Here is a 57,671-nt window from a genome sequence, read left to right on the forward strand (position 1 = left end):
AACAGCTTTCTTAGTCTCCACGGGTAGCGCATATCACTTTCAAACCCAGAATAGTGTTCAGTGACAACGGTCGGTACTCCTATTTTCTTCCCTAACTTACCTGCACCAAATCCAGCTGGCAGCGAAACGTGCGCATGAATAACATCAGGTCGGCCCCACTCAGTCTCCACTAGTTGATACATTTGATAAAGCCTATCTAAATACTTTCTCATAAGTGAGGGATATAAAAATACATTTCTATATCTTTTGTGAGAGGCAACTGTTATTTCAGAGAAGAGGTGCTTTTTTTCGAGCTTTTCTATTTCATTTCCTAAATTACCTTCTTCGTTGATGTTAATCTGTAGTATATATACATCGTGCCCTGCATTTCTAATCGCTTCTATATGCGGAAGTATCCATGTGCACCATAGAGGTTTTGAGGGCAAAGGATGCCAAGAGGGGATAACTAGTACTTTCATAGAGTCACTCTTCTAAATTATCTTATCTGTTACGCTTAATCTGTTGTAAAACAGTTTTGATATCATCTCTAATCGGCTTGAATATTATTAAACTAGTTCCATACAGAGAAGAACCAATGATAATAGTCCACAATATTGATGTAAATACTCCCTCATACATACAAATTGACTTTGCGACATAAAATGAAATACCTACTAATATCGCATTTGCTACAGGCAGTGCTATGCTCTTGCCTAACATTTTTAATGTCAATGCCGTACCATGAAAGGCGTACAGGAAAATAGGTATTATAAGTACCCACATACTTACAGAGTAATAATATGCAACTCCTTCAGCACCACCTTCTAATCCTAAGTACATAAAAGTTGCCATTACGCCAGTACCTATAAATCCCCATTTCATCATCCGCTTGACTTTACCTAAGGACACATATATCCAGCCAACAGTGCTCGCAATAGGTTGCCAAAATGCAGCAAACGATAACAACTGGAAAATGCGTGCTGCTTCTTCCCATTCTTCTCCAAGTAGGAATATTACTATTTCATAAGATAAAATGCTCATTACTATAATGAGCGGCATAGATAAGTAAGCTATAACTCTTACCATTTTAAGATAAAAATTATTAAACTCTTTTGGAGATTCTTGTAGTCGGCTTAATGCAGGTACAGCAATACTAGAAAAAGGGGCTGTTAACTGACCTATTGGCAATAGCAGTAACGAATATGCCCGCGAATACAATCCAACAGGCACCGCTCCCCATTTCCATCCGATGAGTATAGTATCGAGATTACGTGCAAAGTAATTAACAAAACTATACATCGACATATAACCACCAAATGCCAACATTGAGTTTATATTTTTCAGCTTTTCCGGTTTACCCGGTAACCACCTCGAAAAGTACCAAACTCCAATCATTAGCACTAGCGCTTGAGTTAGTTGAAGTAATACAAGAGCCCAATAACCAAATCCTAACAAAGCCGTAATTATAGCTACTGTGATACCTGAAACCATTGAGAGTATATCAATGATGGCTATCTCTTTGTACATCATTTTGCGTCTCATGATCGCTTGATGCTGTACCGTTAACCCACCAACGAATATTCCTATTGCCAATAGAATGGTAATATTTCTGAGTTCAGGCTGTTGGTAGAAACTGGCGACAAATGGAGAGATAATTATCGTCAATACCATAAAAGCCAATCCAAATACTACATTAACCCAAAATAAGGTACTGACTTGAGCATGAGTTATACTTTTTGATTGGATTGTCGCCTGGGATAACCCAAGATCTTTAAACATGATGATAAAAGTAGCAACAACCGAAACCATTGCAACTAGCCCAAAATCTTCAGGTGTTAATAATCGTGCCAAAATTATATTTGATGATATTTGAAGTGTTAACTTCAGCGCCTGACTAATAGAAGTTATTATACCGCCAGATACAGTTTTACTTTTCAAAGTATCCGTTGAAATATCATCATCAAAACTTTTGCTTCCCATTTGCTATTTATTTTCCATAAATTTAATATACCAAGGCATTGCCAGAGATATTCCTAATGAAATGTTATGCTCCGGAGAATAACTCAGTTTATTTTCCGCTTTTCCTATATTAGCTTGAGAATGTCTTACATCACCAGAACGGAAGTCTCGATATATCAAATCGCCTTCAAGTATTATCCCATTTTCAGATAACGCATTTTTAATAGATGCGTAAAGATCATTTAGCGTAGTTCTATCACCTAGAGCAACATTATACACTTCATCTTTAGCACACTCCCCTGAAGTTGCAGCCAATATGTTCATTTGTACAACGTTATCTATATAACAAAAATCTCTACTAGTTTCCCCATCTCCATTAATATAAATATCCTCTCCTTTTATCATTGCTGCCGTCCATTTTGGAATTACTGCCGCATATGCACCGTTTGGATCTTGTCTACGACCAAATACGTTGAAGTATCGCAGGCCAATTGTTTTGAACCCATATGTGCGAGCGTATACGCTGGCATAAAGCTCATTTACGTACTTGGTTACTGCGTAAGGCGATAGTGGGCTACCAATGTTTTCTTCAACCTTAGGTAGCGCTGGGTGGTCGCCATAAGTCGAGCTGCTCGCTGCATAGGTGAAGCTTACTACTTGCTCTTCTTTGGCAGCAGTGAGAATATTAAGAAAACCTGTGATATTCGCTGCATTAGTGGTAATAGGGTCAGCAATAGAACGGGGCACGCTGCCCAACGCAGCTTGGTGCAATACATAATCAACCCCTTTTACAGCATCCTTACAGGCTTCATAATTGCGAATATCACCTTCTATGAAGGTAAAGTTACCCCACTGGTTCACATCAACTAAACCTTTTACTTCATCTAGGTTACGCTGATGGCCGGTTGCAAAGTTATCTAAGCCAACCACTTTTTGGTTTAGTTTTAATAACGTCTCTAAAAGGTTGGAGCCAATAAAGCCGGCAACACCGGTTACTAACCAGGTTTTGGGAGCGGCAACAAGTTCGCTTTTGATTTGTTCGAATTTAGTCATGATGTCTCTTTACTAATGATTAAGTGCTTAAGGAAATAAGGAGGGATAATCATTCTGCTAAGAAACAAACATCTACCCTCACGTAAACCAACCTATAAACGCATATCTACGTCTGATTTATCCAGTACGTATTTCAAGTCGTAGAGTACGTGAGACTCTTTACCTAATGCGCGAATTTCTGATGCCCCCATTTCCTTAAACTCATTGTGGCCTACCGCCATGATTATGGCATCGTAATGGTTAAGTTTTGGCTGACTCAACGATAAGCCGTACTCATGTTGTGCTTCTTCATTTGAACACCAAGGATCAACAACATCGACATTGATATTGTATTCTTTTAGTTCAGCGACAATATCAACCACTTTCGTATTACGTAGATCTGGGCAATTTTCTTTAAAAGTAAGTCCCATCACTAATACGTTTGCTCCTTCAACATGGATACGTTGTTTGAGCATCTTCTTTACTAGCTCAGAAACAACATACTTACCCATGCCATCATTCAGACGACGACCTGCTAGGATCATTTCAGGGTGATAACCAACAGTCTGTGCTTTATGTGTTAGGTAATATGGATCAACACCGATACAGTGGCCACCGACTAAACCCGGGCGGAACGGTAAGAAGTTCCATTTTGTCCCAGCAGCTTCTAATACTTCTAAGGTGTCGATATTTAGCTTATTGAAGATAATTGAAAGTTCGTTAATCAATGCAATGTTTACATCGCGTTGAGTATTCTCTATTACTTTTGCAGCTTCTGCTACTTTGATGCTTGACGCTTTATGAGTGCCTGCTGTAATAATGGTTTTGTAAAGTTGGTCAACAAATTCGGCAATCTCATCATTCGAGCCACTTGTGACTTTTAAGATGTTCGTGACTCGGTGTTCTTTATCACCCGGGTTAATACGTTCTGGCGAGTAACCTGCAAAGAAATCTTTATTAAACGTTAGCCCTGATACAGACTCCACCACTGGAATGCAGGTTTCTTCTGTTGCACCTGGGTATACAGTAGACTCATAAATGAGTACATCGCCTTTATTTACAATCGAGCCCAAAGCTTCTGATGCTTTGATCAATGGGGTTAAATCAGGCTGTTTATGTTCGTCAATTGGCGTCGGTACCGTAACAATGTAGACATTAGCTTCTTTGAGATCGTTAAGATTTGCCGTGTATGTAAGAAACTCCGATTCTTTAAGCTCCTCTTCTGAACATTCAAGCGTAGAATCAGAACCGCTTTGTAATTCATCTACACGAGATTGGTTGATATCGAAACCTATAGTTGGCATTTTTTTACCAAACTCTACAGCTAAAGGTAAGCCAACATAGCCCAAACCAATAATAGCGACTGTTATATTGCCTTGTCTTAACATCACGTCCAAATCCCTTTTGAGTCTATAACAAAAGAATCAGTTAATTTAATCTTCTTGAACTGTTTATGGTCAACTAACATCACATGGATATCAGTCTTTGTTAGAGATTCGTCAATTGTCACCAATTTAAAATTTTCATGCTTAATTTCTTCAATATTAGGTTCAATTGCTAACACCTGACCGGTGTGAAAATCCGCAATTGCCTTTGTAATATCCAGAGCCGGACTTTCGCGCAAGTCATCAATATCTGGTTTAAACGCTAGACCATAACAAGCAATAGTAACATTTTTTGCGGTTTTTGTTGGATTAGCTTGTAAGAAGTCAGCTAATGCAATTTTGACTTTATCAATTACCCATTCTGGCTTTTTGTCATTAACATCACGCGCTGTTTTAATTAGCCTTGCTAAATCTGGTGTTTTTGAAACAATAAACCAAGGGTCAACTGCGATGCAATGCCCACCAACTCCAGGCCCTGGTTGTAAAATATTAATACGAGGGTGGCGATTTGCTAAAGCAATCAACTCCCAAACATCAATGTCGAGCTCATCACAAATCATCGATAGCTCGTTCGCAAAAGCAATTTGCACATCACGACAACTGTTTTCGGTTAGCTTTGCCATTTCGGCTGTGCGTGCATTAGTAACAACACATTCTCCCATAACAAACGTTTTGTAAAGCTCAACAGCTCGTTCAGAACAGCGTTTACTCATACCACCGATTACCCTATCGTTTTGTACAAGTTCAGTTACCACATGACCAGGTAGTACGCGCTCTGGGCAGTGAGCAATATTAACGTCCGCATTTTCCAGATGCGTTTTCGGAAACGTTAAGTCGGGTCTTAACTCTGCTAACCAAGCAGACATTTGCTCCGTTGCACCTACCGGTGAGGTTGACTCTAAGATCACTAAGTCACCTTTTTTGAGGACGGGAGCAACTGCTTCCGAAGCAGCTTTAATGTAAGTTAGGTCCGGTTCAGGAATATCTCCTTCTTTGCATGGTTTGAAAGGAGTAGGTACAGCAATTAGAAAAGCATCAGCAGGCTCTGGCTTGGTTACAGCTTTCAGGTAACCTTGTTGAACAGCCGCACTGACAAGCATATCCAAGTCCGGCTCTACAATATGGATTTCACCACGATTAATTGTGTCAACCGCGCGTTGATTAATATCTACACCTATTACTTGCTTTTTTCGCGAAGCAAACATCGCGGCAGTAGGAAGGCCGATGTAACCTAGACCGATTACTGAGATTGTTTCAAAAGACATAATTTTCCCAATTATTTTGCTAATTCTTCTAGTATTCTTTGACAAGCTAATCCATCACCATAAGGGTTATGTGCAAAGCTCATTTGGTCGTATGCATCACTCTCTGTAAGTAATTTGCTCAACTCAGTTGTGATAATATCTACATCTGTTCCAACCAGCTTTACTGTACCCGCTTCAACTGCTTCAGGTCTTTCCGTCGTGTCTCTCATCACAAGAACTGGTTTCCCTAACGAGGGAGCTTCTTCTTGGATACCACCTGAGTCAGTTAAAATGATGTTTGCTCTTGTCATTAAATAAACAAATGGAAGGTACTGTTGAGGCTCGATCAGTAGAATGTTTTCTATATCGCCAAGGATACGATTCACCGGCTCTCTAACATTTGGGTTTAAATGCATTGGATAAAGAATTTGAACGTTCTTATGTTCTTTGGCCACTCTTGCCAAAGCTTCACAGATTCTTTCAAAGCCTCCACCAAAACTCTCCCTTCTGTGTCCTGTAACAAGTATCAGTTTTTTAGATGGGTCCAAAAACTTGAATTCTTCAGATAACGTAGCATTTAAGTCTAAGTTGTTTTCGATTTTCTCTTGAATCAATAGCAACGCATCTATAACGGTATTCCCTGTCACTTGAATAGACGACGGCTCAAAATTTTCTCGAAGCAGATTATGTTTGGACGTTTCTGTCGGCGCAAAGTGGTAACGAGTGAGAACACCAGTTAAACGTCTATTAGCTTCTTCCGGCCATGGGGAGTAAATATTGCCCGTACGAAGGCCCGCTTCCACGTGGCCGACGGCGATTTGCTCGTAGTATGCCGCTAAACTCGCAGCAAACGTTGTTGCCGTATCACCGTGCACTAAAACCACATCAGGTTTGAATTCTTCTAGTACGGGTTTAAGCTCTAACAAAATACGCGCCGTCACTTCATTGAGTGTTTGACCTGCTTTCATTAAATTCAAATCGTAGTCAGGAGTGATTTCAAATAACTCTAATACTTGGTCTAGCATTTCACGATGCTGAGCAGTCACGCAGCACTTGGCTTCAAAGCGATCATCGGCCGCTAGAGCATGAACAAGAGGTGCCATTTTGATGGCTTCTGGGCGCGTGCCAAAAACCGTAAGGATTTTTTTCTTAGTCATTTTATGAAATTCTCAACCGACAGGTGAAATTAAAGAAGTGATTTTTTTGTGAGTTTTTACCTCAGTAATAAAAACATACTGAGACACTTTTTATTCATTTTGAGACACCCTGTTGCTGGCTATCCCTTATAAAACCTAGATTATACTTACTTTCTTAAAACCGCCCCAATAGGCTTTTTAACTTCTACTTAGACGTAAACTGCAGTCCTAAAGTATGAAATAGCTTATTGAACCAAGAAGAAATGCGCCAAATATGGCTAATTACCGAAAAATAGCACGTAAACAAAATCAAGAAAGCAATAAACATTATTGATTCACTAATGCCAACAAAATCAGCCCACAAACCGATAGCGGCACAAGTTGATGCCAACGAACAGATGAAAATTAACGTAGCACCTGGAGAAAGCCCGATACGCTGACAAATATGATGTAGGTGCTCTCTGTCTGGTTGGAATGGTGACTGACCTTTACGAATACGACGGATCATAATGGTTGCCATGTCCATCAACGGTAAAGCTATCAACCATAGTGCTGTGACTGGCTTGAAGGCTACAGCTCCTGGTTCTTGCGTGCCGCGAATCAGCATCCAGACCACGGTAAAGCCGATAAACATACTGCCTGCATCACCCATGAAGATCTTAAAGCGGCGACCAAGTGGGAAACCTAAGTTCAGGAAGATATAAGGGAGCATCGCAGTCACGATCAATAAACAGATCGTGGCTAAGTATTCGTTTCCGTTGTAGACAAATACAACACCTAATGCTGTAAAGGTGACAGAGGCTAACCCGCCCAGCAAGCCGTCTATACCATCAACCATATTAAATGCGTTAATGGCGCCTATTACCGCAATCACGGTGATCACCGCGCCAGTAACTTCATTCAGGGCAATGGTTTCGCTTCCCATTAAGTAGCCTAAATCGTGTAAGCTGTGGCCTCCGATGTAAATCATCGCAAGGGATATTCCTGCTTGGATAATAAGGCGAATTTTGAAACTTACATCATAATAGTCATCTAATGCGCCGAGCACGATGAGTACAGCCGAACAAGATAAGTAGAGTGATAGGTTGTCATTCATTGGTAAGAACAGAAGGAACCCCACCAATATAGTAGAGAAAATGGAGATCCCTCCTACAAGTGGCACCACACCTTGGTGAAGCTTTCTTGCATTGGGTTTATCTACTAGACCTACGTGCTTAGCGACCTTGCGCATAACAAAAAGTAGAACGAACGACAAAATAAATACAAATAAATATGCATTATTCATGATAGCCAACTGTGTTATTAAATAAGTTTGAAGTAAATCTATAACGCATCCGACTGATTCCCTTTACGGATTCCATTGCATCACAGGTCCGATACTGCTGATTCTTTTTCGCTCATATCCGAATAAGCCGAACCCAAGAACAAGCAGGTGATTTTTTGGCGTGACAAAACCACATTAGCACGGAAATCGCATGAACATCCTCGTTATTCAAGGGCTCTGAGAACCTTGCTTAAGTAGTTTACATCCATCGCACACTTCATTCGTTTACGTTGAATGCCTCCCTTAAAGCTCGTTTCTTGCTTTAAAAGGTTCAAACACGCCTGTCTGATCCTTGAAAAAGCCTCTGCGCGATCATCGACTCGAATGCGACATGCATCTTCTCTGAAACTAACATCCAACTGCCAGTGCATCGACTCGATTCCCCAGTGAGAACGCGTTGCATCATGCAGTTCTTTCGCACTAAGTTTCTTTGAACTGATGTAAAAGCGAACCGACATATCTTCCTCTGTCGCGGACCCTTCTGTTTTACGCATATTAACCATGATACCCACGCTTTTTAGCGCCGGCCATTCATGCTCTAAATCACCTAAAAATGACAGCTCATTCGTCACTAATGCACAGCGTGTTTCCTCACGCCCATGCCCTTTTTCCTGGCTCGCATAGCTGTCTCCCTCTGCAAATCCCTGCAGCATTGAGGGGCGATAAAACTCACCTATCGCTTTCTCCAGTGAACCTTGATTTCCTTTCACTGCAAGTAAGTAATCAGCATTTTTATCGACTATCTTTTGGGCGATTTTTCTCTGACAACCCATTGCATCAATCGTCACTAAGCAACCAGATATATTTAGCAATTCCAACAACTTGGGGATCTCTGTAATTTCATTGGTTTTGCAATCAACTTTAGATTGCCCAAGACAAAGACCTTGCGCCGTGGCAAAGGCGTTCACCATATGAATTGCTGAGCGCTCTTCAGATTTATTGTAAGAACCGCGAACGGTTTTTCCATCGATTGCTACCACTTCGCCATCTGTGATTTGATGACAATCTTTCATCCAACTGATGAATGCCTTTTGCATCGCTGACGGGCTCACCATGCCCATGACGCGAGCGATGGTATCTGACGACGGAATGCCATTGTCAAAATCACCCAATGACTTAAGAAAATCGGTTCGGCTTTCACCAAAATCACAGATACCTTCCCAGGTATCAAAACCGGATAGCACACCACAGATCGTCAATAAAATAATGTCTGACAATTTGTGTTCTACCTTAGCGGCTTGACGGTAATCTTTTATCACTTCGAAATGCATAAATGGGTTCGTTATTGTCGTCATAATCTGGCTCCGTTTAAGTTACAGAACCATTCAAAATCACTCAAAATGATCTACAAATTGATCCTTAATGAGTTTCCAATGTTGTGATGAATGTAGAAGAAACGCCTTGTAAATTAGAAGATACTAATTTGACGAGAGCCCTTTAAAAATGGGAACTTTCATGCGATTGCCCTGACCACATTAGACAACATGGGTTGTAACGCACAGCAAACGCTAATTTTTAATATTGATATGTAAGTAACTGAATCACTCCGATACTCGCTCATGACGGTCACGGGTTCATAGCTTTTTATAGGCAGGCCAAATACAAAGCTTGTATATGCTAACTAACGGTTTGGGCCGACAGTTAACTACTTCTACACGCTTAGTGCTTGGTTTTGATAGGTATGAGAAATGGAGATTTAAATTGTAACCTATGCCTAACCAACATTTGCTCGCCACTTTGTTAGCTTTGAGCGTCCCTCTGACAAAAGGGAATTACATAAATTTGTAATAGTTCTCGTTTTTTATAAATCAATCTTGCCAGAAATGCACTTAGGTGCTTATTATTATTGAACATTCTTTAGTTTGACCTCTTTCTTTTATTAGGAAGGAGGCTTCACCGATGATTTGGGCACGCTACCGCCCCTAGGTCTGGCTCCTAGAAGCAAGTTTTTGCACGTAATGTGAACGGTTGCATTTCCAAACAGGAGACGAATTGTATAGTAAACACGTTGCAACTAAAAGTAGAACGTGTAAAAAGCTTACAAAAAAATGTCTTTTTTCTGACACTTATTCCGTCATAAATGTGGCGTGTTTTATAAGATTATAATTATCAGACACTCATTTACGCAGCGAGCACTAAACAGCCAGTGACGCTGATTCCAAAAGCTTAAATGAAAATAGTTGCAATAATATGAATTGCATCACAAGCGGTTGCAATGAAACGTAGTCAAATTTATGACGAATATCTAAGTCTCTCTAAACTTTCGGTTTTGCTGTTTTCTAACTCTCATTATCCTTGCCTACAATACGCTCACTTATTCATCACTTTCTGCTTACCTTGTTCATTGCGCGATTGACTGAGCCGTCTTTACGTCGCGAGGTGTCGCTATATAAAAGCAAATACTCGTAAGCGTGGGTTAACAAAGGAAAGGCGTCGTTTCGTTATGAAAGTACTGCACCACGGTGGGAAAAATACGGTTACTGGCTCTTGTCACGAGCTCGTATTACAAAATGGAAGTGTGCTGATCGACTATGGTTTGCTACAAGGTCAAGATAATGCTCAGCAGGAGAGTTTGAATATCGACTTTTCTATCTCTGATCTCAAAGCGGTTGTTCTAACCCATTCTCATATCGATCATGTTGGTCGGCTACCTTGGCTATTGGCTGCAGGTTATAAGGGGCCTATCTACTGTACGGAAGCCACCGCTGAGCTCGTACCGCTTATGTTAGAAGATGGATTAAAGCTCCAGTTAGGCATGAGGCGCCATCAAAGGGACAGCTTGCTCGATTTTATTCGAACGCTTATTCGCCCTTGCTCTTACTCCCAATGGATAGAGATAGAAGAACATACCTATCTTCGCTTTCAACCAGCAGGACACATTTTAGGGTCTGCATATGTTGAGTTTCATTTATCAAACAATGAAGTTGTTGTGTTCTCAGGGGATTTGGGACCTCGTAACACGCCTCTCCTACCTGACCCGGTATCGCCTGAAAAAGCAGACTATTTGTTTATCGAGTCAACATACGGCAATAAAGTTCACGAAGATGTTGAGTCTCGTAGTAGGCGATTGCTTTCTATTGTTGAGCATGCACTTCAGGATGGTGGCGTAATTGTTATACCTGCTTTTAGCGTCGGGAGAACTCAAGAGTTACTGTTTGATATAGAACAGCTTATTCATGAGCACGCCTTGCAAGATTCTCTGCCTATTATTCTCGATTCTCCTTTGGCTAAAAAGGTAACTACTACCTATAGGCAATTTAAAAAGCTTTGGGGAGCTGAAGCGAAAGAGCGGCTCGAGCATCACCGACACCCTCTTGCGTTTGATCAATGTATTACCATCGAAAGCCACACTGACCATTTAAAGCTCGTCAATCGACTCGCGAGCACGGCAGAAGCTGCTATCGTGGTTGCGGCCTCTGGTATGTGTGAAGGTGGACGTGTCGTCAATTATTTAGAAGCATTGCTGCCAGATAAAAGAAATGATGTTTTATTTGCAGGCTATCAAGCAGAAGGGACGTTAGGTCGGCGAATTCAGGATGGAGAAGAGAACATACTGATTGAAGGAAGGCGCGTTAGAGTGGAGGCTCAAGTACATACCATGTCAGGTTACTCTGCACATGCGGATAGGGACGATTTAATACAGTTTGTTTCTGGTATTCCTACTCCTCCGAAAGAAGTTCACCTTATTCATGGTGAACAAGAGTCGAAAAGATCGCTTTATCAACAACTGATAACCCTCGGATATAACTGCGTTATATAGTGAAATGAACAATCATTTAATTTCGAGGCAATATAATATATCGCAAACATAGTTTGTCGAATTCATTGATATAGTTACGTCAAGATTCAAAAACAAGTCATGAACAAGGACTCAGGTTCAAGAAAATTAACAAAGTTATGAGCATGTTCTGGATTCAGGGATATAATTTCTATACGAAATAAATTATAATCGCCGACTTGTAAGCAATTGGCTAGTCGATAACAACTTATTCCATTCCTATGACAGACAGTATGAGCGACACGCTTCAAGAACGAGAAGCTTCTGAATTAACTAAGCATAATTCTATCAGCATAACATCAGCATTGGACGAGTTATCCGCAAGTGAATCAAATGCTTGCCTTTATATCTACTGTCCAAAAGAAGACGAAGCAAAAATTGCTCAAGTACTTAAGAGGCATCCTGAGATTAATGCTCAGGTTAATAACTATTCTCTTAGAGACTTCAAGAGCAAAACGCTTTGCCACTTCAAAAGCTCGCATCTAGATCCTGAACAGCAAGCGTTTCTTGTCGCGGCGACAGAGCTAGGTGCTTGGGTTGAGCCATTAGTGAGCTATTTTGACCGTTCACTCGGATATACTGAAACGGAGCTTTTGCACAGCGGCTACTTCTTACACCAAAAAGCTTTTTCTATCCTTTCTAATCGCAAGAACAGCTGGCAAAAACGCTTCATCGATCTGTTGTTTGTTTTCATGCTGTCATGGGTTGCTATTCCAGTAGGGCTTATTACGGCACTACTCATTAAGCTTGAATCGCCAGGTCCGGTATTCTTTAAACAGCGTCGTACCGGCCAGTATAATGAAGAGTTTGAAGTGATTAAGTTTCGCTCGATGCGGAACGATGCAGAAAAGAACGGAGCCCAATGGGCAACAAAAAATGACGCGCGCGTAACGAAAGTCGGCTGTTTTATTCGTAAAACTCGCATTGATGAGCTCCCTCAGTTAATCAACGTACTAAAGGGAGAGATGTCGATGGTTGGCCCTCGCCCAGAACGTGAAGTGTTCATCTCTGAGTTGGAAAAAGCCATTCCTTACTATCGCTTTCGTCACGCCGTTAAACCTGGGGTCACTGGCCTAGCTCAAGTAAAATATCCTTACGGCGCATCGGTAGAAGACGCTATTTGGAAGCATAAATACGATGTCTACTATATCAAACACCAAAACTGGATGATGGAAGTGAAGATTCTTTTCCTTACAGTCAAAACGGTGTTATTTGGGATGGGTAGGTAAAAGCCGTCAACGGGTTTATAAAGAGGGTATTTTGTATTTCATGACAGTGCTTCTTTAATAAGGTAAACCCAGTATGTCTTAGCTCAGATCGGAGCTGCCCTTTCAGTTTGAAAAAAAGAGAGTTATCCACTTTGATTAAAGATGCTTAATCTGAAACCAAAGGCAATAAGATTAAAGGTAGCTCTCATACTTCTTACTAACAATACAATATTCGAACACGAAACTGGCCTTCCCCATCTTGAAGAAGACCTCCGCAACGTATCAAAAACCTTAAAGTAATGGGTGTGTCCAGATACACTTTCTACGGTTAGTAAGAGCTCGTCGCAACCGGTGGTATCGATGTTCTAATTCACCAAAGCCAAAGGACACCAAACCTGAAGGATAGTGTCATAAGTGAAGCTAAACAGCCCGTTCTTAAGTACGTCATTGACTTTCCAGTTCACCAGCAAGTTCAAACGAGCGCGAGCTATGCAAATTCGATATATTCATCTCGTAAACGTCCCATAAAACATGGGCGATAATGCTAGTGGAGTTCCGAGCTCGGAGTGTATAGATAACAGTCTCGGATTTAGTCACCCTAATACAACAGAGCATCTAGTAATATAGGACCAGACCGTTTACTTTCGCAGTATCTATGATACTGTAAAGCATCGCGGTCGCTTTACGGCGTTCTAAAACAGCCGTTTTTTTTGCCAATGACCAGCGGTTTAATTGCACGTTCATAGCGATTGTTGTCGATAGAATAGATAAGTGAACATCATCAATGTAGCAAATGCACTTCGGCTATTCCTCTCGCGTTTACCTTATCTTATTACTTAATGGATTAGATCTTACAACTTGTCGGAACCTCATCCAGTATCGGCTTAATATTATGTTGACGTTCTTCTTTCGTTTTTCGGAAGATGCATCTTTGGAGAGTCACTTTACCCTACGGAGCTTCTGGGTTGTAGACTGAGCTTTATCCGCATTCCCTTTCCCTTGAAGCTTCTTAGCCTCGATGAGCTTACATCGTGCATCTGCCAAGCAACCGACATTTCTGATAAAGCATGCTCTTTGCATGTTTCAATGAGCGAATGGCTCCTACTAAGAAATTTATCACCTGCTGCGGCAATCTCTCCAAAGCTGATTTTCCTTTAAGTCACAAAGTCTCTCAAATTTCTCTCAGCTTCATTATTGGTTAAGGGGTTTGACGTTTCCTTTGGGAAACCCCATAATCTCTCTATGTTTGAGCAGCAGTTTGAATCTTCCCGGCATCATTTGACCATCACACATACTTCTTTTACATAACCAGTGGTCGAACAATTTTGTTGCTTGTGCACCCGGCTCATATATGGGCAGTATGACAACAATACCTGTATAGCTTTCATCTACCATCTCTTTCGCTGTTGAGGTCGAGAACGAATAAAGAATTAGTTCAAAGAAAAAATTATCACTGACCACTGACCACTGACCACTGACCACTGACCACTGACCAACACTAACTAAGGCTTTCCTTATCACCTAGGTGATGAGAGATTTTATCAGCATGAATCAAAAGCGCTCGCTTTATTACTTGATGCCATAGCGTCTGCATTGAAGCGACTTTTGTTTGTGCTTCACCAATCGCGCTAACAGAAAGCGTTGTGTCGAGCTGTTCTTTGAACGGTGATTGGATTTTCGCAGGCTAACGTAATATTGTCCCTTAAGAGCGCCAATGTAGTCCAATAAATTGGGACCGACAACACTTTAAAATACTTAATATCAAAGACTTATTCTAAGCAACAAGGGATACCATGAACATCGATGTCAGACTGAGTGCGATTAAAAACGAGTATCAGGGAAGCAATCGATAATGATGTCCATGCCTATTGATGGGGAGAGTTTTTGTGGATACCCTGTGTGGTCTCAAATTTCAACCACGCGAAAGCTAAAGCGATATCGTCGTAGATAAATGCTATCTGCACGCTTCTACAAGACCATATCCAATGAGTTCTACCAAGTGACACTCAGAAATAAACTGTATTGTTCAATGGAAGAATTACAAAAAGATTTAGATGAATGGATGGAGCAATACAAGAGTAATCGTAAAAAAGGTACTGCCGTAGAACACCTGTAGAAGCATTAGAGATTGGGTAATCAGTCTGGACTAAACAAGATCTAGCCCAGATGTAATCTGACAAGCACCGAGCCAACAAGTGGGCAGTCTCAGTTAAGGTCTGAAGTAGTAAACCTATGACGAATAAAGTTTTAACCAATTTTGAGTTACATTATCAATAGAAAATGTGTTAACAATATGTTGTTTTGCTGCAAGCAACTTCTTGCTTCGTACATCTGAAGGCAAACGAGCTAACTCGTTCATCGATTTAGCTAACATTTCTGAATCTTTAGGTTGAACTAACACCCCATGCCCAGCTACTACCTCCTTTACTCCTCCACAATCTGTTGCTACAACTAGTTTTTCGTTCACCATAGCTTCCGCTACAACTAATCCAAAACCTTCCCACTCAGAAGACAAAACGAAAATATCAGCAGATGATAACAACGCAGGAACGTCATTTCTCATCCCTAAAAAGAGCACTCGGCTGGATAATCCAAGCTCGCTGGTTAAGTCACGTAGCTTCTTCTCTAACTCCCCACTACCAACAACAATAAGAGCAGAGTTTTTGTCAGAAACTAGATTGAAAGCCTGAAGTAAATTGACCTGATCCTTCGCCTCTGTTAGCCGAGCGACATTTATATACACGGTCTGATTTGCAGAAAGCCCTAACTCTTTACGAGTTTCCTCCCTATCTGAGTCACTAGATTCAAATCGATTAATATCAATCCCATTATATACTAGTTGAGCTCTTTCTTTACTTATCATTTTCTTAGATATGTAAAGCTCTAAAGCTTCCTGACTCACATTTGTGGTGATATCTGAAAGACGATCTGTGAGACGATACAAGAACTCCGTCAACTTTCCTCCTTCATAAGTATTGTGAGCTGTACAAACGAGTTTTTTAATAGGAGAAATAATGCGAACTAGGCGAGTTAAGATATTAGCATGATACATATGAGCATGAACAATATCTGGAGAAATTTCGCCAATCAACTTTCTTAGTTTTAGAGAAGAAGTTAAAACAGAAAATATATTTTTTTTCATCCCTAAAGAAATAACTCGAACTTTAGTGTCAGGTAAAACCTTAGCCTCATCAATTAAAGTTATTATTGTTACCTTATGACCAAGTTTACTTAAAGAGTTTGCCAAGTTACATACCTGAACCTCGGCTCCTCCCATCCCCAAACCGGTGAGAACAAAAACTATTTTCATTTTAAAGAACTCTTTAATTTATGATTATTTAAACAATATAAAATACAAACAAAACAAGGAAAGAAGATTGATGTTAAGGAAGAAACTTTGAGTAGTGTTAAAGCGATAAGCACCTTACTTCTCAAATTAAATTGAAGCTTAACAAACAATACAAAAGTAACAGAAAGTGCGATAAGCCCAATTGGCATACCAAATAGTACAATAAGATTAATTGGTAATGTCATATCATAAAGGGCTTCATAATAAAGTGGAGCGTCACCCGTTTTGCCAACAAAACCAAAACCAATCAAACTAATAACATTGCTGTAGATTATATCCTTTAGAATTGTAACTTTGACGTTATTACTACCATCACCTCCGCTTAAAAATAAATCTAGTCGACTTTGCAATATATCAAAAACAAAGTAAAAAGACGTTATTAGCAAGAGCAATCCAATTATAATCGACACATATGACCTAAAGTTGAAACATGTAACAACGATGAAAATCAAAGCAGCAATGATGCCAAAAACTGACATACTCAGAAACAAGCTAGATAAGCCCAACATGGCAACCGAATCCACCTTGTTCCTACAAATGTAGTACAGAGTCAACATACCAAGCATAAATCCTGAATGGATAGCAGGCTCAGTTGTTAAACCTACAGGTCTATATATATGCCCACTACCCGATCTGGCAGGTACCCCCCCTAAAAGAGTGCTCAAATCAAAGTTAAAGTGGAAAACATAAAAGGAAACAAATTGGGTGTATACAAAAAATACTGATATTAAAATAATAATCTTTAACGAACGTTCTAAAGAATCTTTAGGTTGATGTTTTATATAAGCATATAGGTTAAATGCTATAAAAACCCAAAAAGAACTTCGCATAGCATTCAACCACAATATTCCTGTATATTCACCATAAATAGAATTTAGTTTTGTCGTAAAGAGTATCACCAAAAATATACCGACAAACAAAAAATTCAATCTAATATTAATTCTCATTCTCAATAAAATAGAGAGAAGAAATATTGATAAAAAGCCGATTATTTGGGTGCCATAAACCGTCACTGGGGAATTTAAAGCTGTTACAGAAAAAAGGATATAAAAAAATACAATAATCATAAGATAGAAAGCCAGCTTTCTCGAATTTTATCTATATAAAAATCACGACTTTTTTCTTGAGCATTTTTAGAGAAATAATCATATTCATCATTTGACATGTTTAAAAACGTGGTCAGAACAGAAGCCAAATCTTCAATGGACTCACAAGGAACTAACTTTCCGTTTCTATCTTCGATAATCATGTCCGAAGGACCGGCATCGCAATCAAAGCTCGCCACAGGCAGCCCATGGCTAAGCGCTTCAAGAATAACCATCCCAAACCCTTCAAATCGAGAAGATAAGCAAAAAAATGAAGCAGAACGATACTCGACATCAATATTTTTAGTTGCCGGCAAAAAGTGTACCGATGAGTTAAGGTTTAACTCATCAGACAACTTAACTAAGCTTGCGCGGTCTTCTCCATCTCCAACGATTTTTAAAGACCAATCTTGTTTATCAACCAAGCCCCATGCCTTGAGAAGTAAATCGAAGCCTTTTTGGTAAGTTAATCGACCAACGGCCAATATTGTCTTATGCTCTAGAGAGGGGGTTTTATTATAAGTGTCACCTAGAGGAATTTGTTGCAATGGATTAGGAATTGTACAAATTTTTGCCTTCCCAAAAGTATTTTTCTTCCAATAGCCTTCGTCTTTTTTTGTAAGCGTTACAATATGATCGCAGAACAACGCAGCGATATAACGAGAGATTCGCCTTGTAAAAAGGTTAAAGTTGACATAAAAATTAAAATGCTCCCAAGATATATGTTTAACATTCAATCCAACTAAAGAAGGAACGCTGTAAAACGATAACATCGTATCAACATCGATAAAAACATCAAACCCTTCAGATTTAACGATTCTCCGTACAGACTGAATAATAGAAAAATGTCTATTAATACCTTTATCTATCGCTAACGGAAGTATAGGCGCATTTAAAGAAAAATATGGTTCATTAGTTCCATCTAGGCTTATAACCTTTACATCTAGGCCAATATCTATCAAAGAATTAGCAATTAAAGATGCAACTCTCTCAGTACCTCCAGCAGCACTAACTCCGCCTACAAAAAAACAAATCTTTTTTTTCATTCTAATTTACCTAATATAAATTCAGCTATCGAATTTGAATTTTCTCCATGTTTATCTACAATAGAAACATGAGAGGTAAGTTTAGTATTTTCATGCTTCCCTATATTAGTAATAAATTTCTCTAACTCCTCAACATTTGTCACTGTGTAATAATTAGATATAACATCATCGAATTTAAAATATAGTTCTCTACTATACGTATCGCATGAAAACTTATCGATACAAATAGGTCTATTTAACAAAGCATAATCGAAAACTATCGAAGAGTAGTCACTAATTAGAGCAGAAGATGAGCTTAAAAACTTATACAATTTGTCACCAGATATTCGAACATCTGTTGACTTTAAAACCTCAATATTAGAAAGAACTGGAAAATCAGCTAAATTAAGCGTATCGAAAGGGTGAAGCTTAATATATAGTTTTATATCAAATCTGCTAAGTTCCCTATTTAACCTATCAGCTTTCTTGAAATCAAGAAAGGAAACCTTATTTAACTCATTAATACCATCATTAACTCTGTTGTCGTACATGCTTTTCTTAAAAGTAGGCATCCACACTACATAACGTTCCGTTTTATTTTCAACGTTATAAAAAAGCCAATCATTTCTCGGCTGACCTAAACGAACGATGTTATCTCTTTCAACGTTCATTGAACTCGAAAAGAACCTGTCAAAATATTCACTAGAGATCATAAAATAATCATCTTTATATATTTTCTGTTCCGAGCTAACATCAAGCCCAATTTTTTTTATTGGTAGTCCATGCCAAAGGTTGACACTAATTGGGAGCTTCTTAGGATAAAGTTTTCTTGATGCCCAACCATGTGAGTGAATAACTGCCTTACATATAACATTATAATATTCTAACTTTAATTTGCTTGAAATTATCTTACATCTTTTTTCATTTTTAATATCTAATGGTATCTTGCTTTTTTCAGCCCCTTTTTCTACATACCAGACAAATACATAATTGCTATATCTTACATCAGATAATATATATTGATAAAGGGCGTAAGGGTTATCAGATGGAAGTTTCCCGCTGTTAAATAATATTATATTTCTCTTGGGTGCAAGATGTGAAATCATAGATAAAAGTATATGAAAAAAATTCTTCAACTTATCTTTCCCTTAATTTGTAAAATGAGAAAATACGAATTAACATGACAATAAATTCCACAGAAAGTACAGAGCAAACTACGTTTAAAGCATTAAGGTTACCGGTTAAGAACAAGTATATTAACACTACAACATGGATTCCCCCTCCAACCATTACAGATTTATTTGCAACATCTAATCTATCAATTAATGAAAAAGCAGGGTAACCCCAAAATGAACCAACAAAATTAACCATTCCTGCAATTATGAAGATTCTTAATATTGAGTTGGCAGCTAAAAACTCGTGCCCAAATAAAAATAAAATTATGTAGTTAGAATAATAAAGAGCTAATAAACCAACAAAAATAACTAATGAAAGTACTGAAAAAAACATTTTTAAGAATAGTTTTCTGTCTTTCGTTTTAGATAAATGTGGGAATATCGCTTGAGTGATCGGCATCGAACAACTCTGCCCAGCCTGATATATTTTTTCAGAAGATGAGTAATATCCAGCCTGTAGATATCCCGCCTGACTACCAATAATAAATGTGTTGAAGCTAGTGTATAGAGCAACAAATGCTCTAGAAATAAAAAATTCAGAAGCTTCTTTTAATACATTCTCTTTCCAGCCTTTAATATGAAAATGATAACCATTTTTAAAATACCAAAACCATAAGACTGTAGAACTTACACCAAAGCTAATAGAATATAAAAACACAACTAAGCTTTTACTACTATCATCAACAAGCAACATCACAGAAATTAAATAAAAAACCTTGCCAAAAACTGTAGCTAAAGTTAGTATTTTTAACTTCTCAATTCCCTGATAGAACCAATTTAATTGAATTGATTGAAAAAAAACGCCCAGAAGTACATATAAGTATACATCTAGATCGACTTCAATAACATTAGTAAATAAACATAGAACTGCTAAAGCAAACCCACATAGTAAGTATATAAAAAGCTTTGCCAAAATAACATTTGACACGTACATGGATATATAATTTTTATCTGACTGTCGCTTCGCAATTTTATAAGGGGATACAATATTAAAACCATAATCAGTAAAGATTAGAAATATTGCCATTATCGAAAAGATTAAAGCTAACTCGCCAAAACCTTCAGGCCCAAATGTCCTTGTAAGAAAAGGAAGAACTAACAAAGGCGATAAATAGTTTGCCAACTGAACGAATACTAACGCAATCGTATTTGAATAGACCCTAGACTTCATTTAGCAAAAACTCGTTGTATTTTTCTCTACTGGACTCAATTTGATAAAACCCACTTAACTTTTTTGCACTTTCACTGTATTCCCTTAAATTATCAATAAACAATGCTAAGTTTTTAGAGCCATCAGTTATATTATTTTCAGTTAATATACCATTAGATGTTATTAGCTCTGGACATCCACCAACATTGCTAAGAAGCAGTGGAATACCTGCAGCTCCAGCCTCTAAGACGCTCATAGGCAAACCTTCACTATCAGATAATAGTATTAGACCATCAAAAAGTTCAAAATCAGAAAAACCACTAATTGCCCCATGAAAGATAATGTTCTTACAAGCGCATTTTTTCAGGGAGTCATACTGCGGACCATCACCAACAATGTGATACATGACATTGTCTACATTATTTTTCTTAATACAATCAATAAGTAGATCCACTCTTTTAGGATAAGCTAGCCTTGCTAAGAAAAGAAGGTTGACTTTATTTTTGTCAATACCATATTTATTGATAGTATTCTTAACTATTGGTTTTGGTACTTTATTAGGAATACAAACCATAGTATTACTACTTATTCCAATTTTATTCAAAGCAAGCTGATAGTCATTATTTGAAACACAAATGATATTTCCGGTCAATTTTGACATTAGCCTTTCTATCAATGTGAATAATACTTTAAATGCACCTCCATTGTATAAACACGACCATCCATGAGATATATAGACAACCTTTTTCCTTGATAAATAAGCAGCTAAGCGCCCATAAAGACCAGCATTTGCAGAACTAGTAATAATAATATCTGGGGATGTTTCTCTTATAACCTTTCTTATTTTCAATATTGAGGAAATCATACTGTATGAATTGATTTCTTTTATTAAAAATCGGTCATCAAAGCAGCTTTGTTCACACAACCAACCATTTTCAGACGTCAACAAAAGGTGAGAATGCTCCGGGTAAAGCTCCGCTAAGTTCTTTACCCAAGTTTGAGCCCCCCCGACTTCAGACTTTGTAATGATATGTAGAAACTTCATAATTCATCAATCAACGCAAATTAGCTTCTCAAATTAATCAATGTATTATTTATTAAAGTGCTAGATGTTCCCTTGGTGTAAGGAAAATAAATTACTTTACATCCTACTCTATCTAACTCTTCTTCATGTTCTTTCCATTTTTCTGTTTCATACCAATCATCACCAACAAATAGGTAACTAGCATGATTTTTTTTCGCAGCCGCAGCCTTATCCATATTATTCTGCGGAATTGCCACATCAACATACTTACACGCTCGAACAACTTCGATTCGTTCATGAAATGGAATTACAGGCTGCTTACCTTTATACGCAACCAATTCATCGACTGTTACACCAACAATTAACTTGTCACACATTGATTTCGCATTTCTCAAAATATTAACATGACCCACATGAAATAAGTCATATACACCACTCGTATAGCCAATAATCATTTACTGCAGTACCTTTAAATTTTCTTTAAACCAAAGTTCATAAGAACTTAAATTGTTTTCATTTTCAAATATCTTTGTTAAATCAACTGGAAAACCTACTTTCTTTTCGTAAGCAAACTCTCTTCCCATGTAAGAACTTAAAACTTCCCTGAGTGGTACTTTACCTAACTCATTCCCCATAAGATTTTCAGGAGAAATTTTTACAGCTTTTACAAACGTATGCATATTGGCAATCGGCTCTCTTCCTTCAACCCCGGCAGCCATTAGAGAAAAGTCTAATCTTCTAAAAAGAACTGGCATGTGGTAACGGATAAAGAACCAGCGAACCATTTCAAAAACACTATTCAGCTCAAGTTCTTCAAATAAAGCCTCAAACTTGTTGTATAGTTTGCTATTTTTTTGTGGAGGGATATAACAATATTTATTTAAAAACTCATCTAAATCAAACTTCTCTTGATTTTGCGCCCATTTAAATATGCGGTCATAACCTGCAAAAAACTCGTCGGCACCCTCTCCCGATAGTAGAACCTTAATTCCATCATTCGCAGCTTTCTTTGATATAAGGTATAACAATACCTCATTGGGAACCGACATTGGTTCACCTCTCAATTCAATGAGGTAATCAAAAGCCGCCTTGTATTCATCTGGTGTGCAAGTTATAGTTTTAATTTTTTTTGTTTTTTCTTTTTTAATATATTCTATATCTTCATCACCCTCAAAACCAATACTATAAAAGTTTTGAAATTTTGTTTCTCCTAATTTTCTAAGTATGTTGCTATCGACACCTCTGCTTAAAAGAAGCGCAACGGGAACATCAGAAATTAATCTAGTTTCTAGTCCCTTTAGTAAAGAAGATTTAATTTCTTCAATAGAAATATGCTCGTATTCTTTTTCAATATAATCTAGACAATCAAAATACTTTCCATTTATATAGCAACTACCAGGTTCAACCGAATAAATGTCATTAAAATAAGACCCTGAAAATATTGGTGCTCTCGTAGCATAGTACTCTTCAATAGAGTCCTCATTGACATCGGAGCCAAATAAATCTTTCAGCAAAGCGGGCTCAGAACAAAACGAAATGCTATCATTATCACGATAGAAAAATAAAGGCTTTACTCCAAATGGGTCTCTTACTGCATGTTTGAGTTCACCAAATTTATCTATATATACAAAGGCAAAAAAACCGTCAAGTTCATTAAGTTCAAGCTTATTACTTACAATCAACTCTCTTAATAACTTGGTATCACTAGTGAATTTCTTTTTGAAGTGTTTAATTCCAAGCTCTTTAAAATTAAGAATTTCTCCATTAAAGACTAGCATACCACCTAACCGATCATACATAGGCTGGTTAGTGCCTGTTTCAGGGTCAATTATAGACAAACGAGCGTGGTATGCTTTCCACCCGCCGTGTTCTAGTAATCCAGAAGAACAGTCAGGACCTCTAAACCTTAATTTATTTTCAATATGACTTTCGTCAGCTTTCCCAACAGAAATATTGTTAGTAATAAAAAAACCACACATAAAATTAAACTCAACACTTATAAATATATTGATAAAGTTGAAACAAACACTTCAACACTAAATATCGCTTTTATTCTTTCCCTTTATAGACAAGAAAGAGAACAGGACAAACAATACTCCCAGTAAAAGTCCAACAAAGCTGAATACAATACAAATTAGTGCTCGTTTGGGACTATCCTTTACCTCTGGCACCACTGCAGGGTCAACAACCTTAAAAACAAACTCGTCTTGTACCTCAGCTAACATTAAACTTTTGGTCTGCTCTTCTATTAATTTGTAGAACGTACTTTGCATGTCAGCTACAGCTGTTTTTTGTAGCTGATTGTTTAAGTAAGTTAGGTTTTGAGAAGTTTCAGCAATCGTACGCTCACGCATTACCTTATTTATATCTTTAACCAGCCAATTGACCCATTGCTGTGCAACATAAGGCGAATAATGTTTTACTGATATTGTATATAAGCCGCTGTCCTTATCTTGGTTAACATTTAGAATTTCTTTTCTAAATACCTCAAATGCCTCTTGTGAAGTTGGTTTTGCGCCCCTTAACCCATCAGGCTTTCGTAACCACTTACCAGTACTTGAGTCATAAAGGTCATCATCAAGAATGAGTTTATTGTTCACCAAATCCCAATCTTTTGCTGCCATCACAGGGATGAGCAAATCGTGCTTACTGATAAATGTTTCAATAAACTGACGAGATTTCATTACTTGCACTGCTAAATCAGTTTGAGAAGTATCACTTCCACCAAGGTTTACCCCCGCTAATGCAGCCAAACCACCAAGTTGGCCAGCCATCTTTGACAAACCACCACCATTCGAGCTTTCAGCTGGTGCTAATAGTGCATCTGCTTTATAGATATTTGGAAGATTCAATGCGTAAAGAACCGAACCAACAGCAAATAAAAATGTTGTTACGATTATGATCCACTTGCCTTTCCATAAGGCTTTTAAAAATTCGCGTAGGTCGATTTCGTCACCTATTAGTTGCTGGGGATGTGGTGGGTAAGGTAAGTAATGTTGTGGATGTTCTTTGTGTGGTTCCATTGTTCTTTGATCCTAAGCCCTGGAGTTCGATTTATTGAATCCAGAGATTGGTGAAATTTGATAGAGCGATTTTTCTTTTCAAAATTAAGTCCCGTGGTGACTAGATTCTCAATCTTGCTTTGATTCACTACGACTAGTTACATCAATGTAAAACCAAAAGATTGCACCAAATAGTCTTTACCGTGGGAGATTGTGAGCGTTCATATAGCAGAGCTTGAGTGAACTCAACTGTCACATAAGCTCTGCTATTATTGAATTTACAATTCTCGTCAAGCTATCTCTATTAACTTGTCGTGTTATTTCAACGCATTAATCGCAACACCAGTTTGATACAAGATTTGCGTTGCTGCAGTCCATGTGCTTAATGCATCACGATAATCGGTATCAATTGGCACAACGATAGTATCGCCAGCTTTTAATCCCTCTTGATTATTCCCAAACCAATAACCAGAAGAAGGCTTGTAAACAGACCCGTCTGCACGCACAACAAAAATACGATCTTCGTCTGCTTGCTTTTTAGCACCACCCGCTTTGTTTAGGTAATCGTCCACATCGAGTTTGTTGTCTAACAAGTAAGTAATTGGAACCTGAACTTCGCCCATGATTGATACCGTATTTCGGAAGGTAGGAACAAAGAGGAAGTCTCCATCCTCGAGCATAAAGTCTGCTGAACGTTCGCCATCAAGAATACGGTTGAGCTGTACGACCATACGACCCAGAGCCTTACTTTTGCTTGCTTCTTCAACAAAAGTTAGGGTTTTCTGAGGGTCGGTAATTACTGAGCCAATATTGCTGTCAGCCCTGAATGTTTTCTTCGCAGTTTCTGCACGCATATCTGCCGCATATTGGTTCAGTAGCTTTTGCTCTTGTAGACGTAAAGCTTCACGAGTAAATATTGCACCTTGAGGGTGTGCAAATTCGGTCAATCCTCCTGCACGCTCCAAAAGCTCACTCAATGTCTCCCCCTGACGGGTCGTGTAAGTTCCTGGGAAGCGAACTTCACCTTGTAAAGTGACTGTGCTTTGTAGCTTCACATTTGGCTTTTCGAGGATGTTCAAACGATCTCGACCTACGATAATTGCATCGTCTGAAGCATTGCCTTGGATTGCTTTACGCAAATCAATACGTTCAACATCAATGTATGCACGTTCATCTGCACTGTTAATCGCGGTTCGTGCTAGTTCTGCATTGATTGTGAATGCGTTGTAAGTCAAACCACCAGCAGCTTCAATCAGCGTTGATACCGTCATTCTTGGTGTAATTGGGTACCGACCTGGGTGCTTCACTTCACCAAATACTTCAGCAATTTGAGGGGCTAAACCTAAACGAGACTGTTGTTGGAGCTGCAGCAATACGGGTGCAAGTAAAGTGCGACGAGTATTCTGCTTCAGCTTTTCAAAGTCTTCCTCTGTAATCTCTTTACCGCGGAAAATGATTTTTCTTTCTTCTTTTTCTTGCTGGTTCCAGCCAACATGATTCTGTTGGTTATTAAAATTAGTTTGTTGCTGATTATTGCTAGTCATCGCATTGTTGCCTGCGATTACCGAACCTGCTGGGTTATTAACCATTGCAACCGACGAGCTCATCTGTTGCTGTTCTTTCTGTTGCTCCATCTCCGCTTGTTTTTGGGCTTGCTCGAGTGTTTTCGCTTTTGTAATTTCTTCATCGTTAGCGAGTGTATCTAAATCTTCGTTATTGAAACGGTTGAAGACTAGAACTCGGTCACGAGAACGCAGAGACATATTGTCTTTGCTGTTAGGAGATAAAATCGCATTCGCGAGATTGATCTGAAATACTTCGATATCACGTTGAGTATTTACTTCTCGAACAACAACGGCGTAGTTAACATCAGCAGTCGCATTGAATGCGGAGTCAACAGATTTAAACAAATCAGCGATACGTAGATTTTGATGCCACTCTACATACCCAGGGTGTCTGACATCCCCTTCAATTTGAACATATCGAGTAAGCTCTTCGCTTTTTTTCAAGACTTTAATAGCATCGCCATTTTTTACTTTGCTTTGCTTATCTTGACTCTTACTAAAATCGAGAGTGACCGCTTCACGAGTCCCATGCGTTGCATAACGTTTGATTTCTAACTGTTCTTTATACGCATTGGCAGTAAAACCACCTGCTATTTGAATAAGTTGTTGGTAAGTTTCACCCGGCTTAACCTCGTAGATTGCAGGACGGTTAATCTCGCCTTCTATAGACACAGTCTCTTTAACAGAGCCGATTAAAACAACATCATCTGGAAGTAAGCGCACATCATCACTCGCATCACCTTTTAGTAACAGATCATACATGTCCAACTTACGAATAATTTCTCCGTCACGCTTAAGTTGAATATCTCGTAGTGCCCCACTTTCACCAAAGCCACCGCTATAGTAGATAGCCTGTGATATTGTTGTTAATGCGCTAACCGTGTACGCTCCTGGCTTATATGCGTCACCCATGACAAATACTTGCATAGTACGTAGTTCACCTAATGAGATATCACTACGAACACCTATCATTTGCTCTTTTACACGTTGCGTTAGAGAGTCTCTAACATCGGAAAAGTGCATACCTGCAACATTTATCGGACCAAGAGAAGGAAAGTTGATTGTTCCTGCGCGATTTACACGTAAGCGATGTGTTTCGTTCTCCTTACCAAACAACTGCACAATGATTTCATCACCAGCACCCACAGTGTAATTCGCTGGAACTGGAACATCACTGATCGGAGCAAAGGTACTTGGAGATCCGGCAAAGAGTTCAAGGCCAAAGCGTCGTAATTCATCATCCTCTTTCTTGGCATCCCATATTTTTTCTAGTTCAGTAGAACTAGCCCCACTTAGTTGAAGCCGAGGTTGTATGACTTGCGGATTTGAGTATGACGTAGACTGAGAGGATGAACCTGAAGGAATACTAAAGCCATACTTACTCGCCAGTGCTTGCTGCTGGTCTGCCGGTAAGTTCTGAAACATCTTTATTTGTTCTGGAGTAGGTGTTTGCGCAGTCGAATAAGACGCAAACATGCTTGCCAAGACACAAACGGCAATGGAGAGATATCCTTTAAACATGATATGCCACTATAATAATTGAATAAAAGGCCCTAGCGCTCAAATTTGAGTTCTAGGTATTTAAATTAGAATCTATGTTGGAAACCCAGTGTAATCGAGTTAAGGCGAACTTGGTCTTCTGAAACGTTATCAACGAACTCAAACACAACTGCGCTTTGCTTGTTCAAAGCGTAATGCATACCTAACCCAAAACTGAATCCTTGTTCTTTGTAAGAGCCTACATTTTTCAGGTCAAGTTGAACGCTCGAGTACCCTGCTAAACCGTAAAGTGCAACTCGCTCTGAAACAGGCATGTTTAGCTTCAAGAAACCACTCATCGCACTATCAACGGCAAGTCCACTATCACGTTGAACTGATGTTCCATAGCGTCCTTCTAAACCAATATAATCGTTAAAGAAGTACCCCGCTTGTGCACTTAGAAGAAAAGGGCTTCCCTCTTTCACGGACTCAGAAAGTGAGCTTTTCAATTCGGCATTTGAGTAACTTACTAAAGCACCTGCGTAAAAATCTGCAGATGCTGAAAAAGAACTCAGGCTTAAGCCCAGTACACTAAGTATTCCTAAACAATGCTGTTTTCTTATCACGTAAAAGTTCCTAGTACTGGTAATAATGAGTGCTACGGACTTCAACATACACCTCGAAGACTCATTAATTATTGATTTTTTGGCACGCTACCGCCCGGCGGCGTTGAGCGTTAGCCACTGTATCGCTTTCTCTACATTAAAACGCCCAGCTCCCTCCAAACACTTTAGTTATACTGAGATAAGCAGGCCGCCAAATTATGCACGCTTGATGTTTTATCAGCAAGTAAGGGAATAAGATAACCGCGCTATGTCACGTTGGTGTTAGAAATGAGATCGAAAGCCATAGCAAAATAAGAAACTATTTACATGCTAAGGTTTTTTTATCTAAAATGTACTTTGGAGCATTTTTTATGCTACCAAACATCGATGTTTTTATACCGGATATACAAGGATTAATAATGAAGAATACAGCTCTAGCTATTCTTATGGCTCTAAGCGCGTCAACTGCATTTGCAGCAGAAGAAGCAGGTTCAGCAGGAGCAGCTTCTGCATCTGCAACAGGCACAACAGCTGTAGCAGTAGGTGCAGCAGCAGCAGTAACTGTAGTAGCAGTTGCAGCGTCAGATAGCGATTCAACATCTACTTCTACTTCTACTTCTACTTCTACTTCGACTAACTAATTTCGTTTTGTAGATAGAAGATAATCGCCCTGAATGATTCAGGGCGATTTTATTTTCAAGAGGGATCAATGAACATCTTCAGAACGTCCAAATGGACACAACCACTCCTCACTCTTCCGCTACTAGGTTTACTCTTTGGCTGCACACAGAAATTCAATGATGTTTCAGCAACCGTCCAAGAAGCCTACGGTAACTACATTGATATCGAGATGACACCAGAAGAAATCAATGCTATTCCATATGCCAGTGCCTATTTGAAACTTGGAAATCAAAAACAGGTGTTTGTTGTTTTAGCTTTTGCGGAACAAAACCAACTCAGCGGCAAAAAACAACTGAAATGGGTAAGCGCCGATAAAGCGATGATCGTTACAGAGAATGGGCACATCGTCAAAACGATTGGTCTACAGAGTGGGGACTTAGCAGGTGTTTACGGTGACGTTCCAGATTTTTCTTTAGACTCAACCTCTGTCAACTACACACTTTCATACGATTGGGCAACACAATACCGTTATGGCTTTCCTGCAAATATAACGCGTTCTTACTCAGGCCAAGAAACGTTAACAACACCTATTTCTAGCACTATGACCAACGTATATAAAGAAGTTGTTGAGTTTAGCAGCCTTTCTCAATCGGTCGAAAACTACTATTGGGTCAATGAACAGGGTCAGGTCGTTAAAACCTTACAACACCTAGGGCCAAATATGATTCCGGTTGAGTTAACCATTTTGAAGGGATATAGCAAATCATGAGCAAGCAACTACTCACATTATTCGTTTTGGTCATGCCGCTTTTGAGCATGCCTAGCTTCGCTCAAACAGAAACCTCTGCTATGCAACCATTAAATGTTGAATTGCTAGAAGCAGGCAAACGGCTACAATTTCAAGGGCCGGCTCGTTTAGAAAATGTGTTAGCACTTGCTAGGGAGCAAAGCGTCTCTCTGCAATATTCTCTTGGTACCACTTTGTTTGATAAATCGGAACACGCCGAGAAAACCTCTACCGCTTTAAAGAGCTCGGTGCTCAATCAAATGATTCAACACAATTTGGTCGCACATCCATTCTACAAGTTCATTCAGAAGCAAAGCTTTGCACCACGCTTACTGTCTGCGATCGATGTTGATAAAATTCGACTAAATAAATTCGACAATCCGCTTTTGCGCGGCAATTACCTGCTCGCAAGCCCTCTACGCGAAGAAAAAGTGTATTACCTGGGAAACCTAAATAGCGTGTATTCCATTAAGGAGCAAGCAGGCATCCCTTTGCAGAGACAGTTAGAGAATTTGAAAAGTAACATTGGTACGTTATCAACACCGCCAGTGTTGATCTACCCAGATGGTCACGTAGTTAAGCCGCATCACGGAGCTTGGTTAACAACACAATATTACTTACCACCTCTGACATTGGTATATATTCCGTTTGGTGGACTTGAATACTCCGAAATGGACCAAGACATTGTCCGCCTACTCACTCAACTGATACCAAATTCCACAAAGAGACCGCAATGATGCCAATTAGAAAAAGCTTAACCCTTTCTTTAATGGGTCCAGCATTGGTTTGGGCTCAAGAAATACCCTTTGAGGCTCCCACTTTACAGCCTTCTCAGTCTGACTTTGGTGGTGTTGGCTTAATGCAGATGCCAACCGGACGTATGGCCCCTGAAGGGGAATTCAACTTTTCTGTCACTGGAAGTGATGAATACCTTTTTTATAATGCAACATTACAAGTTATGCCTTGGTTGGAGACGACTATTCGTTATACGAGAGTAGCCTCAATACCCTACGACCCAACTTTTCCTAATGTTGATAATGAGTACACCGATAAAGGTATAGACTTCAAAGTTCGATTGCTAAAAGAGTCTCAGTATATTCCTGAGCTCTCTCTCGGTGTCCGAGACTTTGCTGGTACTGGTCTTTTTGATGCTGAGTTTCTGGCGGCGACAAAACGATATTCTAATTCGAAATTAGGTACTTTTGATTTTACTTTAGGTATGGGCTGGGGCTACCTAGGCACTAGAGATACGGTCACAAACCCTTTTTGTAAAGCATCAGACAAATTCTGCGATAGACCTTCAGAATTTCTATCTACAGGCGGAACAACTAACTTCGATAGAGCCTTTAAAGGCCCTGCTGCCCTTTTTGGTGGTATTGAATATCAAACTCTTCATAAACCTCTTCGCTTCAAGCTTGAATACGACGGTAACGATTACAGCACAGACTACCCTGTAATTCAGGCTGGTGTAGATATGTCTCCCCACACGCCATGGAACTTTGGTGTGCTTTACCGTTTAGGAATGGCCGATTTTCGTTTAAGTTATGAACGCGGCGACACGTTGGTCGCGGGCTTAACGCTAAACACTAATTTCAATGACATGCCATCATTCTGGCGAGACACGCCAACACCAGAAATCGAAGATAACCAACCTGAAGAATTGTCTGATATTGATTGGAAACGTGTAACAGAAGATTTAGATAAAATTGCTGGTTACCAAAACACGCGTATTTATGTTGATGATAAAACAGTAACTGTCGTTGGTGAGCAGAAGAAATATCGTGATCGTAACGAGGCACACGAAAAAGCGGCGGCTGTACTTCATAATGAAATGCCTGACGATATTGATACCTATGCGATCAATGAACGTAGCCGAGGCTTAGTCGGCGAACAAACGATTATTTCCAAAGAGAAATATCGCGACTTTGCCCAAGTTAATTACATCAATCCGAAAATAGAAGATGCAACCTCAAGGGCTACTACTAAGCCAATGGGAGAATCTGTCTACGATGGTTTTGAACGTTTTGATTGGGGCTTTGCACCTAAACTAGTTCAAACTCTCGGAAACGCTGAAGATTTCTATCTCTTTAGTGTAGGGCTAAGCGGTAATGCCTCATATTGGCTGACGGACAACCTTGAAATTGGCGGTTCGTTATACTGGGATTGGTATAACAACTACGATAAGTTTATTTATGTCACTCCACCTGATGGCACTACTGTTCCTCGTGTTCGCACCATGTTCCGCGCTTACCAAAATGAACATGCTGTAACCATGTCAAACTTACAATTGACTTGGTTCCAAGAGTATTCCGATACGATGGATCAGCAATTCTACGCGGGCTATCTGGAGAGTATGTTTGCTGGAGTCGGTACCGAGTTTCTTTACCGTCCACAAGGAGCTAACTGGGCGATTGGCGCTGACGTCAACGTAATTTCTCAACGTGATCCACAAAGTTACTTCGGTGTTTACGATGAGAAATGGCAAAACGTGCCAGAATATGGACGTCCGTTCCAAGTTATTGATAAAGGCTTCACTGGTTTTGTATCTGGTTACTACTACCCTCAATGGGAATTCCTACAAGATTTGATGATCCAAGTCGATGTTGGTCAGTTCCTAGCTGGTGATGTTGGTACACAAATCAATGTTTCTAAGCAGTTCAAGAGTGGCGTAATTGCTGGTGCCTTTGCGTCATTTACAGACTTGTCTGCGGATGAATTTGGTGAAGGTAGCTTTACCAAAGGTTTCTACTTGTCGATCCCATTTGACATCATGACCGTTAAGCCAAGCAACAATCGTGCGAACTTTAGTTGGCAGCCTCTTACTCGTGACGGAGGACAGAAACTCGGACGTAAATACAGCTTGATTGAGTTGACCGACGAGCGAAATCCTTGGTATCAAAGGCCTAACCGTTCGGATGTGGAATAATAAAGTAATCAAGGGAGCTGCGGCTCCCTTTTTCATATCTAGATACTGAGTCATAGAAGACTAAAACCTATCTTCCTGCTTCCAATAGCGCTACTTTTCGTTTCTTGCTAGAATTCCAGAGAAAATTTTAATCTATGGTGGAAGTTCTATGATCATCGTAACTGGTGGCGCTGGCATGATCGGCAGCAACATTGTTAAAGCACTAAACGAAGCTGGTATTAACGATATCCTGGTTGTCGACAACCTAAAAAATGGAAAAAAATTTAAGAACTTAGTTGATCTGGACATCACAGATTACATGGATCGTGACGACTTTCTGACCCAAATTATGGCGGGCGATGATTTTGGTCCGATTGAGGCAATTTTCCACGAAGGTGCTTGCTCTGCAACGACTGAGTGGGATGGTAAGTACATGATGCTAAACAACTACGAGTACTCTAAAGAGCTGCTTCATTACTGTTTAGATCGCGAGATTCCATTCCTATACGCTTCTTCAGCAGCCACTTACGGCGATACAGATACTTTCGTTGAAGAACGCGAATACGAAGGCGCACTGAATGTATACGGTTACTCGAAACAGCAGTTTGATAACTACGTTCGTCGCCTATGGCAAGACGCTGAAGAACATGGTGATACCCTTTCTCAAATCACCGGCTTCCGCTACTTCAACGTATATGGCCCACGTGAAGACCACAAAGGTAGCATGGCATCAGTTGCGTTCCACCTAAACAACCAACTTAACGCAGGTGAAAATCCTAAATTGTTCGCGGGCAGCGAATCATTCAAACGCGACTTTGTTTACGTTGGTGATGTCTGTAAAGTAAACCTGTGGTTCTTAGAAAACGGCGTATCAGGCATTTTTAACTGTGGTACTGGCCGTGCTGAATCTTTTGAAGAGGTAGCAAAAGCAGTTATCAAGCATCATGGCAAAGGCCAAATTGAAACCATCCCATTCCCTGAGCACCTAAAAGGCGCTTACCAAGAATTCACACAAGCGGATCTGACCAAACTGCGCACCGCAGGCTGTGATGTTGAATTCAAGACAGTTGCAGAAGGCGTTGCCGAATACTTGACTATCCAAAACAGTTAAGCACCACAAGGTGGTAGAACCATAACCTGCCACCTTTACTCAAATGCAATAGCCTGTATCATTCCTAACTATCTTTTTTCTCATTTAAACCACTTCGCCCGTACACGAATAGGTAACTAGACACGCCATGACCATAAAACGTGATGACTTCGACCCTAAAGCATATAACCCTGAGTTTAAGCGCCACTTTCTGTCGCCTAAGTACTGGGGCACGTGGTTAGGTGTTATCTTATTTTTACCTTTATCATTAATGCCACTGGGTTTACAAAAGTGGTTGGCGAAAACCATAGCCAAAAAACTGTCGAAATCCCACAAGGGGCCAGCTCACCGAGCGAGGGTTAACTTTGAGCTGTGTTTTCCGGAAAAGTCGTTCCAAGAACGTGAAGCTTTGATAGAAAAAACACTCTACACAGCAGCCATGTTCTTTTTTCGCTTCGGGTTACTAAGTTTACGCTCACCAAAATGGCTTCAGAACCGTTGCCAAATTCGCGGCCTAGACATTTTACGACAGCACATTGATAACAACGAAAATGTGATTTTAATGGTTCCCCACTCTTGGGCAATTGATGTGCCTGCTATCTTGCTCGCGTCAATGGGAATGCCAGTTTCTGCAATGGCGAAGAAACAAAAGAATGATGTTGCTGACTGGCTAATGCACAAGCAAAGAGTCCAATACGGTGGCCGTGTTTATGAACGCTCAGGTGGCATTAAGCCTTTCCTGAAATCCATTCGAGATGGCTATGTAGGGTATTACCTACCCGATCAAGATCACGGCCCAGAGCATAGTGTGTTTGTGGATTTTTTTGCAACACGTAAAGCAACGCTACCTGGTTTAGGCAAAATTGCGAAACTATCACGCTCAAAAGTACTGCCTCTATTTGCGTCGATGAACACTGAAGATGGTACGTTTGATATTGAGATTTTACCAGCGTTTGAGCTGGATAAAGGCGAAGAGCAAGACGCTCGTACCTGTAATGAAGCCATTGAATATTTTGTCGGTGATAAACCCGAACAATATATGTGGGTACTACAGTTGCTGCACTCTCAAGAAGACGGCAATAACTATTACAATTTGTTTAAACCAAGATATCACAGCGACTGGAAAGTGCAGTGAAAGTATTTGTCGTAAGCTTGGCTCGATCGCTAGATCGCCGAGAACGTATTGAAGAAAAGTTAAAACAACAAGGCATTACGTTTGAATTTTTTGATGCAATAGATGGCTCTGTTGACCGTTTTCTTCATTCAGAAAAAAGTCGTCCTACCATTACTCTACGCCGCAAAGGGTATCAATTAAAAACCAGTGAAGTCGCCTGTTTTGCAAGCCATTACGAGTTGTGGGTTCGCTGTGTTGAGCTTGATGAACCGATCGTCATCTTAGAAGACAACGTCGACCCCGTCGAAGGGCTGAAGCAAGTACTCGAACATACCCTTCCATTGACTTCTAATTATGACTACATCAAGTTGTCTGCCACTCAGAAGCGTGTATTCACCCCAATCGTACCTATTGATGATAATCATATGCTAGGGGGATACTCAGCAGGCACTTGTGGTACCACCGCTTATATCGTCACACCTAAAGCAGCCTCAAAGTTTGTTATGCATGCTCAAGAGTTTATTGAACCAGTCGATGACTACATGGAAAAACCATGGAGACATGGTGTTCAAGTTTACAGCGTGTCTCCAGATCTCTTTACTAGAGCAGAGATTGCTTCGACGATTGGTGGTAAAAGAAAAGATAAATCCAAAATGACTCTTGCGAATAAAATATACGCTGAACTTTTTAGAACTTATGAGTCAATTTTGAAATTCCTATACTGGAAAAACAAAGCATGAAGATTTTAGTCATTGGCCCTGCATGGGTCGGCGATATGGTAATGTCGCAATCGTTATATATCGTATTAAAGCAACGCCATCCAGATAGCCAAATTGACGTTATCGCTCCAGGATGGTGTAAACCGATTCTTGAGCGTATGCCAGAAATCCATCAAGCGATTGAAATGCCTATCGGTCATGGTGAGTTTAACTTATTAGGCCGCAGGGAAATTGGCAAATCATTACGTGAAAAGCAATATGACCACGCCTATATCTTGCCTAAATCAGCGAAATCAGCACTGATCCCATGGTTTGCCAACATTCCTCTTCGTACTGGCTGGAAGGGAGAAATGCGCTATGGTTTATTGAATGACTTACGCCCTAACATGAAGTCTTTTCAGTATATGGTAGAGCGTTATGTAGCGTTAGCTTATCCAAAAGCAGAAATGGTGGATTCTAACTCTCTTGGCGGGCTTGAAACCTTACCTCGCCCTCGCCTTGCAATCAACGCGGCAGAGCAACAAGCCACGATCAAAAAGTTCAACTTAGCCCAAGACCAACCAATTATCGGACTGTGCCCAGGAGCAGAGTTTGGTCCCGCAAAAAAATGGCCCGAAACACACTACGCTGAAGTTGCGACACAAATGGCTCGATCTGGGCATCAAATCTGGTTGTTTGGTTCTCAAAAAGACTTAGAGACTTGTAACAATATTCGCGCACTTGTTCCGACGCAATTCCATGAGCACATTCATGTTCTGGCAGGCCAAACCAGCTTAATTGAAGCAGTCGACTTACTTGCTGCATGTAAGACTGTTGTCGCGAATGACTCAGGCTTAATGCATGTGGCAGCTGCGGTTGGTTGTAATGTTGTTGCCGTGTATGGCTCAACTTCACCGAAGTACACCCCCCCACTCGCAGAAAAAGTGGAGATTGTTCATACCGATATTGATTGTCGCCCTTGTTTCCAGCGTGAATGTCAATACAAACACCTTAAGTGTTTGACAGAACTTTCGCCTAAGCAAGTGCTAGATAGTATCCAAAAACTTGACGCCATTACGATAAGCTCATGTTAGTTCGTATTGTTTATACCTTACTACTCGCCCTAGCGTCACCGCTGCTTTTATTTGGTTTGTACAAGAGCAAACCAAATAAGCCTAAGTTCGGCTCTCGTTGGAAAGAGCACTTTGGCATAACCCCCAAGCTAAAAAGCAACGACAAACCTATTTGGATACATGCCGTATCTGTTGGTGAAAGTATAGCAGCAACACCTTTAATCAAAGCCCTTAAGGAACAAAACCCCGAACAATCTATTCTAGTTACAACAACAACAAGTACCGGAGCTGAACAGATTGCTAAGTTGGGTGATTTAATTGAACACCGCTATATGCCAATTGACTTTGGGTTCGCTATCAAAGGTTTTCTTAAAGCAGTGCAACCAAAACAGATGTTGATCATTGAGACTGAGTTGTGGCCAAACACGCTTCACAATGTTCACAAAGCGGGTATCCCTATAACTGTCGTGAATGCGCGCCTATCTGAAAAATCGTGTCAGAACTACGCCAAAATACAGCGGCTTTTTAACCAGCTTCATCCATGCCTAACTCAAGTACTCTGCCAAACGGATTCAGATGCAGAGCGCTTCGAACGCTTAGGCGTTGAGAAAAAGAAACTATCCGTTACTGGCTCGATTAAGTTCGATATTCAAATATCAGAGCAAGTGAAACAGCAAGGACAGCAGCTTCGAGCCCAACTTGGAAACGATCGTCCGATTTGGATTGCAGCTAGCACCCACAAAGGCGAGGACGAACAGGTATTAGATGCACATAGACAAGTTTTAAAATCTCATCCAAATGCTTTACTCGTTTTGGTTCCTCGCCATCCAGAACGATTTGATGATGTATTCACGCTTTGCCAACAGCAAGGCTTTAACACTGTGCGTCGCACTTCAACGCATGCAGTAGAGACGAATACTCAAGTATATCTCGGCGATACTATGGGTGAGATGCTAACGTTGATGGGCGCAGCGGACATCTGCTTTATGGGTGGAAGCCTAATTGGAGATAAGGTTGGTGGGCACAATGTGCTAGAGCCTGCCATGTTAGAAAAAGTCATAATCACTGGCCCTAGCTATTTCAACTTTAAGGAGATTGTATCTGACTTATTGGATATAGATGGGATATTACTAGCCAGTGATACAACCGACTTGGCTAAGCATCTAACATCCCTTCTTTCACAACCATCCTTAAGTGAACTCTATGAGATAAAGGCCTGTCACTATGCAAAAAGAAACCAAGGTGCTTTAAAAAGAACTACCGATAAACTATGAATCCGAACTTTAAAAGCCAAAATTGAATTTTTGGCTTTTAAAAATTAGAAATAACTACTACTTTCGTTCACTACGAAGCGAAGTTAGGGTCTCATTGATTAGGGTGCTAGAGGTTCCTTCAGTGTAAGGGAAATAAATAACCTTACAACCTACAGCAGCTAAATCTTTCTCGTGTTCCTGCCATTTAGAAGTTTCATACCAATCATCTCCTACGAATAGATAACTCGCATGATTCTTTCTCGCTGCAGAGGCTTTATCCATATCTTTTTGAGGTATAGCTACATCAACATACTTGCAAGAACGTACAACCTCTATCCGATCATGGTATGGTATTACTGGTTGCTTACCTTTATATGCGACCAACTCATCAATCGTAACTCCTACCACTAACTTGTCGCACATGGCTTTTGCGTTACGTAATAAATTCACGTGGCCAACATGAAATAGATCATATACGCCACTTGTATAACCGATAATCATTTCATCAATACCTTTAAATTTTCTTCAAACCACAATTCATAAGAAGATAATAAGTTCGGGTTGTCAAAAACCTTTGTAAGATCAACAGGAAAGCCAACTTTTCTCTCATACGCAAAGCTTTTTCCTTTAAGTGGAGCAATTAACTCACGTAGAGGTAGCTTCCCCAGTGAACCATTCATTAGTCTACCAGCACTGAATTTGATTGCGGCTTCGAATACATGATAATTGGCAATAGGATCTCGCCCTTCAATTCCAGCAGCCATTAAAGCAAAATCTAACCGCCTAAACAAAACTGGCATATGATACTTAATAAAAAAGTATCGTACTTTTTCAAAAGGAGTTAAATGCTCCAATCTGGCAAATAATTCAGAGAACTCTCGATAAGTCGTAGTGTCTTGTCTTGGGACCTTATAGCAGTAAAACTCTAAAAATGTATCGAGTGAAAAACTCTCACATTCCGCAGCCCAATTAAATATACGGTCATACCCACCAAAGAATTCATCCGCACCTTCGCCCGAAAGAAGCACCTTAACTCCATCCTGAGCAGCAATTTGGGAGATACGATACAGAAGAACCTCATTAGGCACAGACATTGGTTCACCTCTTAGAGCAATTAACTCGTCAAAACAGCGTTTGTACTCATTTGCTCCACATTCATGAACGGTTAGGTTAGGAATATTTTGCTCTTGAAGAAAAGTGATATCATCATCACCTTTAAAACCAATAGTGTATAGTTTCTCAATATCAGTTAGTTGATGAATCAAATTACTGTCAATGCCTCTACTCATTAGAAGGCCAACCTTAGCATCTGAAACTAATCGACTATTGATGCCATCTCTAACTGCTTTTTCTAATTGCTCTTGCGATACATCTTCATATTGTTGAAAGAAGTTTAAGCTTTCAAAATAGCACCCATTGACAAAGCATGAACCAGGCTCAACAGTTGATACTTCTTTGAAATATGAGCCACTAAAAATGGGCGCACGAGCTGCATGATACTCTTCAATAGCTAGAGGGTTCACAGGTAAGTCAAAAAGCGCCTTCAATACATTAGGCTCAGAAGAAAATGAAATACCGTGTGGAGATTGATGATAAAATAGAGGCTTAACACCAAACTTATCCCGACACGCATGCTGCAGCTTTCCGTCTGCACTTACGTAAACGAATGCGAAAAATCCGTCCAACTCGTTCTCAATAAGATGCCCAGAGATAATAAGGTCGCTTAAGAGTGTAGTATCGCTCGTGTACTCTTTTTCAAAGTACTTTTGACCGAGCTCCTTGTAGTTAAGGATCTCACCATTAAATACTAGTATACCTCCTCGAGCATCAATAACAGGTTGATTACTACCCGAGCCTAGTTCGATAATAGAAAGCCGAGAGTGATAGGCTTTCCACCCTCCATACTCGACTAACCCAGAAGAACAATCTGGCCCTCTAAATCGCAAGCATTCTTCAATGATTTTGCTGTGCTCTTGGATCACTCGTGGATCATTAGAAATAAAAATACCGCACATACTCTGCCTTACTTCAAATTGAGGTAGCTTTGACTGTACCAAGATGTCATCATATCGCCTAAGAGCTGTCATCTTAGTTTAAGCCCAATAATCAACCTAGCAGTTTACACTAGAACAATGTTTGGTTATAGGGGAGTCAAAACTGAAGTCGTATGTAAAAGGTTTATGGCCATGCCATTAAAGAAGTCGATCAAGACATTGAGACAAACTGTAAAGTATCAACTAAACATACTCGCCGATGAGCGACGTTTAAAAAAACTAAAAAAGAAAAATAAAATAAGAGTAGCCTTCTTTGTTCTTCATCATAGTGTATGGAAATGTGACGCAGTCTTCAGAGCAATGATGGAAGATGACTTTTTCGAACCCTTTATTTTTGTCTGTCCTTACACAGGAAAGGATGATGTATCTTGTATACAAGATGTACAAAAAAATGTTAATTTCTTCCAAAATAAAGGCTACCCAACTGTCAGCTCTTATAATAAAAATAAATCTACGTGGATTGACATTGACACTCTTGATATTGATATCATTTTTTTCACAAACCCACATAAAATAACAAAGAAAGATTATTACTCTAAAGCTTATAGTAAGTATTTATCTATTTATATCCCATATTCTCATCAAATATCAAAATACAACAATTATAAAGAACAATATAACCAACAATTTCATAATATGATGTGGAAAATATTCGCCCCACATTTTGATGAGGTGGATATTTTTAAAAAAATTCCGACTTAAAAGGTAGAAACATCTTAGTGACCGGCTATCCTGCAACAGAGCCACTAATCAATAATGAGCTTGTTGCGAATTCACCATGGAAGAAACAGGACTCTAATAAGCTACGAGTTATTTTTGCTCCTCATCATACAATAGATACACCAGAGCTTCCTTACAGCACCTTCTTAAGCTTTTCTCAACAAATACAATCACTTTCAGAAAAGTACAAAAAAAACATTCAGTGGGCGTTTAAACCTCATCCGATGCTAAAAGAAAAGCTATACAAACACAAAGATTGGGGAAAAGAAAAAACGGACACATATTATAGGTTTTGGGAGCAATCTAGCTTTAGTCAACTAGAAGAAGAAGATTACTATGATCTATTTAAAACTTCAGATGCTATGATTCATGATAGTGGCTCCTTTCTTGCGGAATATTTGTATTTAAACAAACCTGTAATGTATCTAGCATTAAGTGATGATGTACGAAATTACCAAAATCCATTTGGTAATAAAGCATACGATAGTTGCACTAAAGGAAAATCGTATTCGGACATTGAGAACTTTCTTATAGATTTAATCCATCACAAAGCACCAGTAGATCGAACATTCTTTGATAATGAATTAGCAATACACTTTAGAGAATTAACGCCAACAATGCGTATAATGAATCACTTAAAAGAAGAGTTAAAAAATAGCTAACCAATATAGGGCTACCATGTTAGCCCTATATTTTATAAAGATTCTCTAGCTATCTAAATCATTTCAGCCTTCTTATTACTTTTAAGGCATTTTCAAAATCACCACTATTAAAAAAATAACGTAATACATAACTATAAAATGCTAACTTACTTGAGGGGATAGATGCCATAAACTCAGCGGTACACATACGCTTTTTAATCGCACTCGCAACTTTAGTGGCGTTTTTACTCTCTGCATCTCGCAAGTTCATTTTAAGATCTTGCAGTTCACGCTGAGCATTAATTACTGTGTTGTTATACCTTTCTTCACGTGTTTCTTTTGCGAACGTTGATATGCCACCTAATCGATATTGGATCCATTTTTTGTTTTCATGATGAATACCATTTAACAAAAAGGCTCGAAGGACATTGATGCGATCTTCATTGATGATATCTTTGTTGTAAGGAGCAAACTCGTTCAGTACATCAGACGTAAAAGCGGCGCAGCAGCCATCTACTGCACATTTTCTATTAATAATATTTTCGAGTGTATAAGGCTTTTTATTCTGCTTGATCGATTCAAATGGCTCAATGATATCGCCTTGCTCGGAAATTTTGTCGTAACTACCAATAATTAAGCTTGGTTTACCATTTTTCAACCAGGCTTCATAAGTTTCCTCAACTCGGTTCGGCATCGCTATATCATCGCCAGCTTGTACAATAATAAGCTTATTTTGGTATTGCCCCCGCAAGGAGTTGATTTGGCTAACTAAACCAACATTTTGCGTATTGTGGCGATATTCAATATTTAATCCTTTAGGCGCAAACTCTAAAAGCGATAGAATCTTTTCATGGCTATCATCTGGAGAGCAATCGTCCAATACTAACAACTGGCTCGGCCATGCTGTTTGATGTAATGCCGCCGGAAGCGTTTTATCGAGATAACTTGATTGTTTGTAGCAAAAGAAGACATAAACCACATCTTCTAATACTTGCACATGCTCTTGTGTCATTGCTCAACCTTAAAAGAGTTGATTGCATCGACTACTTTTTGACTCTCGTCTTCACTCAAGTAGGGCGACATCGGCAATGACAGCACTTCATTTTGCAACTGCTCCGTCAGCGGCAATGACAGATGACTGAACTCTTCATAAGCCTGCTGTTTATGCGGCGCTATCGGGTAATGTACTTGTGTCTGAATACCATGCTCTGATAAATGCTTAACCAATGCATCTCGGTGTGAAGTTCGCACCACAAACAAATGCCATACATGTGCCTCAGGCTCAGCTACTTCCGGTAAGATAATATTCGGGTTGCTGATTTCACGTAAGTAAAATTCCGCCAACTCCTGACGCGCTTTCGTCTGCGCTGGAAGGTAGTTCAGTTTCACTGACAACATCGCCGACTGAATTTCATCCAAACGACTGTTCAATCCTTGATAAAGATTCTGGTATTTAACATGAGAGCCGTAGTTACGAAGGGCACGCAAAGTTTCTGCCAGCTCATCATCGCTAGTCGTAATAGCACCACCATCACCTAACGCACCTAGGTTTTTACCCGGATAGAAGCTAAAACCTGAGGCATCCCCCCATGCTCCAGAGTTCTTACCAGCAAGTGTCGCACCATGAGACTGAGCGCTGTCTTCCAGCACGAGAAGATTGTGTTTTGTCGCCAACGCCATAATCGCTGGCATATCGGCTAACTGACCATACAAATGCACCGGCAAAATCACTTTAGTCTTTTCTGTAATCGCCGCTTCAATCGCTTCAGGACTGATATTGTGAGTCTGTTCATCTGGCTCCACAAACACCGGTACCAAGTCCGCTTCGGTGACCGCCAATACCGATGCGATATAGGTATTACCCGGCACGATAACTTCATCACCTTTGTTGATTTTGCCTAGCTCTCGCCAAGCCTTAAACGTCAGTGTTAAAGCATCTAGACCGTTCGCAACACCTATACAGTGTTTAACACCACAGTAGTCAGCAAATGCTTGTTCAAACTTTTCAGTTTCCTTGCCAAGAATATACCAGCCAGATTCAATCACGCGTGCACAGGCTTGTTTCAATTCGTATTCGTACTCGGAATTTAAGCGCTTTAGCTCTAAAAAATTAACCATTATTTTTCTCTACATAACGTACTATCTTGGCTGGGCTTCCAACCACAACCGCATAGTCTGGCACTGAACGGGTGACCACACTGCCTGCACCAACCATCGCATTTTTTCCGATGGTTATGCCAGGCAAAATCGTGGCATTGGCGCCGATGGAGGCGCCTGACAGGATTTTTGTTTTCGGGAAAGCTTCTGGCCACATTTTTGAACGCGGGAACTTGTCGTTCGTAAAAGCAGCTGCCGGGCCAATGAACACATCATCTTCAATTTCAATGCCATCCCAGAGGTAAACGCCGCACTTTACGGTGACTCTATCTCCTAGGACCACATCATTCTCGATGAAGGTATGCGCACAGATATTACAGTCACGACCGATTTTAGCCCCAGCAAGGACCACGGCAAATTGCCAAATAGATGTCCCCTCGCCAATCGTCGATGAAGCAACATCACTGAGTGCATGAATTCGCATGGGCTACCTCTTTAAGAAATGTGTCATAGTCACGGATATAATCGGCTTCATCATACAATTCACTAGCGACAACCATCAGTACACAATCTTCAGAAAAGTCGTGCATTTCACGCCATTTTAGCCCTTTGATATGCAGTCCTACATCGGGAGATGAAAGCGTCACTTTCTCTTTCGTGGTGCCATCATCAATGACGAAAGTCACGCTACCTTTCAGACAAATAGCGACTTGCTCTAAGTCGTAATGTGCATGAAAGCCCCTCGCTAAACCGCTTTGTGTATCAAAGATGTAGTAAATACGTTTGATATCAAACGGAATGTTTTTATGTTGCTCTAACGAGATTAATGAGCCTCGCTCATCACCCATTTTCTGAAAAGATATTAGCGGTATATTCGACATTTATTCTTCCAATAACTCTAGAAGATAGCGGCCATAATCGTTTTTAGATAAGGCTTTTCCTGCAGCTTGAATGTGCTCTCGCGTTAACCACCCTCGACGATACGCAATCTCTTCTAAGCAAGCCACTTTGTAACCTTGTCGTTTCTCGATCGTTTCAACAAAATGCGCAGCTTCAAGCAAGCTGCCGTGTGTTCCCGTGTCTAACCACGCAAAGCCGCGCCCTAGTACGTCAACCGTCAACCTCCCTTGCTCTAAGTAAGCTTGGTTAATACTTGTAATTTCTAACTCGCCACGATGAGACGGTTGAATAGTTTTGGCAATGTCCACGACGCGGTTATCGTAGAAATACAGTCCGGTCACGGCGTAATTGGATTTTGGCTTGAATGGCTTCTCTTCAATCGATAGCGCTCGCATCTCTTCATCAAATTCCACCACACCAAAGCGCTCAGGATCTTTCACTTTATAACCAAAGACCGTCGCACCTTCCGTTAAAGCAGCGGCTTGCTGCAACTTCGGAGTAAACCCTTGCCCATAAAAGATGTTGTCACCCAGCACCAAACATACTGAGTCATCGCCAATGAATTCTTCACCAATGATGAAGGCTTGAGCTAAGCCATCTGGGCTTGGTTGAATCGCGTATTGCAACTCAATGCCAAACTCTGAGCCATCACCCAATAGGCGCTGAAATCCTTCCTGGTCTTCTGGCGTGGTGATGATCAAGATTTCACGAATGCCAGCAAGCATGAGTACCGACAACGGGTAGTAAATCATTGGTTTGTCATAAACCGGCAGTAACTGCTTAGAGACACCGCGTGTAATAGGGTAAAGGCGAGTGCCCGAGCCACCTGCTAAAATAATGCCTTTCATTATTCGCCCGCTCCTAATCGCTCTAAACTGTATGAACCATCAAGCACGCGTTGCCACCATTGCTGGTTGTTTAGGTACCATTCCACAGTTTTACGAATACCGCTTTCAAAGGTTTCTTCTGGCGTCCAGTTAAGCTCTTGAGCAATCTTGGTCGCATCAATTGCGTAACGCACATCATGACCGGGGCGATCTTTGACATAAGTGATCAAAGATTCATAAGACTCAACACCTGCCGGCTTGTCTGGTCGCAGCTCTTCAAGCAAAGCACAAATGGTTTTCACTACTTCGATGTTTGCTTTTTCGTTATGGCCACCAATGTTGTAGGTTTCACCGACTTCACCTTCGTTGACTACTTTGTAAAGCGCGCGAGCATGGTCTTCCACAAACAGCCAATCTCGGATCTGCATACCATCACCATACACAGGCAACGGCTTGCCATCGAGGGCATTTAAAATCATCAGAGGGATCAACTTCTCTGGGAAGTGGTACGGGCCATAGTTGTTGGAGCAATTAGTGATAAGTGTTGGTAAGCCATAAGTACGTTGCCAAGCGCGAACCAGGTGATCGCTCGAAGCTTTAGATGCAGAATATGGGCTGCTCGGCGCGTATGAGGTGGTTTCGGTGAACAAATCATCCGTTCCCTCTAGATCGCCATACACTTCATCCGTAGAAATATGATGAAAACGGAATGCCGATTGGCGCGCTTCATCTAAGCCCGACCAATATTGACGGGCCGCTTCGAGCAGATGGTAAGTGCCCATCACGTTGGTCTCAATAAAAGCAGCAGGACCATCAATAGAGCGATCGACATGAGACTCGGCGGCCAAATGCATCACCCTATCGGGTTGATGCTCTGAAAACACGCGATCTAGTTCAGCTCGGTCACAGATATCTACTTGCTCAAAATAGTAACGTTCACTCTCTGAGACATCAACCAGTGATTCTAGATTCCCTGCGTAGGTCAGTTTATCTAAATTGATAACGGTATCTTGGGTGTCACGAATGATATGTCGGACAACAGCTGACCCAATGAAGCCTGCTCCACCGGTTACTAATATTTTCATTACAAATGTTACCTACGTTAATTTTTGTGCCATCAGATACACATGAATACTTTATGATTATTGTAGTTTATAGACTCACTCGAGCATCGTTAGACTCAAGAAGGCTTACTTAGAGCAATCAATATAAAATGATAAAAAACTCAATTAAGATTGAGAAGCATAACCGTCCTGAAAATGTTCAAAATCGGATTCTTGCCAAATAATCTGTCGCTTTAAACGCTCTTTATTAAATGAACGCAGAAGTCTATTTAGATTTTGATGCTTCCAGTCACCAGAAGTTTCAAAACGACACTTATCAAAATCGATAATCCATACCTTATCTTTGTCGTCGATCAAGATATTGTGGATATTCAAATCGGTATGGTTAACGCCAACCTGATGCATCTTGGCAATTTCTTGCCCTATTTTCTGATACATTTCTACCGATAAAGACTGTTCTTGCAAGATACTAACCAGATCTCTGGCGTTTGGGATTCGCTCACTTAATAAATCAGCTTGATAGAAGAGTCCTGACTTTACGGCTCTTGCTGCAATAGGACGAGGAACGTGCACCCCAGCCTCAATTAGCGCCAACAAAAGCTGAAACTCTTGCGCACAACGGGTGTTATCCCAGCCAGAGAACCAATAATGATCGTTAACTAACTTCCCAAACAAACCGCCACGACGGTAATGACGTAGTGCCGCTTGCATGCTCTCTAGTTGGATAAACCATGTCGTGCCTCGCCCCGTCGCACTGCCAACCACCTTGTCGGAGGACTGCCAGTATTCCGCATCAAATATCGGTTGGCTAGGGTCTGTAATGATCTCGTCATCAAACCAGATCACTTGGTTGTTGTTTTTATACTGTTGAGTCATACGCTCACCCTCTAGCCTAAATACCGGCTGGCTAATATATACAACCAAGTAAATGCAGCAAACGCCAAAGCAACCATAACGGCAGCAGAGCCTATATCTTTAGCTCGACCACTGAGTTCATGCCGTTCAATACCGATACGATCCACTACCGCCTCAATCGCTGAGTTTACAAGCTCTACAATCAAGACTAATACCACGACCCCGATCATTAAGATACGCTCAACCATGCCGACATCCACTAGCCAAGCCAAAATCACGGCGATACTCAACAGAGCCAACTCTTGTCGAATGGCAGCTTCATGCTTAAAAGCCGCTTTTAATCCTTGGATCGAATAACCCGTCGCTTTAACGATGCGCTTTAGTCCGGTATTACCCGGCTTGCCAGATTCTTGCGATTGATGTGGTGTTGTCTTTGACATTGCAGAACACTTATCAGTACTTAGCTATATTCGAGCCGTGTATTTTACATTTATTGGGGATGTCTGCATAATTTACCTGCCTCTATTCATCGAATCAGACAATAATTATGTTCACTTCTGCCCCATCGTCACTATGCGTCTTGCGTTTGTCCGCTATCGGAGACGTTTGCAATACTATCGCCAGCATTCAAGCTATTCAGAAACACTGGCCTTCGACCCAGATTACTTGGATAACGGGTAAACTTGAAGCCCAGTTATTAGCCGCCATCGATGGTGTAGAAGTGATTGTTTTTGATAAAAAAGCGGGACTTGATGGCTACAAATCACTTTGGCGACAGCTGAAAGGCAGAGAGTTTGATGCGCTATTGCATATGCAGTACGCGATTCGAGCGAGTGTCGCAACGTTGGGCATTAAAGCAAAATACAAACTTGGTTTCTCTTCTGATAGAAGCCAGGACTTTCAAACACTATTTACCAATGTCAAAGTGCCTTCCCCGCAATCTCTGCATGTCGCAGATGGCTTAATGGCCTTTGCCCATCAAATTGGGGTACCAAAGGCAGGACTAGACTGGGTACTTTCTTATTCAGACCACGACCAAGCTTGGGCAGAGTCTCATATTTCTCGTAGTAAACCTAACCTGCTGATTGTGCCTGGTGCGAGCAAAGCTTATAAAAACTGGAACGCGGAAGGTTATGTGGATGTGATTCATCACGCCAGAGCAAAAGGCTGGAACGTGATTCTGGCAGGCAGCTCTGCTCAGGTAGAATTGGATCTGGCAGAAGCCATTCAATCTCGCTTGGAAGAACCGTGTCTAAATTTAGTTGGACAAAGTTCAATTCTGCAAATGCTTGCGTTAATAGATAAGGTTGAAATGGTCATCGCCCCCGATACCGGACCAGCACACATGGCGAATGCCATGAAAACGCCAATCATCGGGCTCTATGCACACCATAATCCGCTGCGAGTGGGACCTTACCGTTATCTAAAATACGTTGTCTCAGTGTATGAAGAAACGATCTTTGCGGAAACAGGTAAAAACAGTCACGAGTTAAGCTGGCGAACTCGCGCTAAAGATGAAACGGCAATGAGCCGCATTACCAGCACTCAAGTAATGAGCATGTTCGATCAAGTCTTAGAAGATTTGTATCCTCAATACCAGTAAACTTACTGTCTTGATTTGTTAAGAAGGAAATGACCTTGTCCAAACCAACCTTAGCCGTTGCCTTAATTGTAAAAAATGAAGAGAAGCACTTACAAGCTTGTCTAAACACAGTAAAAGATTGGGTCGATGAGATTGTCCTTCTAGACTCGGGCAGCACTGATCGCACTGAAGAAATCGCCCGACAATACACAGATAAGTTTTACACCAACCTAGATTGGCCAGGATTCGGTAAACAGCGCCAACTGGCGCAGCAATACGTTACGGCAGACTACGTTTTGTGGCTTGATGCGGACGAACAAGTCACTCCAGAGCTAAAAGAAAGTATCTTACACGCGGTATCAGCCAATAAGCCGAACGTTTTATACAAACTTAATCGACTAAGCTCAGCGTTTGGTAAGTTCATCTACCATTCTGGTTGGTCTCCAGACTGGATTGTGCGCTTATATCGCACCGAATATACACAATATAATGATTCGCTCGTTCATGAAAAAGTTGATGAGAAAAACTATCAAACTGAAAAACTGGATGGTCGACTGCATCACTACACTTACGAGCACCTTCATCATTACATCAATAAAACCACTGGCTACCTCAAGGCCTGGACGGATGAACGTGAAGGTAAAAAGAAAGCGGGTTTAACGACCGCTATCGTTCACGCTCTTGCTAGCTTTTTGAAGATGTATGTTCTCAAACGAGGCTTCCTTGATGGCAAGCATGGCTTCATTCTAGCTTGGCTAAGCATGCACTCTACTTTTGTAAAATATATCGATCTCTACTTACGTGAACAGGCAAAAAAATCATGAAAACGACTTTAATTATCACCACTTACAACTGGAAAGAAGCATTAAAAGCGGTGTTAGAAAGCGTGAAACGTCAAACCGTTTTGCCTGACGAAGTAATTGTTGCAGATGATGGCTCTCGAGACGATACCAAAGCAATGGTTGACCAAATGCGTGAAGGTTTTCCGGTTCCACTGATTCATAGTTGGCACGAGGATAATGGCTTTCAGCTTTCAATGAGCCGCAACCGTGCGATCGCCAAAGCATCAGGTGACTACCTCATCATGATTGATGGCGACATGGTGCTGTCCCAAACGTTTATTGAATCACATAAGCAAGTCGCAAAACCAAATTGGTTTGTGCAGGGTGGACGTGTGTTAACGGATGAAAGCTGCAGCAAGGCCATCATGGAAAACGGCTTAGTGCCTTCCATTTTCAGCAAAGGCATTCGCAATCGTAAAAACTGCATCACCAACGCCTTGCTATCGAAATGGTTCTCTTACGAGCGGAATAACGATAAAGCCACTCGCGGTTGCAACATGGCATTTTGGCGACAAGATGTCATCGAGGTGAATGGCTTCAACCAAGATTTTGTTGGATGGGGACGCGAAGACAGCGAGTTTGTTCATCGCATGTTGAATGCGGGTAAGTCACGTCTTTACCTAAAATTCGCAGGTGTAGGCTACCACTTGTACCACGTAGAAAACTCTCGTGCGTCACTCGGACAAAATGATGAGATTTTAGAGAACACCATTAAAAACAAGCTTAAACGCTGTGAGAATGGTGTTGATCAATTTCTAGAAGCTTAAGATTATAAAAAAGGGGCGTTTCGCCCCTTTTTTATTGTTGCTGAGATAAAGCGAAGTACTTATCGGCAACCATCAATGAGATCAAACGCTCTTTACGTTTATCTTTGAACTGCTCAACCCACTGGTGCGCATTTTCAATGATCGCTAATGCTTCTTGCTCATTCGCTAGGTAATAATCCATCTTTTCGGGTAAATCCGAATAGTCATCCTTCACTTCAACATAGTGGACGCCTGCCTCTAACTTACCTTCCATAAACCAAGTCTCATATTTTGGCTTTGACATAATAACCAAGGAGTTAGACGACATAGCCCACTTAAGGTTGGTGGCCACATCATTGCCTTCTATACAGAGCAAAAACTTATACTGCAGTTGCTCTTCAATACTCATAAAGCCCTTTTCCCATGGTTTCCCTTCTACCGGGCGGGTCTGGCCAATATTGCATTGCGGATGGTTGTAAAACGCATGAATCACCTTTTTACGATGCGGCTGAAAACCCACGCCGCGCCACGCTACCATGTCCTTTTTATCTTGATAGCGAACAGGATCATCAATAAATTTAAAATGACGAACTTGATTAAGTTTCAACACCACTGAATTTTGGTTGTTACCAAAAATAGGGCGGCTTTTTATAAAGCTCGGTACATTGGGGATGTGTGTAACATCGCCGTTGATGTAGTTAAACGCAAAACTGGAAGGGAAATAGCGTACAACTTGGCGAAGATCGAAAAAATACGTCCAGCCTTTCGTTTTTTTGAATGTATCGATGGTCGAGTAACTTTGTTCTCGGCTATCAACTGAAAACGGCGTTTCACACTTATTGTAATAGTTCACCCGCTCAATACAGCGTTGCTGCTCTGCTTCGGTCAGATTCGAAAGTAAACGCTTGGCTTGTGCTCGATATACAAAGCGAGGGATAAGTATCGAGAGAGCGTTTGAGAAATAATAAGGGAACTTACTGTCTTTCATTGAGTTTTTCCCCAATCGCGATGGCTACTGGCTTGGGAACGAATTGTTCGATACTTCCGCCATGAATCGCTACTTCTCTCACGATAGTCGACGATAAAAACGCAAACTCTTCTTCAGGAGTTAAAAATACGCTCTCGATTCCTGGTAATAGCTTTCGGTACATGTTGGTCAGTCCAAACTCGTATTCAAAGTCTACCGTTGTTCGTAAACCACGAATAAGAACCTTAGCTTTCTCATTTCTCGCGAAATCCACTAATAACCCGGAGAACCCCTTTACCGTCACACCAGGTAAATGCGCTACAACGTCCTGCATCAGTGCAACGCGCTCTTCCAATGAAAACATAGTGTTCTTCGATGGGCTTGCGGCTACGCCAATCACAACCTCATCAAACATTTCGTGAGTACGTTCTATTAGATTGAGGTGACCATTAGTCACTGGATCAAAAGTGCCCGGATAAATGACTTTCATATAATTTACTAAGTTATTCGAAACTGATTGAATTATTGAGGCTCGAGCGCAAGATTACAACAACTTAAGCTCGATAATAGCTCGACTTACTTCTGACACTCACTACAAAAGAAGGTATTACGCTGGCCAATCTTTAGCTCTTGAAGTCGTTCGCCGCACTCTGGGCATGGCTCTCCGGCTTTTCCGTAAACTAGTAACTCTTGTGCAAAGTAACCCGGCTTTCCATCGGCTTGCGCAAAGTCTTTCAGCGTAGTCCCACCTTGCGTAATGGCAATCTCAAGTGTCATTTTGATATTTTCAACAAGTAACCCCCACTCTTGAGAAGTCAACTTACCTGCGGGCCTTGAAGGGTGAATTCGAGACTTAAACAACGACTCATTCGCGTAGATGTTCCCAACACCAACCACGACTTTGTTGTCCATGATGAACTGCTTGACGGCGACACGCTTATTTTTAGCTTTCTCCGCTACATATTCCGCATTGAACTCTTCAGTTAAAGGCTCAGGCCCCATGTTTGCTAGCACAGCATGTGACTCGCCAGGAGCACACCACAGCCATGCCCCAAAACGACGCGGATCGTTATAACGCAGTATTTTTCCACTGCTTAGTTTGAGATCCACATGATCGTGCTTTGCTGGCGGAAAGTCAGCATCTAGGACACGTAAAGACCCAGACATGCCCAAGTGAACAATGGCTGTACCTGTGTTTGTCTCGATCAGTAAGTATTTCGCACGACGGCTAATCGCACGGATCACCTGCCCTTCCAATTTTTTAAGCTCTGTAGGAATATCCCAGCGCAATTTAGGCGTTCGAAAAGTAAACGACTGGATCGTTTGTCCAACCATGTGGGGGCTAATCCCCATACGGCTGACTTCAACTTCTGGCAACTCAGGCATTAGATTCTCCAATTCACCGGCTAATAGTTCTCGCTGCTAGCATAATCGAAAAGAAAAACGATAAATAGGGAAGCTTATTAGGGGTATAGGCGAAAAAAGGCTCTACTCTGGCATAAGGTAGTTTTCATCGACGGAGATAGCGACCCATTTGTCTTGCCAGGTTTTAAATAGCCAAAAATCAGGTAAACGAAAGAAAGTCACCCGCTGCGGCTCTTCGAGATCCTGATACCAAACTTCTACCGTTTCAGGTACCGCCAGGTTAGGTTCTAAATGATCGTACTGTTCTGAGGTGAGCTCGGTCCCTTCCAATGATTGCCAGCGTGATACAAGTTCACTGATCGGTGCATCAACTTTGATGTTGGATTGCCACCGTCCATCATGCAGCTCGAACTCCCAGCCACTATAGTACAAAGACTCCACCGTATAGTCGGAGCGAAGTACATTTGGGTAAGGGTCTGCTTGATCTGTTAATAGGTAAGTTTTGATCCACATCGGCGCATTTAAGATCACTATAAATGCGATAATGCCCAGAATAAGAATATTGTTCCATCGGCGGCGACGAGCCGGACTCACACGCATAACCATCTCTACTCTCTTATCGTTATGAGTAAATTACCAAAGAGTATTGAGCTTGACTAGAACAACGGTGTGCAAGTGTGTAGGGAAGTTGTAACTAAGCGGCAGAGAGCGATCAATCAAAAATTCGAGTATAGAGTCGGACCAGTAAAATAGCTTCAGCAGTACTTTACAATCCGATGACGTACTGAACACTTTATCTTCAGCACTTTTATTCAGGTAATAAAAAACCCAACTCGAAAGTTGGGTTTTTCAATTCATCAAAGAGACTGAAACCAATTATTTGATTTTTGCTTCTTTGTACATAACGTGCTGGCGAACTACTGGATCAAACTTTTTGATCTCAAATTTGCCTGGCATGTTACGCTTGTTCTTATCAGTTGTGTAGAAGTGGCCTGTACCTGCAGAAGATACTAGACGGATTTTCTCACGAACGCCTTTCTTTGCCATTGCTTATTTCCTCTTAAACGTTTTCGCCACGTGCACGCATGTCTGCAAGAACAGTATCAATACCTTTCTTGTCGATGATGCGCATACCTTTAGCAGATAGACGTAGTTTAACAAAACGTTTTTCGCTCTCTACCCAGAAACGATGAGTTTGTAGGTTCGGCAGAAAACGACGCTTAGTAGCATTTCGTGCGTGTGAACGGTTGTTACCCGTTACTGGACGCTTACCAGTTACTTGGCATACTCGTGACATGAATGTCTTCTCCAAAATCGTTTCAGCTCGATATCAACCTTGGTGGCCGAACCTCTCTATCTCTCGAAAAGAAGTTAGAGGTTAAGAACCGCTATGGAAAATCCATACAAGGCTATCAAAGGTCGCGCATTATACTAACTTGATATGCATTGCTCAAGACCCGAACAGATCCTTTTTACAGGTTTTCGTGATCTTTTTTTAGACAGCAGATTTTTTTAGCAGTCCAAGCTGAATTCAGTTAAAAATTTAGTGGCGTGGATGATAGCAGATTTTTAGCAACTAACAACCTAAAAAACGCACAGTTATATCCAGCCTCTTTCAGCAAAAGAGACACTTTCCCCATCTCCGATGACGAAATGGTCCAAAATACGAATATCCACCAATGCTAATGCGTCAATGAGACGCCTTGTAATCCTTCTGTCAGCTTGGCTCGGCTCAGCAACGCCTGAAGGATGATTGTGCGCCAAAATCAAAGCCGCCGCGTTATGATGCAGAGCACGCTTAACAACTTCTCTCGGATACACCGACGCTGCATCCAACGTTCCTTCAAATAAAATTTCATCTTTTATCACTCGGTGCTGGTTATCGAGAAAAAGAATATAAAAAGCCTCTCTTTGCCGATCCCTTAAAATAGAAGACAGATATAACTTAGTTTGGTCGGGGCTGGTTAAGGCATCACCACGCTTTAGCGTCTCCGCCAAGTAACGTTGTGTCATTTCTAGTACCGCTTGCAACTGAACATACTTGGCTTGCCCTAATCCTTTGTGACGACAAAACTCTTCTTCTGATGCTGAAAATAGTTGTCTGAGCGAACCAAAGTCTTGAATAAGGAAGTCTGCAAGCTCAATCACGTTCATTCCGCGGGTGCCTGTGCGCAAGAAGATGGCCAGCAGTTCGGCATCGGTCAAAGCTTGCGGCCCTCGTTGCAGTAGCTTCTCTCTGGGCATGGACTCATTTGGCAAAGCTTTCAGTATCATCTGATGTCTCTTTATATGGAAAGTGTCCCTATTCCACAAAACAAAAAGCGAAAGTCGAGTATGACTTTCGCTTTCTTCGTACCATCAGTGCTTTCCATGCAACTTAACAGTTCATCAGAGTTTAAAGTTGCCAACCAAGCCGTGAATTTCCGTTCCAAACTGTGATAGCTGCGTGCTGATTGACTCGGCATGCTGCAACGTCTCATTAATGTTGTTCACGATCTGTTGAATAGCTACTAAGTTTTGGTTGATGTCTTCTGCAACCGCACTTTGTTCTTCTGCGGCAGACGCGGTTTGAATACCCATATCTCGAATTGTTCCGATAGAATGATGAACACCAGAAAGAGATTGCTGAATGAGCGCAGATTCTTCCGCCGTTTTGACACCTCGTTTTTGGCTCACCAACATCGTACTGACCGCTCTTGATACACCATTTTGTAGCTGCTTGAGCATGTCGCCAATTTCATGAGTACTATTTTGCGTACGACTGGCTAACGAGCGCACTTCATCCGCAACGACGGCAAACCCTCGACCTTGCTCACCGGCTCTAGCCGCTTCAATCGCCGCATTTAGGGCCAACAAATTCGTTTGCTCGGCTATCTCGCCAATCACATCCAGCACTTTGGTTATTTTTTCGGTCTGTAAACTCAAATCAGAAATTGCATCTGACGTGCTGTCTATCTCCGTCACGAGTTCGGTAATGCCTTCTATTGCTTGCTCTACCTCATGCTGAGCGGCGGTGACTTGACTGTTGGCATCGTCAATTGCCTGCGCGGTCGCATTGGTATTGCTGGCTACTTCTTTGGCAGTCATGCTCATTTGCGTCACTGCCGTCACAACTTTGTCCGTCTCTAAACAGTGATCCTGCATTTGACCGCTCGCTTGGCTGGTCTGAGTGTTCAGGCTTTGAGAAACGGTCTGTACTGTCGTCGCAGAGCGATGAATGTCCTGCATCAGTGGGTGCAGCTTATCCATAAACTCATTAAACGCGGCCGCCACTTCACCAACTTCATCCTGACTTTCGACTTTTAAACGAGCCGTTAAGTCACCGCCGCCTGCGGCAACATCTTTTAATGAAGCCGCGACATGTTGTAATGGCTGAATGCCTTTAGACACCACGATACTGGTGAGAACACTGGTAATGATCAATCCAATAGCGGAAATTAACACGGCAGATAATGTATGCTCTTTTAGCTCTTGAGTCTTTAACTCTCTGTGCATCGCAACTTGCTGGTCGATGTCATCAATATAAACGCCAGTACCTAAAACCCAGTCCCATTTCGATAGATATTCTGCATAGCCCAACTTAGGCGCTTGTGCGTCAATGGTCGGTTTGTGCCACGAGAAATAGAGGAACCCATCCCCTTTTTGAGAAGCGTCAATCAAGCCCGCAATAACTGCGACCCCATTTTCATCTTTTAAGTCGTAAAGGTTTTTACCCTCTAATGCAGGTTTGATGGCGTGCAACGTATTCACACCTTGAGAGTCGTAGGCAAAAAAGTAACCATCGCTTTCAAAGCGCATGGCTTTCAGAATTTCTTTTGCTGCCTCTTTATTACTTCCATTTACATCCGCGTCGTATAACGGTTTTATCGCCGTCACGCCCATCATCATGTAGGCTTGTAACTCTTTCTTTTTCGTTTCGATGAGCTCTTGCCTGTCTCTTGCTAGCTCCGCTTCCAAACTTTTACTGCTGTTGATGTAATACACCACTGAGATCAACGTAGTGATCAACAACAGCGGAATTAGGGTTATCAGCAGCAATTTGTTTCGACTTTTCAACACCATGGTTTCCACTACCTCTTTTTCTTTTCAGACTTGCAAACTCCGCGCAACTTGTCTGTGAGGTAGGCGAGAATTTTCCCTTCCTCGGTCAGATTAATACTCTGGAGTTTGATGTGAATTATCTTCTCGTTATATATGCTCGGGCGGTCAGACTTTGAATTGTGTTAAAATCCGGTCATCAAATTGGAGATCTCACATGCAAACACTAGCAGGAAAGAAAATTCTACTCGGCATCAGTGGCGGTATTGCCGCGTATAAATGTGCGGAGCTAACCCGTCGCCTCATAGAGAGAGGAGCGCAAGTTCAAGTTGTAATGACGAAAGCCGCAAAAGAGTTCATTACCCCTTTAACCATGCAAGCCGTTTCGGGCCGTCCTGTCTCGGACAGTTTACTAGACCCAGCAGCGGAAGCCTCTATGGGCCATATTGAATTGGCCAAATGGGCAGATTTAGTGCTATTAGCGCCCGCGACCGCGGACTTAATCGCGCGCATGTCCGCAGGCATGGGGAACGATTTACTTACTACGCTCGTGCTCGCGACGGATTCCCCTGTTGCTGTTTCTCCTGCGATGAATCAACAGATGTATCGCAATATCGCAACCCAAGAGAACATCGCTACGTTAGCGCGTCGTGGTATGCACATCTGGGGCCCTGCGGCAGGAGAGCAAGCCTGTGGTGATGTAGGACCAGGTCGAATGCTGGAACCAATGCAGCTAGTACAGCTATGTGAACAGTTCTTTCAACCAAAATTGCTAGAAGGTAGGTCGATACTCATTACCGCCGGACCAACTCGCGAAGCGATTGATCCAGTGCGTTACATTACTAACCATAGCTCCGGGAAAATGGGCTATGCATTGGCGAGCGCCGCAGCGCAGATGGGAGCAAAAGTCACCCTCGTGAGCGGTCCT

Annotated in this window: 53 protein-coding genes and 3 pseudogenes (2 of these 56 cut by a window edge); 18 read left to right on the forward strand and 38 right to left on the reverse strand. The window is 41.0% G+C overall.

Annotated elements, in window-relative coordinates:
* The 8 genes from R7035_RS07590 to R7035_RS07625 all read right to left on the reverse strand — a co-directional run.
* Nucleotides 1-458 carry the start of a glycosyltransferase gene (locus R7035_RS07590; protein WP_262602461.1) on the reverse strand. Its footprint begins 694 nt before the window's first position, so the window shows 458 of its 1,152 coding nt (coding positions 1-458); its start codon is at nucleotides 456-458; the stop codon falls past the left edge of the window.
* 22 nt (nucleotides 459-480) lie between these two features.
* Nucleotides 481-1,959, reverse strand: coding sequence for a lipopolysaccharide biosynthesis protein (locus R7035_RS07595; protein ID WP_262602460.1), 1,479 nt, complete (start codon nucleotides 1,957-1,959; stop codon nucleotides 481-483).
* Between the two features lie 3 nt (nucleotides 1,960-1,962).
* Nucleotides 1,963-2,991: an NAD-dependent epimerase/dehydratase family protein gene (locus R7035_RS07600; protein ID WP_262602459.1), complete on the reverse strand. Its 1,029-nt coding sequence runs from the start codon at nucleotides 2,989-2,991 to the stop codon at nucleotides 1,963-1,965.
* 92 nt (nucleotides 2,992-3,083) lie between these two features.
* The gene (gene tviB / locus R7035_RS07605) at nucleotides 3,084-4,358 is read right to left on the reverse strand and encodes a Vi polysaccharide biosynthesis UDP-N-acetylglucosamine C-6 dehydrogenase TviB (RefSeq protein ID WP_262602509.1); all 1,275 of its coding nucleotides are present in this window, start codon (nucleotides 4,356-4,358) and stop codon (nucleotides 3,084-3,086) included.
* A complete protein-coding gene (wecC, locus tag R7035_RS07610; RefSeq protein WP_262602458.1) occupies nucleotides 4,358-5,620 on the reverse strand; it encodes a UDP-N-acetyl-D-mannosamine dehydrogenase in 1,263 nt (420 codons plus the stop codon). Before wecC ends, tviB begins: the two co-directional genes overlap by 1 nt.
* A gap of 11 nt (nucleotides 5,621-5,631) precedes the next feature.
* Complete coding sequence (gene wecB, locus R7035_RS07615) at nucleotides 5,632-6,756, reverse strand: non-hydrolyzing UDP-N-acetylglucosamine 2-epimerase (RefSeq protein WP_262602457.1); 1,125 nt, start codon at nucleotides 6,754-6,756, stop codon at nucleotides 5,632-5,634.
* A 184-nt stretch (nucleotides 6,757-6,940) separates the two neighbouring features.
* Nucleotides 6,941-8,020, reverse strand: coding sequence for a UDP-N-acetylglucosamine--undecaprenyl-phosphate N-acetylglucosaminephosphotransferase (gene wecA / locus R7035_RS07620; RefSeq protein ID WP_065274082.1), 1,080 nt, complete (start codon nucleotides 8,018-8,020; stop codon nucleotides 6,941-6,943).
* Between the two features lie 203 nt (nucleotides 8,021-8,223).
* The gene (locus R7035_RS07625; RefSeq protein WP_203346727.1) at nucleotides 8,224-9,354 is read right to left on the reverse strand and encodes an ISAs1 family transposase; all 1,131 of its coding nucleotides are present in this window, start codon (nucleotides 9,352-9,354) and stop codon (nucleotides 8,224-8,226) included.
* 1,148 nt (nucleotides 9,355-10,502) lie between these two features.
* On the opposite strand from R7035_RS07625, the gene R7035_RS07630 reads away from it, so the two are divergent.
* Nucleotides 10,503-11,819, forward strand: a complete 1,317-nt coding sequence (locus R7035_RS07630) for an MBL fold metallo-hydrolase (RefSeq protein ID WP_318146049.1) — start codon at nucleotides 10,503-10,505, stop codon at nucleotides 11,817-11,819.
* Nucleotides 11,820-12,058: 239 nt separating this feature from the next.
* Nucleotides 12,059-13,066, forward strand: coding sequence for a sugar transferase (locus tag R7035_RS07635; RefSeq protein WP_017820724.1), 1,008 nt, complete (start codon nucleotides 12,059-12,061; stop codon nucleotides 13,064-13,066).
* A 606-nt stretch (nucleotides 13,067-13,672) separates the two neighbouring features.
* On the opposite strand, the pseudogene R7035_RS26165 reads toward R7035_RS07635, so the two are convergent.
* A pseudogene (locus tag R7035_RS26165) lies at nucleotides 13,673-13,808 on the reverse strand (IS66 family transposase); the annotation flags it as partial.
* A 1,200-nt stretch (nucleotides 13,809-15,008) separates the two neighbouring features.
* Between R7035_RS26165 and R7035_RS26170 the strand changes: the two are divergent.
* Nucleotides 15,009-15,131: pseudogene (locus R7035_RS26170) on the forward strand (IS481 family transposase); the annotation flags it as partial.
* Nucleotides 15,132-15,275: 144 nt separating this feature from the next.
* Here R7035_RS26170 and R7035_RS07645 read toward each other — a convergent pair.
* From R7035_RS07645 to R7035_RS07695, 11 genes and pseudogenes are all read right to left on the reverse strand, one after another.
* Nucleotides 15,276-16,355, reverse strand: a complete 1,080-nt coding sequence (locus tag R7035_RS07645) for a glycosyltransferase (RefSeq protein WP_262636028.1) — start codon at nucleotides 16,353-16,355, stop codon at nucleotides 15,276-15,278.
* Nucleotides 16,352-17,461, reverse strand: coding sequence for a hypothetical protein (locus R7035_RS07650; protein ID WP_318146050.1), 1,110 nt, complete (start codon nucleotides 17,459-17,461; stop codon nucleotides 16,352-16,354). The genes R7035_RS07645 and R7035_RS07650 overlap by 4 nt, the downstream gene beginning before the upstream one ends.
* Nucleotides 17,458-18,525 carry a glycosyltransferase family 4 protein gene (locus R7035_RS07655; protein ID WP_318146051.1) on the reverse strand — a complete coding sequence of 356 codons (1,068 nt, stop codon included), beginning with the start codon at nucleotides 18,523-18,525 and terminating at the stop codon, nucleotides 17,458-17,460. The genes R7035_RS07650 and R7035_RS07655 overlap by 4 nt, the downstream gene beginning before the upstream one ends.
* Complete coding sequence (locus R7035_RS07660) at nucleotides 18,522-19,640, reverse strand: CDP-glycerol glycerophosphotransferase family protein (protein WP_318146052.1); 1,119 nt, start codon at nucleotides 19,638-19,640, stop codon at nucleotides 18,522-18,524. The genes R7035_RS07655 and R7035_RS07660 overlap by 4 nt, the downstream gene beginning before the upstream one ends.
* A 1-nt stretch (nucleotide 19,641) precedes the next feature.
* Nucleotides 19,642-20,850: an oligosaccharide flippase family protein gene (locus R7035_RS07665; RefSeq protein ID WP_318146053.1), complete on the reverse strand. Its 1,209-nt coding sequence runs from the start codon at nucleotides 20,848-20,850 to the stop codon at nucleotides 19,642-19,644.
* Entirely contained in the window at nucleotides 20,840-21,874 is a 1,035-nt protein-coding gene (locus tag R7035_RS07670) for a glycosyltransferase (RefSeq protein ID WP_262636033.1), read from the reverse strand. The genes R7035_RS07665 and R7035_RS07670 overlap by 11 nt, the downstream gene beginning before the upstream one ends.
* Nucleotides 21,875-21,894: 20 nt before the next feature.
* The gene (locus tag R7035_RS07675) at nucleotides 21,895-22,308 is read right to left on the reverse strand and encodes an adenylyltransferase/cytidyltransferase family protein (protein WP_182019182.1); all 414 of its coding nucleotides are present in this window, start codon (nucleotides 22,306-22,308) and stop codon (nucleotides 21,895-21,897) included.
* Complete coding sequence (locus R7035_RS07680; RefSeq protein WP_318146054.1) at nucleotides 22,309-23,832, reverse strand: asparagine synthetase B family protein; 1,524 nt, start codon at nucleotides 23,830-23,832, stop codon at nucleotides 22,309-22,311.
* 57 nt (nucleotides 23,833-23,889) lie between these two features.
* Nucleotides 23,890-24,876 carry a Wzz/FepE/Etk N-terminal domain-containing protein gene (locus R7035_RS07685; RefSeq protein ID WP_262636035.1) on the reverse strand — a complete coding sequence of 329 codons (987 nt, stop codon included), beginning with the start codon at nucleotides 24,874-24,876 and terminating at the stop codon, nucleotides 23,890-23,892.
* A 296-nt stretch (nucleotides 24,877-25,172) separates the two neighbouring features.
* Nucleotides 25,173-27,653 (reverse strand): annotated as a pseudogene (locus tag R7035_RS07690) (SLBB domain-containing protein); the annotation flags it as partial.
* Between the two features lie 353 nt (nucleotides 27,654-28,006).
* Nucleotides 28,007-28,573: a porin family protein gene (locus tag R7035_RS07695; protein WP_411913236.1), complete on the reverse strand. Its 567-nt coding sequence runs from the start codon at nucleotides 28,571-28,573 to the stop codon at nucleotides 28,007-28,009.
* A 350-nt stretch (nucleotides 28,574-28,923) separates the two neighbouring features.
* Between R7035_RS07695 and R7035_RS07700 the strand changes: the two genes are divergently transcribed.
* From R7035_RS07700 to waaA, 9 genes are all read left to right on the forward strand, one after another.
* Nucleotides 28,924-29,145 carry a hypothetical protein gene (locus R7035_RS07700; RefSeq protein WP_005535462.1) on the forward strand — a complete coding sequence of 74 codons (222 nt, stop codon included), beginning with the start codon at nucleotides 28,924-28,926 and terminating at the stop codon, nucleotides 29,143-29,145.
* A gap of 68 nt (nucleotides 29,146-29,213) precedes the next feature.
* Entirely contained in the window at nucleotides 29,214-29,894 is a 681-nt protein-coding gene (locus tag R7035_RS07705) for a YjbF family lipoprotein (protein WP_318146057.1), read from the forward strand.
* Nucleotides 29,891-30,649 carry a YjbG polysaccharide synthesis-related protein gene (locus tag R7035_RS07710; RefSeq protein ID WP_318146058.1) on the forward strand — a complete coding sequence of 253 codons (759 nt, stop codon included), beginning with the start codon at nucleotides 29,891-29,893 and terminating at the stop codon, nucleotides 30,647-30,649. Before R7035_RS07705 ends, R7035_RS07710 begins: the two co-directional genes overlap by 4 nt.
* Complete coding sequence (locus R7035_RS07715; RefSeq protein ID WP_318146059.1) at nucleotides 30,646-32,838, forward strand: YjbH domain-containing protein; 2,193 nt, start codon at nucleotides 30,646-30,648, stop codon at nucleotides 32,836-32,838. The genes R7035_RS07710 and R7035_RS07715 overlap by 4 nt, the downstream gene beginning before the upstream one ends.
* Nucleotides 32,839-32,986: 148 nt before the next feature.
* Nucleotides 32,987-33,928 (forward strand): ADP-glyceromanno-heptose 6-epimerase, encoded by a 942-nt coding sequence (gene rfaD, locus R7035_RS07720; protein WP_318146060.1) that lies wholly within the window; start codon nucleotides 32,987-32,989, stop codon nucleotides 33,926-33,928.
* 127 nt (nucleotides 33,929-34,055) lie between these two features.
* Nucleotides 34,056-35,042 (forward strand): lauroyl-Kdo(2)-lipid IV(A) myristoyltransferase, encoded by a 987-nt coding sequence (gene lpxM, locus R7035_RS07725; protein WP_318146061.1) that lies wholly within the window; start codon nucleotides 34,056-34,058, stop codon nucleotides 35,040-35,042.
* Complete coding sequence (locus tag R7035_RS07730; protein WP_053307407.1) at nucleotides 35,039-35,761, forward strand: glycosyltransferase family 25 protein; 723 nt, start codon at nucleotides 35,039-35,041, stop codon at nucleotides 35,759-35,761. Before lpxM ends, R7035_RS07730 begins: the two co-directional genes overlap by 4 nt.
* The gene (gene waaF, locus R7035_RS07735; RefSeq protein ID WP_025768326.1) at nucleotides 35,758-36,813 is read left to right on the forward strand and encodes a lipopolysaccharide heptosyltransferase II; all 1,056 of its coding nucleotides are present in this window, start codon (nucleotides 35,758-35,760) and stop codon (nucleotides 36,811-36,813) included. Before R7035_RS07730 ends, waaF begins: the two co-directional genes overlap by 4 nt.
* Nucleotides 36,807-38,066 carry a lipid IV(A) 3-deoxy-D-manno-octulosonic acid transferase gene (gene waaA, locus R7035_RS07740; protein WP_318146062.1) on the forward strand — a complete coding sequence of 420 codons (1,260 nt, stop codon included), beginning with the start codon at nucleotides 36,807-36,809 and terminating at the stop codon, nucleotides 38,064-38,066. Before waaF ends, waaA begins: the two co-directional genes overlap by 7 nt.
* Before the next feature lie 57 nt (nucleotides 38,067-38,123).
* Here the strand turns inward: waaA and R7035_RS07745 are convergent, their stop codons facing one another.
* Both R7035_RS07745 and R7035_RS07750 read right to left on the reverse strand, forming a co-directional pair.
* Nucleotides 38,124-38,546 carry an adenylyltransferase/cytidyltransferase family protein gene (locus tag R7035_RS07745; protein WP_318146063.1) on the reverse strand — a complete coding sequence of 141 codons (423 nt, stop codon included), beginning with the start codon at nucleotides 38,544-38,546 and terminating at the stop codon, nucleotides 38,124-38,126.
* A complete protein-coding gene (locus R7035_RS07750; RefSeq protein WP_318146064.1) occupies nucleotides 38,543-40,060 on the reverse strand; it encodes an asparagine synthetase B family protein in 1,518 nt (505 codons plus the stop codon). Before R7035_RS07750 ends, R7035_RS07745 begins: the two co-directional genes overlap by 4 nt.
* Nucleotides 40,061-40,231: 171 nt before the next feature.
* Here R7035_RS07750 and R7035_RS07755 point away from each other — a divergent pair, with 171 nt between their 5' ends.
* Together R7035_RS07755 and R7035_RS07760 are read left to right on the forward strand one after the other, a co-directional pair.
* Nucleotides 40,232-40,801: a hypothetical protein gene (locus R7035_RS07755; RefSeq protein WP_318146065.1), complete on the forward strand. Its 570-nt coding sequence runs from the start codon at nucleotides 40,232-40,234 to the stop codon at nucleotides 40,799-40,801.
* A gap of 17 nt (nucleotides 40,802-40,818) precedes the next feature.
* Nucleotides 40,819-41,481 carry a CDP-glycerol glycerophosphotransferase family protein gene (locus tag R7035_RS07760; protein ID WP_318146066.1) on the forward strand — a complete coding sequence of 221 codons (663 nt, stop codon included), beginning with the start codon at nucleotides 40,819-40,821 and terminating at the stop codon, nucleotides 41,479-41,481.
* A gap of 58 nt (nucleotides 41,482-41,539) precedes the next feature.
* On the opposite strand, the gene R7035_RS07765 is transcribed toward R7035_RS07760, so the two are convergent.
* From R7035_RS07765 to R7035_RS07800, 8 genes are all read right to left on the reverse strand, one after another.
* Entirely contained in the window at nucleotides 41,540-42,472 is a 933-nt protein-coding gene (locus R7035_RS07765; RefSeq protein ID WP_213904778.1) for a glycosyltransferase family 2 protein, read from the reverse strand.
* Nucleotides 42,469-43,578, reverse strand: coding sequence for a DegT/DnrJ/EryC1/StrS family aminotransferase (locus R7035_RS07770; RefSeq protein WP_318146067.1), 1,110 nt, complete (start codon nucleotides 43,576-43,578; stop codon nucleotides 42,469-42,471). The genes R7035_RS07765 and R7035_RS07770 overlap by 4 nt, the downstream gene beginning before the upstream one ends.
* Nucleotides 43,571-44,041 (reverse strand): acyltransferase, encoded by a 471-nt coding sequence (locus R7035_RS07775; protein ID WP_318146068.1) that lies wholly within the window; start codon nucleotides 44,039-44,041, stop codon nucleotides 43,571-43,573. The genes R7035_RS07770 and R7035_RS07775 overlap by 8 nt, the downstream gene beginning before the upstream one ends.
* Complete coding sequence (locus R7035_RS07780) at nucleotides 44,019-44,438, reverse strand: FdtA/QdtA family cupin domain-containing protein (RefSeq protein WP_318146069.1); 420 nt, start codon at nucleotides 44,436-44,438, stop codon at nucleotides 44,019-44,021. The genes R7035_RS07775 and R7035_RS07780 overlap by 23 nt, the downstream gene beginning before the upstream one ends.
* On the reverse strand, nucleotides 44,439-45,305 hold the full coding sequence (gene rfbA, locus R7035_RS07785; protein WP_262597141.1) for a glucose-1-phosphate thymidylyltransferase RfbA: 867 nt from the start codon (nucleotides 45,303-45,305) through the stop codon (nucleotides 44,439-44,441). It abuts the gene before it with no gap.
* Nucleotides 45,305-46,369, reverse strand: a complete 1,065-nt coding sequence (gene rfbB / locus R7035_RS07790) for a dTDP-glucose 4,6-dehydratase (RefSeq protein WP_213968511.1) — start codon at nucleotides 46,367-46,369, stop codon at nucleotides 45,305-45,307. The genes rfbA and rfbB overlap by 1 nt, the downstream gene beginning before the upstream one ends.
* A gap of 144 nt (nucleotides 46,370-46,513) precedes the next feature.
* Entirely contained in the window at nucleotides 46,514-47,224 is a 711-nt protein-coding gene (locus R7035_RS07795) for a 3-deoxy-D-manno-octulosonic acid kinase (RefSeq protein ID WP_171345965.1), read from the reverse strand.
* An 11-nt stretch (nucleotides 47,225-47,235) separates the two neighbouring features.
* Nucleotides 47,236-47,643: a diacylglycerol kinase gene (locus tag R7035_RS07800; RefSeq protein ID WP_005395798.1), complete on the reverse strand. Its 408-nt coding sequence runs from the start codon at nucleotides 47,641-47,643 to the stop codon at nucleotides 47,236-47,238.
* A gap of 107 nt (nucleotides 47,644-47,750) precedes the next feature.
* On the opposite strand from R7035_RS07800, the gene R7035_RS07805 reads away from it, so the two are divergent.
* Genes R7035_RS07805 through R7035_RS07815 form a run of 3 tightly spaced genes read left to right on the forward strand, consistent with a single transcriptional unit; the run spans nucleotide 47,751 to nucleotide 50,394 of the window.
* Nucleotides 47,751-48,806, forward strand: coding sequence for a glycosyltransferase family 9 protein (locus tag R7035_RS07805; protein ID WP_318146070.1), 1,056 nt, complete (start codon nucleotides 47,751-47,753; stop codon nucleotides 48,804-48,806).
* Nucleotides 48,807-48,841: 35 nt separating this feature from the next.
* Nucleotides 48,842-49,609, forward strand: coding sequence for a glycosyltransferase family 2 protein (locus R7035_RS07810; RefSeq protein WP_318146071.1), 768 nt, complete (start codon nucleotides 48,842-48,844; stop codon nucleotides 49,607-49,609).
* Nucleotides 49,606-50,394 carry a glycosyltransferase family 2 protein gene (locus R7035_RS07815; protein ID WP_171344436.1) on the forward strand — a complete coding sequence of 263 codons (789 nt, stop codon included), beginning with the start codon at nucleotides 49,606-49,608 and terminating at the stop codon, nucleotides 50,392-50,394. The genes R7035_RS07810 and R7035_RS07815 overlap by 4 nt, the downstream gene beginning before the upstream one ends.
* Before the next feature lie 31 nt (nucleotides 50,395-50,425).
* Here R7035_RS07815 and R7035_RS07820 read toward each other — a convergent pair whose 3' ends face one another.
* The 8 genes from R7035_RS07820 to R7035_RS07855 all read right to left on the reverse strand — a co-directional run bounded on the left by R7035_RS07820 (nucleotide 50,426) and on the right by R7035_RS07855 (nucleotide 56,767).
* On the reverse strand, nucleotides 50,426-51,361 hold the full coding sequence (locus R7035_RS07820; protein ID WP_053303391.1) for a glycosyl transferase family 90: 936 nt from the start codon (nucleotides 51,359-51,361) through the stop codon (nucleotides 50,426-50,428).
* Nucleotides 51,348-51,830, reverse strand: coding sequence for a pantetheine-phosphate adenylyltransferase (coaD, locus tag R7035_RS07825; protein ID WP_017820709.1), 483 nt, complete (start codon nucleotides 51,828-51,830; stop codon nucleotides 51,348-51,350). Before coaD ends, R7035_RS07820 begins: the two co-directional genes overlap by 14 nt.
* Before the next feature lie 86 nt (nucleotides 51,831-51,916).
* Nucleotides 51,917-52,726 carry a bifunctional DNA-formamidopyrimidine glycosylase/DNA-(apurinic or apyrimidinic site) lyase gene (mutM, locus tag R7035_RS07830; RefSeq protein ID WP_053349744.1) on the reverse strand — a complete coding sequence of 270 codons (810 nt, stop codon included), beginning with the start codon at nucleotides 52,724-52,726 and terminating at the stop codon, nucleotides 51,917-51,919.
* A gap of 102 nt (nucleotides 52,727-52,828) precedes the next feature.
* A complete protein-coding gene (locus R7035_RS07835; RefSeq protein WP_318146072.1) occupies nucleotides 52,829-53,305 on the reverse strand; it encodes a hypothetical protein in 477 nt (158 codons plus the stop codon).
* 276 nt (nucleotides 53,306-53,581) lie between these two features.
* Nucleotides 53,582-53,752: a 50S ribosomal protein L33 gene (rpmG, locus tag R7035_RS07840; RefSeq protein ID WP_004410866.1), complete on the reverse strand. Its 171-nt coding sequence runs from the start codon at nucleotides 53,750-53,752 to the stop codon at nucleotides 53,582-53,584.
* A gap of 13 nt (nucleotides 53,753-53,765) precedes the next feature.
* Nucleotides 53,766-54,002, reverse strand: coding sequence for a 50S ribosomal protein L28 (gene rpmB, locus R7035_RS07845; protein WP_005384783.1), 237 nt, complete (start codon nucleotides 54,000-54,002; stop codon nucleotides 53,766-53,768).
* A gap of 302 nt (nucleotides 54,003-54,304) precedes the next feature.
* A complete protein-coding gene (gene radC, locus R7035_RS07850) occupies nucleotides 54,305-54,979 on the reverse strand; it encodes a RadC family protein (RefSeq protein WP_017820707.1) in 675 nt (224 codons plus the stop codon).
* 114 nt (nucleotides 54,980-55,093) lie between these two features.
* Entirely contained in the window at nucleotides 55,094-56,767 is a 1,674-nt protein-coding gene (locus R7035_RS07855) for a methyl-accepting chemotaxis protein (RefSeq protein ID WP_318146073.1), read from the reverse strand.
* Nucleotides 56,768-56,960: 193 nt separating this feature from the next.
* Between R7035_RS07855 and coaBC the strand changes: the two genes are divergently transcribed.
* On the forward strand, nucleotides 56,961-57,671 hold the 5' portion of the coding sequence (coaBC, locus tag R7035_RS07860; protein WP_025768318.1) for a bifunctional phosphopantothenoylcysteine decarboxylase/phosphopantothenate--cysteine ligase CoaBC. It continues 489 nt past the right edge of the window; only the first 711 of its 1,200 coding nucleotides appear in the window; it begins with the start codon at nucleotides 56,961-56,963; its stop codon lies off the right edge, out of view.

It is taken from the genome of Vibrio sp. 1731, assembly GCF_033339955.1.
Classification (GTDB): Bacteria; Pseudomonadota; Gammaproteobacteria; order Enterobacterales; family Vibrionaceae; genus Vibrio; species Vibrio alginolyticus.

Coding starts and splice junctions, on each gene's coding strand:
- R7035_RS07855 (WP_318146073.1), bottom strand. CDS start 56,767: ATGGTGTTGAAAAGTCGAAACAAATTGCTGCTGATAACCCTAATTCCG.
- waaA (WP_318146062.1), top strand. CDS start 36,807: ATGTTAGTTCGTATTGTTTATACCTTACTACTCGCCCTAGCGTCACCG.
- R7035_RS07630 (WP_318146049.1), top strand. CDS start 10,503: ATGAAAGTACTGCACCACGGTGGGAAAAATACGGTTACTGGCTCTTGT.
- rfbB (WP_213968511.1), bottom strand. CDS start 46,369: ATGAAAATATTAGTAACCGGTGGAGCAGGCTTCATTGGGTCAGCTGTT.
- R7035_RS07745 (WP_318146063.1), bottom strand. CDS start 38,546: ATGATTATCGGTTATACAAGTGGCGTATATGATCTATTTCATGTTGGC.
- lpxM (WP_318146061.1), top strand. CDS start 34,056: ATGACCATAAAACGTGATGACTTCGACCCTAAAGCATATAACCCTGAG.
- wecC (WP_262602458.1), bottom strand. CDS start 5,620: ATGTCTTTTGAAACAATCTCAGTAATCGGTCTAGGTTACATCGGCCTT.
- R7035_RS07625 (WP_203346727.1), bottom strand. CDS start 9,354: ATGACGACAATAACGAACCCATTTATGCATTTCGAAGTGATAAAAGAT.
- R7035_RS07835 (WP_318146072.1), bottom strand. CDS start 53,305: ATGCGTGTGAGTCCGGCTCGTCGCCGCCGATGGAACAATATTCTTATT.
- R7035_RS07695 (WP_411913236.1), bottom strand. CDS start 28,573: ATGTTGAAGTCCGTAGCACTCATTATTACCAGTACTAGGAACTTTTAC.
- R7035_RS07815 (WP_171344436.1), top strand. CDS start 49,606: ATGAAAACGACTTTAATTATCACCACTTACAACTGGAAAGAAGCATTA.
- rfbA (WP_262597141.1), bottom strand. CDS start 45,305: ATGAAAGGCATTATTTTAGCAGGTGGCTCGGGCACTCGCCTTTACCCT.
- R7035_RS07670 (WP_262636033.1), bottom strand. CDS start 21,874: ATGAAGTTTCTACATATCATTACAAAGTCTGAAGTCGGGGGGGCTCAA.
- R7035_RS07770 (WP_318146067.1), bottom strand. CDS start 43,578: ATGGTTAATTTTTTAGAGCTAAAGCGCTTAAATTCCGAGTACGAATAC.
- R7035_RS07680 (WP_318146054.1), bottom strand. CDS start 23,832: ATGTGTGGTTTTTTTATTACTAACAATATTTCTGTTGGGAAAGCTGAC.
- R7035_RS07775 (WP_318146068.1), bottom strand. CDS start 44,041: ATGCGAATTCATGCACTCAGTGATGTTGCTTCATCGACGATTGGCGAG.
- R7035_RS07655 (WP_318146051.1), bottom strand. CDS start 18,525: ATGAAAAAAAAGATTTGTTTTTTTGTAGGCGGAGTTAGTGCTGCTGGA.
- R7035_RS07685 (WP_262636035.1), bottom strand. CDS start 24,876: ATGGAACCACACAAAGAACATCCACAACATTACTTACCTTACCCACCA.
- R7035_RS07665 (WP_318146053.1), bottom strand. CDS start 20,850: ATGAAGTCTAGGGTCTATTCAAATACGATTGCGTTAGTATTCGTTCAG.
- R7035_RS07700 (WP_005535462.1), top strand. CDS start 28,924: ATGAAGAATACAGCTCTAGCTATTCTTATGGCTCTAAGCGCGTCAACT.
- R7035_RS07795 (WP_171345965.1), bottom strand. CDS start 47,224: ATGACTCAACAGTATAAAAACAACAACCAAGTGATCTGGTTTGATGAC.
- R7035_RS07705 (WP_318146057.1), top strand. CDS start 29,214: ATGAACATCTTCAGAACGTCCAAATGGACACAACCACTCCTCACTCTT.
- R7035_RS07750 (WP_318146064.1), bottom strand. CDS start 40,060: ATGTGCGGTATTTTTATTTCTAATGATCCACGAGTGATCCAAGAGCAC.
- R7035_RS07645 (WP_262636028.1), bottom strand. CDS start 16,355: ATGAAAATAGTTTTTGTTCTCACCGGTTTGGGGATGGGAGGAGCCGAG.
- R7035_RS07595 (WP_262602460.1), bottom strand. CDS start 1,959: ATGGGAAGCAAAAGTTTTGATGATGATATTTCAACGGATACTTTGAAA.
- R7035_RS07600 (WP_262602459.1), bottom strand. CDS start 2,991: ATGACTAAATTCGAACAAATCAAAAGCGAACTTGTTGCCGCTCCCAAA.
- R7035_RS07800 (WP_005395798.1), bottom strand. CDS start 47,643: ATGTCAAAGACAACACCACATCAATCGCAAGAATCTGGCAAGCCGGGT.
- coaD (WP_017820709.1), bottom strand. CDS start 51,830: ATGAAAGTCATTTATCCGGGCACTTTTGATCCAGTGACTAATGGTCAC.
- mutM (WP_053349744.1), bottom strand. CDS start 52,726: ATGCCTGAGTTGCCAGAAGTTGAAGTCAGCCGTATGGGGATTAGCCCC.
- wecA (WP_065274082.1), bottom strand. CDS start 8,020: ATGAATAATGCATATTTATTTGTATTTATTTTGTCGTTCGTTCTACTT.
- rpmG (WP_004410866.1), bottom strand. CDS start 53,752: ATGGCAAAGAAAGGCGTTCGTGAGAAAATCCGTCTAGTATCTTCTGCA.
- R7035_RS07650 (WP_318146050.1), bottom strand. CDS start 17,461: ATGATTATTGTATTTTTTTATATCCTTTTTTCTGTAACAGCTTTAAAT.
- R7035_RS07715 (WP_318146059.1), top strand. CDS start 30,646: ATGATGCCAATTAGAAAAAGCTTAACCCTTTCTTTAATGGGTCCAGCA.
- R7035_RS07635 (WP_017820724.1), top strand. CDS start 12,059: ATGACAGACAGTATGAGCGACACGCTTCAAGAACGAGAAGCTTCTGAA.
- R7035_RS07820 (WP_053303391.1), bottom strand. CDS start 51,361: ATGAAAGACAGTAAGTTCCCTTATTATTTCTCAAACGCTCTCTCGATA.
- waaF (WP_025768326.1), top strand. CDS start 35,758: ATGAAGATTTTAGTCATTGGCCCTGCATGGGTCGGCGATATGGTAATG.
- R7035_RS07780 (WP_318146069.1), bottom strand. CDS start 44,438: ATGTCGAATATACCGCTAATATCTTTTCAGAAAATGGGTGATGAGCGA.
- R7035_RS07675 (WP_182019182.1), bottom strand. CDS start 22,308: ATGATTATTGGCTATACGAGTGGTGTATATGACTTATTTCATGTGGGT.
- R7035_RS07805 (WP_318146070.1), top strand. CDS start 47,751: ATGTTCACTTCTGCCCCATCGTCACTATGCGTCTTGCGTTTGTCCGCT.
- radC (WP_017820707.1), bottom strand. CDS start 54,979: ATGATACTGAAAGCTTTGCCAAATGAGTCCATGCCCAGAGAGAAGCTA.
- wecB (WP_262602457.1), bottom strand. CDS start 6,756: ATGACTAAGAAAAAAATCCTTACGGTTTTTGGCACGCGCCCAGAAGCC.
- rfaD (WP_318146060.1), top strand. CDS start 32,987: ATGATCATCGTAACTGGTGGCGCTGGCATGATCGGCAGCAACATTGTT.
- R7035_RS07755 (WP_318146065.1), top strand. CDS start 40,232: ATGCCATTAAAGAAGTCGATCAAGACATTGAGACAAACTGTAAAGTAT.
- tviB (WP_262602509.1), bottom strand. CDS start 4,358: ATGTTAAGACAAGGCAATATAACAGTCGCTATTATTGGTTTGGGCTAT.
- R7035_RS07765 (WP_213904778.1), bottom strand. CDS start 42,472: ATGACACAAGAGCATGTGCAAGTATTAGAAGATGTGGTTTATGTCTTC.
- rpmB (WP_005384783.1), bottom strand. CDS start 54,002: ATGTCACGAGTATGCCAAGTAACTGGTAAGCGTCCAGTAACGGGTAAC.
- R7035_RS07710 (WP_318146058.1), top strand. CDS start 29,891: ATGAGCAAGCAACTACTCACATTATTCGTTTTGGTCATGCCGCTTTTG.